The 43,043-nt window shown below is 60.9% G+C and carries 43 protein-coding genes, 1 pseudogene and 1 riboswitch; of the genes and pseudogenes, 17 read left to right on the top strand and 27 right to left on the bottom strand.

Going from position 1 to position 43,043, the window contains the following annotated elements; genetic code table 11:
• Window positions 1-312: 312 nt before the first annotated feature.
• The 4 genes from JAO74_RS17065 to JAO74_RS17050 all read right to left on the bottom strand — a co-directional run bounded on the left by JAO74_RS17065 (window position 313) and on the right by JAO74_RS17050 (window position 4,159).
• Window positions 313-795, bottom strand: coding sequence for a c-type cytochrome (locus JAO74_RS17065; protein WP_199041023.1), 483 nt, complete (start codon window positions 793-795; stop codon window positions 313-315).
• A gap of 12 nt (window positions 796-807) precedes the next feature.
• A complete protein-coding gene (locus JAO74_RS17060) occupies window positions 808-2,043 on the bottom strand; it encodes a molybdopterin-dependent oxidoreductase (RefSeq protein WP_199041021.1) in 1,236 nt (411 codons plus the stop codon).
• Between the two features lie 89 nt (window positions 2,044-2,132).
• Window positions 2,133-3,290 (bottom strand): TDT family transporter, encoded by a 1,158-nt coding sequence (locus JAO74_RS17055; protein ID WP_199041018.1) that lies wholly within the window; start codon window positions 3,288-3,290, stop codon window positions 2,133-2,135.
• On the bottom strand, window positions 3,287-4,159 hold the full coding sequence (locus JAO74_RS17050) for a LysR family transcriptional regulator (RefSeq protein WP_199041042.1): 873 nt from the start codon (window positions 4,157-4,159) through the stop codon (window positions 3,287-3,289). Before JAO74_RS17050 ends, JAO74_RS17055 begins: the two co-directional genes overlap by 4 nt.
• Before the next feature lie 145 nt (window positions 4,160-4,304).
• On the opposite strand from JAO74_RS17050, the gene JAO74_RS17045 reads away from it, so the two are divergent.
• Window positions 4,305-5,372, top strand: coding sequence for a molybdopterin-dependent oxidoreductase (locus tag JAO74_RS17045; protein ID WP_199041015.1), 1,068 nt, complete (start codon window positions 4,305-4,307; stop codon window positions 5,370-5,372).
• Entirely contained in the window at window positions 5,369-5,881 is a 513-nt protein-coding gene (locus JAO74_RS17040; RefSeq protein ID WP_199041012.1) for an MgtC/SapB family protein, read from the top strand. Before JAO74_RS17045 ends, JAO74_RS17040 begins: the two co-directional genes overlap by 4 nt.
• A gap of 51 nt (window positions 5,882-5,932) precedes the next feature.
• Here the strand turns inward: JAO74_RS17040 and JAO74_RS17035 are convergent, their stop codons facing one another.
• From JAO74_RS17035 to JAO74_RS17020, 4 genes are read right to left on the bottom strand one after another with little or no spacing between them, the layout of a single operon-like run.
• The gene (locus tag JAO74_RS17035) at window positions 5,933-6,703 is read right to left on the bottom strand and encodes an anti-sigma factor family protein (protein ID WP_199041009.1); all 771 of its coding nucleotides are present in this window, start codon (window positions 6,701-6,703) and stop codon (window positions 5,933-5,935) included.
• A complete protein-coding gene (locus JAO74_RS17030) occupies window positions 6,700-7,209 on the bottom strand; it encodes an RNA polymerase sigma factor (protein ID WP_199041007.1) in 510 nt (169 codons plus the stop codon). The genes JAO74_RS17035 and JAO74_RS17030 overlap by 4 nt, the downstream gene beginning before the upstream one ends.
• A 1-nt stretch (window position 7,210) precedes the next feature.
• Window positions 7,211-8,650 (bottom strand): YncE family protein, encoded by a 1,440-nt coding sequence (locus JAO74_RS17025; RefSeq protein ID WP_199041004.1) that lies wholly within the window; start codon window positions 8,648-8,650, stop codon window positions 7,211-7,213.
• A gap of 1 nt (window position 8,651) precedes the next feature.
• Entirely contained in the window at window positions 8,652-9,110 is a 459-nt protein-coding gene (locus tag JAO74_RS17020) for a DUF305 domain-containing protein (RefSeq protein WP_199041039.1), read from the bottom strand.
• Between the two features lie 73 nt (window positions 9,111-9,183).
• A riboswitch (Fluoride riboswitch) is annotated at window positions 9,184-9,260 on the top strand.
• A gap of 23 nt (window positions 9,261-9,283) precedes the next feature.
• On the opposite strand from JAO74_RS17020, the gene JAO74_RS17015 reads away from it, so the two are divergent.
• From JAO74_RS17015 to JAO74_RS17000, 5 genes are all read left to right on the top strand, one after another.
• Window positions 9,284-10,642 carry a voltage-gated chloride channel family protein gene (locus JAO74_RS17015; protein ID WP_332908841.1) on the top strand — a complete coding sequence of 453 codons (1,359 nt, stop codon included), beginning with the start codon at window positions 9,284-9,286 and terminating at the stop codon, window positions 10,640-10,642.
• Window positions 10,643-10,668: 26 nt separating this feature from the next.
• Entirely contained in the window at window positions 10,669-10,800 is a 132-nt protein-coding gene (locus JAO74_RS19110) for a hypothetical protein (RefSeq protein WP_269845962.1), read from the top strand.
• Window positions 10,801-11,040: 240 nt separating this feature from the next.
• A complete protein-coding gene (locus JAO74_RS17010) occupies window positions 11,041-11,205 on the top strand; it encodes a hypothetical protein (RefSeq protein ID WP_199041000.1) in 165 nt (54 codons plus the stop codon).
• A 106-nt stretch (window positions 11,206-11,311) separates the two neighbouring features.
• Complete coding sequence (locus JAO74_RS17005) at window positions 11,312-11,473, top strand: hypothetical protein (RefSeq protein ID WP_199040997.1); 162 nt, start codon at window positions 11,312-11,314, stop codon at window positions 11,471-11,473.
• A gap of 9 nt (window positions 11,474-11,482) precedes the next feature.
• On the top strand, window positions 11,483-11,725 hold the full coding sequence (locus tag JAO74_RS17000) for a hypothetical protein (RefSeq protein ID WP_199040994.1): 243 nt from the start codon (window positions 11,483-11,485) through the stop codon (window positions 11,723-11,725).
• Between the two features lie 115 nt (window positions 11,726-11,840).
• Here JAO74_RS17000 and JAO74_RS16995 read toward each other — a convergent pair whose 3' ends face one another.
• Genes JAO74_RS16995 through JAO74_RS16985 form a run of 3 tightly spaced genes read right to left on the bottom strand, consistent with a single transcriptional unit; the run spans window position 11,841 to window position 14,979 of the window.
• A complete protein-coding gene (locus JAO74_RS16995; protein WP_199040991.1) occupies window positions 11,841-12,500 on the bottom strand; it encodes a TadE/TadG family type IV pilus assembly protein in 660 nt (219 codons plus the stop codon).
• The gene (locus JAO74_RS16990) at window positions 12,497-13,096 is read right to left on the bottom strand and encodes a TadE/TadG family type IV pilus assembly protein (RefSeq protein WP_199040988.1); all 600 of its coding nucleotides are present in this window, start codon (window positions 13,094-13,096) and stop codon (window positions 12,497-12,499) included. The genes JAO74_RS16995 and JAO74_RS16990 overlap by 4 nt, the downstream gene beginning before the upstream one ends.
• Window positions 13,093-14,979, bottom strand: coding sequence for a TadE/TadG family type IV pilus assembly protein (locus tag JAO74_RS16985; protein WP_269845961.1), 1,887 nt, complete (start codon window positions 14,977-14,979; stop codon window positions 13,093-13,095). The genes JAO74_RS16990 and JAO74_RS16985 overlap by 4 nt, the downstream gene beginning before the upstream one ends.
• 502 nt (window positions 14,980-15,481) lie before the next feature.
• On the opposite strand from JAO74_RS16985, the gene JAO74_RS16980 reads away from it, so the two are divergent.
• Window positions 15,482-16,666, top strand: coding sequence for an ATP-binding protein (locus tag JAO74_RS16980; RefSeq protein WP_199040982.1), 1,185 nt, complete (start codon window positions 15,482-15,484; stop codon window positions 16,664-16,666).
• Between the two features lie 297 nt (window positions 16,667-16,963).
• Here JAO74_RS16980 and JAO74_RS16975 read toward each other — a convergent pair whose 3' ends face one another.
• From JAO74_RS16975 to JAO74_RS16955, 5 genes are all read right to left on the bottom strand, one after another.
• Window positions 16,964-20,329, bottom strand: coding sequence for a PAS domain S-box protein (locus JAO74_RS16975; RefSeq protein WP_199040979.1), 3,366 nt, complete (start codon window positions 20,327-20,329; stop codon window positions 16,964-16,966).
• A gap of 451 nt (window positions 20,330-20,780) precedes the next feature.
• Complete coding sequence (locus JAO74_RS18895) at window positions 20,781-21,416, bottom strand: PEPxxWA-CTERM sorting domain-containing protein (RefSeq protein WP_233151140.1); 636 nt, start codon at window positions 21,414-21,416, stop codon at window positions 20,781-20,783.
• Window positions 21,417-21,641: 225 nt separating this feature from the next.
• Entirely contained in the window at window positions 21,642-22,271 is a 630-nt protein-coding gene (locus JAO74_RS16965; RefSeq protein WP_199040977.1) for a hypothetical protein, read from the bottom strand.
• A gap of 23 nt (window positions 22,272-22,294) precedes the next feature.
• Window positions 22,295-22,597, bottom strand: a complete 303-nt coding sequence (locus tag JAO74_RS16960) for a hypothetical protein (RefSeq protein WP_199040974.1) — start codon at window positions 22,595-22,597, stop codon at window positions 22,295-22,297.
• A gap of 236 nt (window positions 22,598-22,833) precedes the next feature.
• Window positions 22,834-23,103, bottom strand: a complete 270-nt coding sequence (locus JAO74_RS16955) for a GlsB/YeaQ/YmgE family stress response membrane protein (RefSeq protein WP_199040971.1) — start codon at window positions 23,101-23,103, stop codon at window positions 22,834-22,836.
• Window positions 23,104-23,265: 162 nt separating this feature from the next.
• Here JAO74_RS16955 and JAO74_RS16950 point away from each other — a divergent pair, with 162 nt between their 5' ends.
• The gene (locus tag JAO74_RS16950; RefSeq protein WP_199040968.1) at window positions 23,266-24,723 is read left to right on the top strand and encodes a helix-turn-helix transcriptional regulator; all 1,458 of its coding nucleotides are present in this window, start codon (window positions 23,266-23,268) and stop codon (window positions 24,721-24,723) included.
• Between the two features lie 54 nt (window positions 24,724-24,777).
• Here the strand turns inward: JAO74_RS16950 and JAO74_RS16945 are convergent, their stop codons facing one another.
• On the bottom strand, window positions 24,778-27,063 hold the full coding sequence (locus tag JAO74_RS16945; protein ID WP_233151142.1) for a putative bifunctional diguanylate cyclase/phosphodiesterase: 2,286 nt from the start codon (window positions 27,061-27,063) through the stop codon (window positions 24,778-24,780).
• 98 nt (window positions 27,064-27,161) lie between these two features.
• Window positions 27,162-29,024 (bottom strand): FecR domain-containing protein, encoded by a 1,863-nt coding sequence (locus JAO74_RS16940; protein WP_199040962.1) that lies wholly within the window; start codon window positions 29,022-29,024, stop codon window positions 27,162-27,164.
• A 168-nt stretch (window positions 29,025-29,192) separates the two neighbouring features.
• Here JAO74_RS16940 and JAO74_RS16935 point away from each other — a divergent pair, with 168 nt between their 5' ends.
• From JAO74_RS16935 to JAO74_RS16920, 4 genes are all read left to right on the top strand, one after another.
• Window positions 29,193-30,839 carry a ShlB/FhaC/HecB family hemolysin secretion/activation protein gene (locus tag JAO74_RS16935; protein WP_199040960.1) on the top strand — a complete coding sequence of 549 codons (1,647 nt, stop codon included), beginning with the start codon at window positions 29,193-29,195 and terminating at the stop codon, window positions 30,837-30,839.
• A gap of 145 nt (window positions 30,840-30,984) precedes the next feature.
• Window positions 30,985-32,133, top strand: coding sequence for a GGDEF domain-containing protein (locus tag JAO74_RS19105; RefSeq protein WP_332908840.1), 1,149 nt, complete (start codon window positions 30,985-30,987; stop codon window positions 32,131-32,133).
• 209 nt (window positions 32,134-32,342) lie between these two features.
• Window positions 32,343-33,212, top strand: a complete 870-nt coding sequence (locus tag JAO74_RS16925) for a CE1 family esterase (RefSeq protein ID WP_199040957.1) — start codon at window positions 32,343-32,345, stop codon at window positions 33,210-33,212.
• 294 nt (window positions 33,213-33,506) lie between these two features.
• Window positions 33,507-35,153, top strand: a complete 1,647-nt coding sequence (locus tag JAO74_RS16920; RefSeq protein ID WP_199040954.1) for a DUF885 domain-containing protein — start codon at window positions 33,507-33,509, stop codon at window positions 35,151-35,153.
• Between the two features lie 253 nt (window positions 35,154-35,406).
• Here JAO74_RS16920 and JAO74_RS16915 read toward each other — a convergent pair whose 3' ends face one another.
• From JAO74_RS16915 to JAO74_RS16905, 3 genes are all read right to left on the bottom strand, one after another.
• Window positions 35,407-35,865, bottom strand: a complete 459-nt coding sequence (locus tag JAO74_RS16915; RefSeq protein WP_199040951.1) for a type II toxin-antitoxin system YhaV family toxin — start codon at window positions 35,863-35,865, stop codon at window positions 35,407-35,409.
• A gap of 3 nt (window positions 35,866-35,868) precedes the next feature.
• Complete coding sequence (locus JAO74_RS16910) at window positions 35,869-36,216, bottom strand: type II toxin-antitoxin system PrlF family antitoxin (RefSeq protein ID WP_233151139.1); 348 nt, start codon at window positions 36,214-36,216, stop codon at window positions 35,869-35,871.
• A 74-nt stretch (window positions 36,217-36,290) separates the two neighbouring features.
• Window positions 36,291-36,470, bottom strand: coding sequence for a hypothetical protein (locus JAO74_RS16905; RefSeq protein ID WP_199040949.1), 180 nt, complete (start codon window positions 36,468-36,470; stop codon window positions 36,291-36,293).
• A gap of 315 nt (window positions 36,471-36,785) precedes the next feature.
• Between JAO74_RS16905 and JAO74_RS16900 the strand changes: the two genes are divergently transcribed.
• Window positions 36,786-37,127, top strand: a complete 342-nt coding sequence (locus tag JAO74_RS16900) for a hypothetical protein (protein ID WP_199040946.1) — start codon at window positions 36,786-36,788, stop codon at window positions 37,125-37,127.
• 90 nt (window positions 37,128-37,217) lie between these two features.
• Here JAO74_RS16900 and JAO74_RS16895 read toward each other — a convergent pair whose 3' ends face one another.
• Together JAO74_RS16895 and JAO74_RS16890 are read right to left on the bottom strand one after the other, a co-directional pair.
• Window positions 37,218-37,595: a response regulator gene (locus JAO74_RS16895; RefSeq protein ID WP_233151138.1), complete on the bottom strand. Its 378-nt coding sequence runs from the start codon at window positions 37,593-37,595 to the stop codon at window positions 37,218-37,220.
• Window positions 37,588-38,589 (bottom strand): sensor histidine kinase, encoded by a 1,002-nt coding sequence (locus JAO74_RS16890; protein ID WP_199040940.1) that lies wholly within the window; start codon window positions 38,587-38,589, stop codon window positions 37,588-37,590. Before JAO74_RS16890 ends, JAO74_RS16895 begins: the two co-directional genes overlap by 8 nt.
• Window positions 38,590-38,820: 231 nt before the next feature.
• Between JAO74_RS16890 and JAO74_RS16885 the strand changes: the two genes are divergently transcribed.
• Window positions 38,821-39,198: a response regulator gene (locus JAO74_RS16885; protein WP_199040937.1), complete on the top strand. Its 378-nt coding sequence runs from the start codon at window positions 38,821-38,823 to the stop codon at window positions 39,196-39,198.
• Between the two features lie 29 nt (window positions 39,199-39,227).
• On the opposite strand, the gene JAO74_RS18885 is transcribed toward JAO74_RS16885, so the two are convergent.
• Together JAO74_RS18885 and JAO74_RS16875 are read right to left on the bottom strand one after the other, a co-directional pair.
• A complete protein-coding gene (locus tag JAO74_RS18885) occupies window positions 39,228-39,509 on the bottom strand; it encodes an ATP-binding protein (RefSeq protein WP_233151137.1) in 282 nt (93 codons plus the stop codon).
• Window positions 39,510-39,696: 187 nt separating this feature from the next.
• Complete coding sequence (locus JAO74_RS16875; RefSeq protein ID WP_199040931.1) at window positions 39,697-40,224, bottom strand: sensor histidine kinase family protein; 528 nt, start codon at window positions 40,222-40,224, stop codon at window positions 39,697-39,699.
• An 860-nt stretch (window positions 40,225-41,084) separates the two neighbouring features.
• On the opposite strand from JAO74_RS16875, the pseudogene JAO74_RS16870 reads away from it, so the two are divergent.
• Window positions 41,085-41,836: pseudogene (locus tag JAO74_RS16870) on the top strand (IS5 family transposase).
• Window positions 41,837-41,854: 18 nt separating this feature from the next.
• Here JAO74_RS16870 and JAO74_RS19100 read toward each other — a convergent pair.
• The gene (locus JAO74_RS19100; RefSeq protein WP_269845960.1) at window positions 41,855-41,983 is read right to left on the bottom strand and encodes a hypothetical protein; all 129 of its coding nucleotides are present in this window, start codon (window positions 41,981-41,983) and stop codon (window positions 41,855-41,857) included.
• Between the two features lie 69 nt (window positions 41,984-42,052).
• Here JAO74_RS19100 and JAO74_RS16865 point away from each other — a divergent pair, with 69 nt between their 5' ends.
• On the top strand, window positions 42,053-42,346 hold the full coding sequence (locus tag JAO74_RS16865; protein ID WP_199040928.1) for a helix-turn-helix domain-containing protein: 294 nt from the start codon (window positions 42,053-42,055) through the stop codon (window positions 42,344-42,346).
• A 45-nt stretch (window positions 42,347-42,391) separates the two neighbouring features.
• Here the strand turns inward: JAO74_RS16865 and JAO74_RS18880 are convergent, their stop codons facing one another.
• A complete protein-coding gene (locus JAO74_RS18880; protein WP_233151135.1) occupies window positions 42,392-42,613 on the bottom strand; it encodes a hypothetical protein in 222 nt (73 codons plus the stop codon).
• Between the last annotated feature and the right edge of the window lie 430 nt (window positions 42,614-43,043).

Raw genomic sequence — 43,043 nt, 5'->3', positions numbered from 1 at the left:
AGGTTTGCAGGAAGGATCGTAAAGATGGCCTGACAGTCAATCGGCGTTCGGAAAGCCCGGCACATGAATTGGCACTCGATGCCGTACTCATTATGGGGCTCTGAACACGCGGATGTCCATCTTGGCCGTGGGCTCACCCACGAAACCGCATACGTTGACGCAGACTGATCAGATCACCTCAACATCCAGCTTGCAAACGGGGCGGGGCATACGTTCATGTTGGCAGCGGTAGGTGCTGCGCTACGGCTCTTGCCCGCCGCACCCAGCTTTCCCAAAAGGAAAGGTTTTTTGAGATTGTTGGAAGAGGCTGACCTAGCCTGTTCCACCTGAGACATCGGGAGCCGCCTTGGGGTCGGGATCCTGCGCCTTGCCGGTTGCGGGTGCCGCCTTCTGGCTCGGCATAGCGATGAGATAAGCAACGATCGCGTCGACGTCCTTCTCGGCCACCGGCGCCTTGTACACCTCGCGCATCTTGGTGACGGTCGCCTTCCACTGGTCTGGCGATAGCGCTGGCTGGGTCAGCGCCATGCTAGCCGAATGGCACGAGGTGCAGTTGGCGTTAATGACGTCGGCGTGCGGGCCATCGGGGTAAGTCGCGTCATCGACCGGCAGGTCGACGCTGGTCGAGGCAAGCGAAAAGCCGCGCGCCGACACGCTGGTGGGCGGTGCCGGCTCGGATGTCTCGGAGATCGGGGCAGGCGCCTTGCGGCTGCTCGGCGCACCGATCGAGACGAGGATAATGCCGGTCAGGCCGATCAGGCCAGCGGCCATGATGCCGGGAGACGGAGTCTTCATGCTACTCGCTCCTCAGGCCGCGATGATGGTGGTGGTCTCGATATTGCCGCGCATGAACCCGCCCGGGTTCCAGATCGGCTTCATCGGCTGAGCGACACCGTTGGTGTTCCAGCAGCGCACCATGATCGTGTTGGGCCCGCGCCGGAGCGGCACCCGCCCGTCCCAGCGGCGAAAGCTGTACCTGCCCTCGTCTGCTCCAAGCGTCGTCTTATACCACGTCCGGCCACCGTCTGACGATACATCGACCTTGGCGACGCCGCAGTCGCCCCCCATTGCGATGCCGCCGACCGGGATCGACGCCTCGTAGGCGATCGCCTGGCCATCGGGCAGGCTGGTCATCCAGCTGCGCGGGATCATGCGATTGATCGGCACGGTCGGGAAGTCCTTGGCACCGGGCGCGACATTCGCGCCGGGTGTCGCCGGTATCTTGTAGGCCTTGGCCATCCAATACTGGTCGTCAGGGCCGGGCAGTACCTCGATCGCGTTCAGCATCTTGACCCAATAGGTCGAGTACCAGCCCGGGACGATCAGCCGGCAGGGAAAGCCGTTCAGGAGCGGCAGCTGCTCGCCGTTCATGCCGAAGGCGATCATCACCTCGCTGTCGCGGGCATGGTCGAGCCCAAGCGCCTTCTCGAAGTCAGGGGCGCCCGCCACAACCGGCTGGTCGAGCGCGCCGAAGCGCACCTGTACCGCGCCTGCCTTGACCCCGGCGAGATCAAGTACGTCGCGCAGGCGCACACCGAGCCATTTGGCATTGCCCATCGCGCCGTTGCCCCATTGCGCGCCGGCGACACGTGGCTGGAACAGCCCACGGCTGTTTCCCGAGCACTGGTTCACCGCCGCCATCTCGACCCGCGGCAGGCGAAGCAGCTGGGCGAGGCTGATCGACAGCGGTCGGTTGACGTGGCCGAAGACGTTGAGGCGGAAAGTCTCGACATCGATCGAGGTCGGGATGTCGGCCCAGTGCCAGCGGACGAAGAACTGGTCGTTGGGCGTGAACACCGACTTGTCGAACACGTCCATCGGCGTTTCCAGCAAGGGCGGATGGACACGCTGGAGGATCATGCTGCCCTTGCCGGGAAAGGCACTGGTCATCGGCCGTTCGGCATTGCCGCCAGGCAGCTTCAGGTCGACGAGCTGCTGTGCCAGCGCAGGTGCTGCGGCAAGGCCGGCGCTGCCGAGCGCGGCATGCCTGAGAAAGCGGCGACGGCTGGTCTCACTCGCCAGCCCGGCGTCGAAATTGTCCATGACAAGGCTCTCCTGTGGCCAGCCACGCTGGCGGATCGAAGGGGCGTTCTGCAAGTGATCGGACCGACTGATCCGATCACCACGGCGGATCAGTTCGGGGTGGCGATGCAGGGCGAGACGAACAGGTTGCCCCGCCAGGCCCCAGCGAGCGTCTTGGCGCCAACGAGCAGCCACATCGCCGCCAGCGCGACCGTCAGCACCGTGCCGAATATACCGAAGAAGCCGAGGTCCAGCGTCGTGCCGAGGCGGAAGGTGGCGACGGTGTAGACGCCGAGCGGGAAGGTATAGCCCCACCAGCCAAGGTTGAATGGGACGCCGGCGCGCCAGTAGCGGATGGTGATGAGCGTCGCGAGCGCCAGCCACCACAGGCCGAAACCCCACAGGCAGATCCCGGCAACGACGCCGATCCCTTGCGCAACAGTGCCGACACCGACCAGCCCGTGCGCCGCGAGGATCGCCGGCGCATCCGCCCCGAGCACCAGCATACCCAGCGCCCCGGTGCCGATCGGCCCCAGCGCCAGCCAGGAGGATGCCGCCATGCTCTCATGCGGCAGCTTGTGGAGCGCCATGCGCAGGATCAGGATGGCGAGGATGCCGAACGCGACCGGCACCGAATAGGCCCACAGCACATAGGATGTCGCAAGGGTCACCATCTGCGCGTGGGGATCGGTCAGGTGCGGCGCGAGCAGCCCGCCGCTAGCACCCGCCACTTCGGCTGCGACGACCGGCAGCAGCCATACCGCGGTCATGCCGTCCAGGCTGTGCTCGTGGCGGGTAAACATCAGGTAGGGTATCAACACGCCGCAGGCGAGCGACATGGCGACGTCGATCCACCACAGGACGTGTGCTACCGGCACGATGCCGTTACCGAACCGCGCGATGCCGAACGCGAGGCAACCGTTGATGATCGTTGCGAGGCCCATCGGGATGGTCCCGATGAACATCGATACGGTGTTGTGCCCGAAGATGCGCCGCGCCTCGTGCCCGAACATCACCCAGCGCGCGCCATAGAGGCCGGCGAACAGCGCGAAGAGCGCGATGTTGAAGAACCACAACACCTCCCCAACCGGCTTTAGCGAGGGGCCGATGCCGGGCACCTGCGGCAGCGCGAGGGCGAGGGCGAGGATGCCCGTGCCCATCGTCGCGGCGAACCAGTTGGGCGTGAACTGGCGGATCATCTCGCGGGGGTGATCGAGCCGGCTGAGCGGCTTGAGGCCGGACAGGACCGAGGGGGTGTCGGCAGTCATGCGACCTGCTCCTTGATGAGGTCCGTCAGCGCGTCGGCCGCGCGGGTGCGATAGCGCTCCTTGTGGCGCAGCGCGTGAAAGGCGCGGTCGGGCAGCCCGAGCGGCAGCTCGACCAGATCGCCGGCTTTGAGCGCGCGTGCGACGACCAATCGCGACAATACGGCGACGCCCGCACCTGCCTCGACCGCGGTGCGCACCGCCTCGTTGGACGGCAGCGTCATCGCTACCGTCAGCTGGGCCGGATCAAACCCGCGCGTTCGCAGTACGTCCTCGAAGGTCGAGCGCGTGCCCGAACCCTGCTCGCGGACGATCCAGCGTGCCGCGCGAAGCCAGTCCTCGTCGACGCGCCCGGCGTCCTCGCGGCCGACCAGCACCATCGGGTCATGCCCGACATTCCAGTGGGCGAGCGCCGGTTCGTCCACCTCGCCCTCGACGTAACCGAGCTCCGCCGCGCCGCTCAGGACCTGGGTTGCTGCACCTTCGGTGTTGTCGATCGCCAGTTCGACCGCGATCCGCGGGTGGCGTTCGTGGAAGGCGGCGAGCTTTGCCGGCAACCAGTAGCTCGCGATCGTCTGGCTGGCGACGATCCGCAACGAACCACGGGCAAGCCCGGCATAGTCCGCCAGCATCGTCTCCGCATGCGCTGCCCGCCCCAGCACCGCGCGCGCTTCCTCCAGAAAGCCTCGGCCTGCTTCGGTCAGCTGGATGCCACGCCCGACGCGGTGAAAAAGAGGAACTCCGTAGCGCGCTTCGAGGGCCGCGACCGCGCCGGAGGCAGCGGACTGCGTGACGTTCAGCACCTCCGCTGCCTTGGTGACGTGTTCGCGCTCGGCGACACCGACGAAGATTCTGAGCTGCTCCAGGGTCATGCAGCTTATATCGCGCAAACCGATCGATACGACCAACCGTTTGATCTGTTTATTTCAATCTGGATATCGGAACGATCGGTAATCCTTCGTCTGCGATTGTATCTAAGGCTGCAGCGGTTCGCACGCTCGCTGCGTTTGATAGTCCATGACTGAGATGATCGAGCGCAAAACCGATCCCTACAACGCCGAGCCGACGCCCGGCGCGCTGATCGAGCAGTTCCTGACGCCGCAGGCGCTGTTCTACGTGCGCAGCCATGGTTCGGTGCCTGATCTGCCTGCCGATCACCGGATCGAGGTCAGCGGGACGGGCATGGCGAGACGCTCCTTCTCAGTGGAGGAGCTGAAGAGCGCGTTTGCCACGCGCACGGTAACGGCGGTTCTCCAGTGCGCCGGCAACCGGCGCACGGATCTTCAGCAGGTCGCCAAAACGTCCGGCGACCCGTGGGATGTGGGCGCGATCGGCAATGCGCAGTGGACCGGCGTACGACTGTCCGACGTGCTGGATGCCGTCGGTGCGCCGGATGCGTCCGACCTGTTCGTGGCGTTCACCGGCGCGGACGAGGTGGACGTGGAAGGCGAAAAAGCATTGTTCGGGGTTTCGATCGCCATGGACAAGGCTCGGCAACCCGACGTCCTCATTGCCTGGGCGATTAACGGCGAGCCGCTGACGCCCGAACACGGCGCACCGCTCCGCATGGTGGTGCCGGGCTATGCCGGGGTGCGAAGCGCCAAATGGCTGACACGGATCGAGGTGCGCGACACGCCATCCGACGCACCGATCCAGGCGCACGACTACAAGCTCTTTCCCGCCGACGTGACGAGCGACACCGTCGACTGGAGCCAGGGTCTGACCATCAATGCCATGCCGCTCAACGCCGCGATCTGCGCGCCCGGCGCTGGCGAAAGCCTCCCGGCCGGGGAGGTGCGGATCGAGGGTTATGCCATCGCCTATGATCGCCGCGTCTCTCGGGTCGAAGTGTCGGTGAACGGTGGCCGCGACTGGCAACAGGCGACGTTCGCCGATGATCCGGAGACGCACTGGGGTTGGCGGCGCTGGACCCTCGACGCCACGCTTGCCAAAGGGCGCCAGCACCTTGTCGTGCGCGCCTTCGACGAGACCGGACAGGGACAGCCGGAACGGCCGGACACGATGTGGAACTTCGCCGGCTATCTGTGCACCGCCTGGCATCACGTCCACGTGCTGGTCGAATGATCGAAGCGTCAGCGGCATCGGACATCGGCTTCTGGATCGATGCGATCGGGCGACTGGTGGTGGCGACCGCGGCCGGGATGGTGCTCGGCTGGGAACGCTCGCGCGAGAACCGGCAGATCATGGGCTTGCGGACGCTGGGCCTCGTCGGACTGGCAAGCTGCATCGCCGTGCAGGCAATCGTGCATAGTGGCTTGCCGAACGTGAACGCCGACGCCGCAGGGCGGGCGATGCAGGGCATTCTGTCCGGCGTCGGCTTCATCGGTGCCGGCGCGGTGCTGCGGGTCGGCCAGGGTCAGGAAGTGCATGGGCTGGCGACCGCCGCGTGCATCTGGGTCACGGCCACGATCGGCGCGGCAGCAGGGTTGGCGGTGTGGCCGCTCATCATCGGCGGGTTGAGCCTTGCGATGCTCGTACTGTTCGTGGGCGCTCCGCTCGAACGTCGCATTCGCGAGCGGGCCCGCCTGACGCCGGCCGAGGTCGACAGGAAGGACGCCGAACGCAAGCCGTGATCGCGCTGGCCCGCCCGGTGCCTGTCGGCGCCGGGAAGCGGCAAGGCGCTATCAGGACACAAGCGCGGCATCTGCCTGGCGCCGGACTTCATCGGCGATCGGATGCAGCTCGGCCGCGGGGCGCTCGCCCACCACACTATAGCCGATCCCGTCGACCGCCCATGTGACCCGGCCCATGGTCCCGCTGGACGTGCTGGTCATGCTTGCGGTCTTGTCGATCTGCATAGGCCTCGTCAGCACCGCAAGCTTCGACGCTTGCGGTCCATCATAGAGGAGCAGTGCCGCAGGGCCGTGAGGCGTCGCGACCAATCGCCCCCCGCCATAGCGGTAACCGGCTGTGCTGAGGTCCGGGATGGTCACGCGCTCACCCAGTCGGGCGGAGGTCCACCGGATCAGCATGGCGCGCTGGTCGGGGCCGATTTCCGCCGGTCGTATCCGGTCGGCGGCATAGACACGGAAATTGTCACTCGCCTCGTTGGCCAGCGCCGCGATGCCCGCGCGGGGTTCGCCGCTCCACCGCGCGCTCGACCAGCCCCCGCCAAACCCGACCGCCAGCAGAAGCGACGCAGCGATGGCGAGTTGCCAACGCGGTTGGCGTTGCCGTCCCCTGATGGCTGCGACGCGCATCGTCGCCGGGATCGGTTCATCCGCGATGGGAGCGAACAGCGATGCAAGGGCTCGCGCCTGCTCCGCCTGCTCCCGCAAACGGGCATGCAAGTCCGGCAGGCCGTCAAGGTAGGCGTCGACCAGGCACCGCCGCTCGGGCGACAGCCTGCCATCGATCCACGCGGCCAGATCGTCCTCTCCGATCGGGCTGGTCATTGCACGCTCCTTAATCGCGGCCGTTCACCCTCCCGGAGGAGTATCGCCAGACGGTCGCGCCCCCGCGATACGCGCGACATCACCGTGCCCAGCGGCACGCCGACGACGGCCGCGACCTCCGCATAGGGCAGGCCCTCGACCGAGACGAGGAGCAGCACCGTTCGCTGCTCCTCGGGCAACGCATCAAGTGCGCGCAACAGGTCTCGGTGGTGCAGGCCTGCGTCCTGATCGGCCGGGCGGCCGAGCGCGAGCTCGTCCACGAGGTGGAGCGGAACCGCCGTACCTCGCCGGACATGCTGCCGCTTATGATCGACCAAGAGATTATGCAGGATCGCATAGACCCAGGGGCGGACCTCCGCCCCGCGTCGTTGCCGCCAGCGCCCGACCGCGCGTTCGAGGCAATCCTGCACCACGTCGTCCGCCATCGCCGGATCGCGCAACCACGACCGGGCATAGCGGCGCAGACCGGGGATCAGTGGCTCGATCGCGGCGACAAGCGGGTCCATCTCAGTCGCGCTGCACCTGCACGATGCGACCCGGCGCGCCGTTCACCACCTCCGCGACCGCCAGAAAGCGCCGGGGCGCCGCGGTGCTGCCCTGAACGATCTGCCGGATCGGCCCCGATGCGTTGACGATCGCCGCACCTGCCGGGTTGCTCATGAAGTTAGCAAGCGGCTCTACCGCACCGCTGCCGTCCGCGTTGGCGGTCAGCACGAGCATGTAAGGCTTCTTGGGCTGCAAACCGGTAACGGCACTCTGCACGACCTGAATGATGCCCTGGTCGAAGAGGGTAATGCTGCTTGCCGCAGCATTACCGCCAACCGGCCCCATGTTCAGATGCACCGCCTTGCCTGCAGTACCAAGCGGTTGGAGATTGTCGGTGCCGGGGCCTGTCGGGACAGCGTTCGGCACATAAGCGATCGCCTGCGGTGCCTGTCCGACCGGCACGGTGGCAACGACCTTGTTGCCGGCGGTGTCGATCGCGGCGAGTTCATCGGCATTCTCCAGCCCGACATAGATGCGCCGGCCGTCGCCCGATGGCCAAACGCCGTGCGGCATCTTGCCGACCGGGATGGTGGCGACGGGCGCGAAATCGGACGTGCGGAACACCTTAACCGCATTCTCCCCGCCGACCGTCACATAGGCGAACTGCCCGCTGGCTGTGCGGGCGAAGTTGACGTGATTGGTGATCGGCCCGGTATCCAGCACCTTGAGGATCGCAAAGGGCGGCTTGGCATCGAACGCGACCGTCTTGCCGATGTCCTTCAGCGTGAACCACCCCTGCTTGCCGTCCGGCGTCGCGGCGATGTTGGGGCAGAACGGGCTTGGCTGTGCCACCTGTCCGACCTGCGCGTGGGTTGCGACATCGAACACGGCCAGCACCGGATTGAACGAGGAACAGACATAGCCGTATCGGCCATCGGGCGAGAAGATCGTCATACCCGGACCACCGGGCGTCTTGATGCGCCCCGTTTCCTTGTACGTCGTAGGGTCGAGCACAGCGATATAGTCCTCGCCGCGGACGGTGACCCAGACCTCCTTGCCGTCCGGTGTAAAGAACGCCTCGTGTGGGCTACGCCCGACATAGGTCGTGTGCTTGACGGTGTTGGTGGCGGTGTCGATCCACGACACGGCGTTCGATCCGATCGACACGACCGCGAGGGTCTTCCCGTCCGGTGAGAAGCCAAGGCCGTGAACCAACACCTGCCCCTTGTAGAGTGGCGAGAAGTTCATCGGCTGCGGATCGCCGAGCTTGATGACGCCGAGCAGCCGGTTGTCGGCCGGGTCCGTCACCGACACCGTGTTGGAGAATTGTTCGGATGCATAGACGCGGTCGCGGTGGCTGACAGGCACGTCCCTGGCGTTCCACGGCGCCTGCTGGGCCATGGCAATGCCCGGTGCGGCGCTCATCAGCAAGGCGGCCGAGCGCAGGAAGGTCCGGATCATGTCAGTGCTCCATATGGCTATGGTGGTCGCCGCCCTGCGTTGGGGCTGGCGTCGAAGGGGGTAGCGGCTGACCGATCGCCAGCTTCATGGCGGCGATCTCCTGCTGCTGATCGATGATGATCTCCTGCGCGATGCGCTTGAGCTGCTCGTTATGGCCGTAGCGCAGCTCGGCCACCGCCATATCGATGGCGCCCTGATGGTGCGGAAGCATCATCGCGACGAAGTCGCGGTCGTCGTCGCCGGACGGCTTGACCATCATGCCCGCCATCATCCGGTCCATCGCGGCAGACACCATGCTGGCGTAGCCATTGGCGGGGGCGGCCGCGGCTGCGCCGGTGAGTAGGGCCGTAGCCATCAGACCGAACGTCCAATTTCGTCTACGCATAAGCCTCCTGCGGATCAGTCTCGAAAACGTAGACGACGCTCGTCGGGCTTTATTCCATGCGTGAAGCCATCTTATCGGTCTTCACCAAAACAATGGTCTTATCGTAACCCTGCCGTTGGTTGACCAAGTCGCCGTCGGACAGCATATGCTCGGGCACGGCGATGGATTTCCGCCGGGCCATTTGGCCGAACCGCCCTCGCAAGGGTCGATGATTCCTACCAGGCGCCGCAAGGCAGCAAGGAGGAATCGTGCGCGCGACGTTTCGCAATTTCTACAACCAGTTCAACATGGCAGCGTTCTTTCGCGATCGCCGCACCCATGCCATGTCGGTGCTGCGGTGGACGTTGATTTTGGTCCCGATGGCTGCAGCGGTGGGAACGCTCTGCGCGGCCTTCTTGTGGAGCCTCGATGCCGTAACCCGGCTTCGCTTTGCCTTTCCCTGGCTGCTCTACCTGCTGCCGATCGGCGGGTTCGTGGTCGGACTGCTCTACCATCTGACGGGGCGATCGGTCGAAGGCGGCAACAACCTCATCGTCGAGCAAATCCACGAGCCGGGGGGCGGTGTGCCGCTGCGCATGGCCCCGCTCATCTTCTTCGGCACGGTCGTGACGCACCTGTTCGGGGGATCGGCGGGGCGTGAAGGCACCGCCGTGCAATTGGGCGGCAGTCTCGCCAGCGGGTTCGGGCGCGCCCTCAAGCTGGATGCGGAAGCGACGCGCATCCTGCTGATGACCGGGATTGCGGCGGGGTTCGGCGCGGTGTTCGGGACGCCGATTGCGGGCGCGGTCTTCGCGCTGGAGGTGCTGGCGATCGGCCGGGTCGAGTATCGCGCGCTAGTACCGTGCCTGGTCGCGGCACTGGTGGGTGACTGGACCTGTCTTGCCTGGGGCATTCATCACGGCGCCTACCATGTCGATGCGATGGTGCCGATCGACGCGTTGCTCGTCGCCAAAGCCGGCGTCGCGGGCGTCGTATTCGGATTGGTCGGGCTGGCCTTTGCAGAGGCCAACCATGCGCTCGGCGGATGGCTGAAGCGCGTGATACCCTATGGCCCACTACGACCCGCTATCGGTGGTTTGGCCGTGATCGCGCTGGTCTGGCTATTTGGCACGCGAGACTATCTCGGTCTGGGCACGCTGGCGGCAACACCGGGCGACCTGACCATTGCCAGCTTTTTCGGCCCCGATACGCACCCGTGGAGCTGGGCGCTGAAGCTGCTCTTTACCGTCGTTACCCTGAGCGCTGGCTTCAAGGGCGGAGAGGTGACGCCGCTGTTCTTCATTGGCGCGGCGTTCGGCAATGCGCTCGCGCCCATGTTCGGAGTCCCGACGGGAGTATTCGCAGCGATCGGCTTCTTCGCGCTGTTCGCGGGCGCGGCCAACACGCCGCTTGCCTGCACCTTCAAGGGAATCGAGCTGTTTGGCGCGACCTATGCCGTGCCGATCGCAGTCGCGTGCTTCGTCGCCTATCTCTGCTCAGGCCACAACGGCATCTATCTGTCGCAGCGCGTCGCCGTGCCAAAGGCGCCTGCTGCATACCTCGAACCCGACGCGACCCTGCGCGATGCCCGCACGCACCGCGCTTCTGGCCGGCGCACGCGCGCCTGATTATTCTTCCTGTCGAAAGCCCTGCCATGCCCGATCGTTTCACTGTCCAGCACCGCGAAGTCGGGATGCTGCGCATCTATCGGAAGCCGTCTGACAAGATCGGCTCGCGTCGCTTCTGTGGGGCAAAGCCGCCCTATCGCGAGCTGATTTGCAGCTGAGAAGACCCACTTCCGGTCATTCGAAGCGCTCTATCCGCGTCTCAATTTTTGCCGTTCGTTCATGTCGATTCTGACGGACGCTAATCGCTTTGCCCGAAAAGCAACACGCGCCTGTCACGTTCCGGCTTGCAGAGAGGCCGAGACTGACGAAGGGAGTTTCGGGCCGCGGTCCGAATTGGTTTGTTCACAACGTGTTAACCCTGTCCTTCCAGCTTTGCAGCGCACCGAAAGGGGGAACACATGTTGATCAACGAACTGACAGATCTGCAAGCCTACCACGAGCGGCGATGCCAGCAGGAAATGCGCTGGCTGTTGGGATACTGCTCAGAACAGGCGGCGAACGCGCATCGTCAGCTGCTCGACTTCCATCGGATGATGCTGCTGGATTTGATCCACAGCGATTAGCCTTCGACGGTATCTAAAGCCGGTCAGTCCTTGCCCTAGCGCTAGTGCGGAAGGCCAACTGGAACGCCGTGCTGCCACAGGTATTGGCGCTAGAAGGAGAGCAACCATGGCCGATCCAATCAAGCCGACCACCGAGACCGACGAGTCGACTCTATCGACGGAGCATCAGAACGAAGGCGATGCCCGGCGTCCAAGCGATACACTCGACAAGGGCCAGCCCGAAGAGGACCGGGAAGACGATCTTGGACGGAAATCATCGCTGACGTAGACGCCCGATATGCGCAGCACAAACAATCCCAGTCGCTCGTTTGACCTGAAGCTAAGCCTGATCCTGATGCTGATCGTTTCTGTCTGCTTCATCGGGTATCGCATGAGCCATCGCGGTACCGCGCCCAACGAAGTGGCCTGCGCGCCCGGCCAGGAGAATGTCACCGACTGCAATCAGCAGATGGCCAATGAAGCGACGGGGAATGACGAAACGCAACGGGAGCGGCAAATGGAGGGTGCCGTACCGAAGTAGCTCGATCATGCGCGTTTAGGTCGTCTTCGGATTCGACGAATCGTTTCAAGAAACGAAGTAACGGTAACAGAGGAAAAGTGCAAATTATCGTGTACACGCCTACGTGGCTGCGGTGTTAACAGCTGGCCTTGCTCGCTCCGCTCACAGGATAAACTCCGTTATCACCGCCAGTCAGGTCACGGCGATCTCGGACCGACATCGACGCAATCTCCGTTATCGTTGTGCTGGGCACAAGCTTTGCTGAAACCAGAGGTGTATATACGTAATATAGCTCAACGAACATTGTGGCGTTGCCCTGTTGAGCGATGGTCTGATTACCAGCGGGGCCCAATCCGCTGAGATTTTGAGCTCCAGCTCCCGGATAAGGTGACGTATATGGCTGCGTACCATAGCAGCGTTGCCATTTAATCTTGTACGTAGAGTTTGAGTCGGACGTGGTCTGCGGTTCCAAATCTGATAGGATCACACGCCCCTTGGTTTGAAGCGATAGAATACCCGACTGAAGATTTGCCCCAGCGAATAAATCATTGATGTCTGCTTCATTCAACGTTTTTAGCTGAAGCATAGTCCCATTGCCCATACGCGCCGCGTTATCCGCGATTTGAAGAGCAAGTTGGCTTACCCGCATGCGAACGATGATGTAATTAGTTATCTCCGCTCCGCTCAAAACCATCGTAAGCAATATCGGTAGCGTGAAAGCAAATTCAATAAGGGCCAGCCCGCGCCGGTCGCTCGATAGCTTGAATAGGATCCGTAAGCTAGGATAGCTGATCATGCCGGACAATTCCTCGGCGTCGGGGCGCCATAAGTCGATTGGTCGCCGTAAGGCTGGTTCATTAGCACCGTAGAAGCGGAGATTTGTACCGTATCTGATGCACCGACGAATTTGTCTAAGGGCAGAATGCGAGGGTATTTGACCGTTGCGGTATACACGACACGATCCTTGGCGCCGCCTTGACCCTGATCACCACCGTCATTGTCCCATACCATGTTGTTGTTATTATCCTGATACTGCTCGCTTTTGTCACACACGCCATTGCCGTTGGTGTCATTCCAAGGCTCCGGTGTCTTGCTAACGGCATCCGTGAACGTTCGATAATAACGACGTGTGAAATCGATCTTTGCCTGCATATTTATGGCTAAGACCTGTGTCCGCACCTGATTATCGATTGCGGCGGTGCTGGCGCCCTCTAAGCCCGAGTCTCTCGCGGTTTTTTGTACGATCCCCTGGAGGACGGCGCGCATATATTGCGTATGGGCAATATCAAATCCGCCGACCAATAGGAGACACATCACCGGAGCGACGATCCCGAACTCGAGAATAGTAGCGCCGCGGGTTTCATGTGCGATATCTCGGACGTCGCGGGTCATCCGGTAATCCGTAGCTGGGAAATGTTGTTCGCAATCGCCGCAAAGGCGACGCTCAAATCACTCGGCTGTTTTGGAGCGAAATAATGAGTTGCTGTGGTCGCATCGGCTGGGCTGGAACAGGCGGCCAAGCGCTTCTCCGTATCACTGGAAAGGCCACCGCCATAGGAGACAACCCATAGGGTTATACCCTTGTTCTTCACCGCAGTGCACAATGCCTCAAGACGCAAGTTTATTTGATCAATCAGATCATCAGAATTTTTACCGCAATCAGCCGCATTACCAACGCTTGTAGTCTGACGCTTATCCCAAAAAGGAACGCCATACGCATTATAATCGCACGGGTTACTAGTAGAATCGCCATCAGTCATGAAGATCATGTGTCGCTGAATAGTACCACCAGCCGGGGTCTTTGCATTGCTAGCTTTAAAGATGCCATCCGGCGACATGAAACGAGCACCCCACAGGATGCCAATGTCATGATAGGTATTTCCGGAAGCCTCCAAGCCGTTCACATAGTCCTTGAATGTGTCGGAATTTGACCAGACTTGAAGTTTGCGTGCCTCCGTTGGGCAAGCGGCGCCACTGCCATTGTAATATCGATTAGCAGAAATCGTCCGCGTATTATCTGTAGCCTGATTGAGATTCGTAAGAACGTTTCGATAAAAAATGACCTGAGGCAATGCCGGATACCACAGTGATTTCGTTTCGCTGGAGGTCGGTACGAGATCGATATCTAAATCCCATGCCTTGTTAGACGGAGGACTGTTAGGAATAGGATCGTAGTCGGTCGTGCGTACTGTCGGCCGCTCCTCGATGCAGCCATCCCAGCTTATGGTCTTTTGGCTGCCATCGTCATTGATTGGCAGAGTGAAGCTGGCATTCCATCCCTCGCCATTTTTCAATGCCGAATAATTTATACTGGTGCTTTCGTATCGCCACTCTGGGCCATTGAACCGGTAGTCGTACTGACAGTAATATGTACTACCATCGCGAACTTTGCTACCATTTCGATATTCTTCGGTGCTGGTTATATAATTTGGGCAATTTGCGTCTCTCGAGCTGCGTGTATAGGCAGTCTGGTAGTCGCTCCATGCGGTATTGTTACCGTTTCGAGTACGTGATTGATAGTTCCAGCTGTTGGCAAAATAGCTGCTCGGCAGTAGCTTTCCAACATTCACGTTTGACGAATATGGCATGAAGCCAAAACGCACCTGAACCTGCCCGCCGGTGCCGCCGGTAGGTTCACCTGATGGGCATGTAGTATCTGTTATATCGAGCTGCGCAACGATCTGATAAAAGCACTTAACCGCAATCTTTAAACCGTCGATTTTTGACCCGGCTGCAGGTACGCCGTTATTGTTTGTGCAATTCGCATTTCCTGCAACACAATTCATTGAGCCCGTTGTGTCGAGAACAAACATAACATCGCTATTGGGGAGTTTCATTTCAGCGTTGCACGCGACACTGAGAGTTTGGGTATTTATACCCAATACCTTCATCAGGGTCATAGGGACGACGGCGGACGCTGTTCCGCTTACTTTGCCCGCATTCTCCGAATAGCGATAATCCAGACTCTGGGTTCCGTAAGCGCCTGTAACAAAGTTCGCTTTGAAGAAGTTTTTCGCCTGGGCGTCATCAGCGCTGTCCCACGCTCCGCCGCCCATGGCGCGTCGTCCCGCCAAGGCGCCAGCATCACAGGCGTGCTGTAAACGCGTTTTCGTGATGTACATTCTGCTCATGTCGAGACCGCTGCCCACCATGCCTGCCAACGGGATGATCGCGGCCGCCATGATCGCCAACGTGTTGCCGCGTACATCGCGGACAAGGCGTCCGAGGAACGTCGTTGCCCCCCCCTTCCGCGCAATTCGGCTAAATAGGCCCATTAGGTCATCCCGGCATGTTGCGGAGCGCTAGACGCGCTCGATCCATCACCTCCGTTTGAAGCTCGATGGTTAATAAAGGCCATAGAAGCTGACAAATGCCGGAATAATCTGCCCCGGAATTGCCTCCGAAAGGCAGCGATTTGATTACGATATCGTGAAGCGACCAGCCGCCTGACCCTCACCTTCGACCGTCCAGCTGTTGCGAAAGCGGCTATCACCAGACGTGCGAGGAATCAGGATATCGGCGAAGTGCGCCCGAGCGCGAGGTCGACCCATATCCGGTCGTTCACGCCCCCTTCCCCTCTCTTCAACTTCAGCCGCTCGTTCATCTCCGTGGCGTGACTGCCTTTGATATACGGTTTTTGATCGTGAATGTCGCAACGTGGCTGCGATCAAGGACGCCTGCACAGACCAGCCGAACGCACAACCGAGGTGACCGCATACTAAATGAAGTGATATTATCTTGGTTTACAAGATATCGATAATATAACATAAACTCGCTATGGACCCTCGTCGCAATCCATTCGCCCCCGGCGCCGGCACACCGCCGCCCGAGCTCGCAGGGCGTGAACCGCTCCTTGAGCGTACCCTCGTCGCCTTGGATCGCATCCGTGCCGGTCGTCCAGCGCGCTCGACCATCTTCTACGGCCTTCGTGGGGTGGGAAAGACGGTGCTGCTTGGGGCGGTGCGCGAAGCGGTCGAGGCCGAGCGGATGTTGGCCGTGACGATCGAAGCACCGGAGAACCGCTCCCTACCGGCGCTGATCGCCCCCTCGCTGCGCGCAGGCCTGCTGCGCCTCGATCGAACGGCACGCGCTGGCGCAGGCGTGAAGCACGCGTTGCGCGCGCTTGCCGGCTTCGCCAAGCTCAAGCTCAAATACGACGATTTCGAGATCGCCCTGGATCTCGAGCCGGAGCCCGGTCTTGCGGACTCAGGCGATCTTGATCTGGATCTGGCGGACCTGATCGTTGCCGTTGGCGAAGCGGCGCGCGAACGGGAAACCGCGGTCGTCCTGATGATTGACGAACTGCAATATGTCGCCGAAGAGCAGCTTGCGGCCCTCATTAGTGCGTTGCACCGGGCAAACCAGCTGCGGCTTCCAGTGACCCTGGTCGGTGCCGGCTTGCCGCAGCTTCTGGGACAGATGGGTCGCGCGAAATCCTATGCCGAACGCCTCTTCGAGTTCGTAAGCCTCGGCCCGCTCGATGAAATTGCTGCTGCAGCCGCGATCCGTGTTCCGGTCGAGCGGGAGGATGAGGCGATCACAACGGAAGCCGTGACAGCCATCGTGCAGGACACGCAGGGTTATCCCTATTTCCTGCAGGAATGGGGCAAGCACAGCTGGGAAGTGGCTAACGCATCGCCGATCACCGCGGCCGACGTGGATATGGCCCGTGCGGCAGCACTTGCCGAACTGGACGCCAGCTTCTTTCGCGTCCGCTTCGACCGGCTGACACCGGCTGAAAAGCGCTATCTACGTGCGATGGCAGCGCTCGGGCCTGGGCCACATCGCTCTGGTGATATTGCTGACCAGCTGAAGGTCAAGGTGTCCTCGGTGGCGCCGACCCGCAACAGCCTGATTGCCAAAGGCATGCTCTTCAGCCCCGCGCATGGCGACACCGCCTTCACCGTGCCGTTGTTCGATCAGTTCATGCAACGGGTAATGCCTGACACTCAGGAGACTTGACGGCGATATTCAACGCCAGACCAATCGCTCATTGTCGGCTAGACCGTAAGGACAGCCTTGAGCGTCGACCACCGGATCTCTGTTATTCCCATGATAAATTCGTGCTTTCGACGACACCACGATCTTGCTTCGCGTGCTGACCCGTCGCGGCCATTCGCGGCCCGTTTTTGGCTTCCCAACTCCGGCCATTCGTTCATCTCGATGGCCGCACTCAATTTGCATGGCGAAATACCTCAAACGCGGCGGACGGCTATCTCAATAGGGATGGTCTAATGAGAATGCGGGCCATCGGCGGTGCTAATCCTCGCCTCGCCGTCGTCCACCAAAGGCTGCTCCGACGCCTCGGCCTCGTTTAGCTCCCTCAATCAGGGTCCGGATGCGGGTTGCCAGCGCCTCCATGGCGAACGGCTTGGTCATGACGTGCATGCCCGGATCGAGATGGCCGTTCCCGACGACAGCTGCTTCCGCATAGCCGGTGATGAACAGTATCTTGAGGTCCGGCCGGCTGACCCGGGCTGCATCCGCCATCTGACGCCCGTTCATGCCGCCTGGTAGCCCGACATCGGATATGAGCAGGTCGATGTGCGCGTCGGATTGCAGCACCTTGAGCCCAGCGGCACCATCTGCGGCTTCGATCGCGGTATAGCCTAGCTCCTCCAACACGTCAGTCACGAGCATCCGCACCGACGGCTCGTCATCGACTACCAGCACCGTCTCGCCCACCTCCGCACGAGGTGCGCCCGCAAGATCGGGCGTGGCCTCCTCGATCTCCGTCGGGCCGAGATGCCGGGGCAGGTAGATGCACACGCTTGTGCCTTCGCCTTCGCCCGAATGAATGCGGACCTGACCGCCCGACTGGCGGGCGAAGCCATAGATCATCGACAGACCAAGGCCGGTGCCGACGCCGATCGGCTTGGTCGTGAAGAAGGGGTCGAACGCTTTGGTGATCACCTCCGGCGTCATGCCGGTGCCGTTGTCGGAGACGCATAGGGCGACGTAGCGACCGGGCTCCAGTTCGCGGATGCGACCTGCACGCTCGTCGATATCGACGTTGCTCGTCTCGATCGTCACCCGGCCGCCATCGGGCATAGCGTCGCGCGCGTTGATGCACAGGTTGAGCACCGCGTTTTCAAGTTGGTGCGGGTCGACCAGAGTCGCCCAAAGCGCGTCGGAAGCGACGAACCTCGTCTCGATCTCAGGGCCGACCGTCCGCTCGATCAGGTCCATCATCCCTTCAATCAACCGGTTGGGCTGGGTTGGCTTGGGATCAAGCGTTTGCCGGCGCGAGAAGGCGAGGAGGCGGTGCGTGAGCGCTGCGGCCCGCTTGGATGCGGCTTGCGCGGCGGTGTTGTACTTCTCGACGTCACCCATGCGGCCCTGGCCGATGCGGATCGCCATCATCTCCAGGCTTCCGGAGATACCGGTCAGCAGATTGTTGAAATCGTGGGCGAGCCCACCGGTGAGCTGCCCCACCGCCTCCATCTTCTGGCTCTGGCGAAGCTGCCCCTCCGCCTCCGCCAGCCGCTGCTCGGCCTCCTTGGCCTCTGTGATGTGGCGTCCGATCCCGAAGATCTCGTCGGGACCGGGAGCTGCCACCCACTGCACCCATCGGGAACTGCCATCCTTGTGCCGTAAGCGATTCTCGAAAACAGGCATGCTGCCTGCCTGCGCGGAACTGAGAGCATTTTCGGACGCAGCTAAATCATCCGGGAGCACGAGGTCCGTGGCGTAGGAGCCGACCAGTTCGGCCGGCTCATAGCCGAGTACGGTTTTCCAAGCCGGGTTGAGGCGTTGATAGACACCGTCCGGTGAAAGGATCAGCATCAGGTCAGGCGAGGTGTTCCACATCCGATCCCGCTCGGCCGTGCGTACCTCGACCTCATGCTCAAGCCTGGCGTTGAGGTCGCGTAAGGACACCTCCGCTCGTCGCCGTTCGATCGCAACGCGGGTGCGCTCGGCCACCTCCCGGACGAAGGCTATCTCATCGTCGCTCCAACGCCGCACCTGATCCGACAACACGCAAAAGAGCGCCGCCAACCTGCCCTGCTCGACGACGGGCGCGTTGATGAGGGCGGCGGCACCGATCGCATGATAGGCGCTGATGTTAGCTGCGGTGCGAGGGTCAAGACGCACGTCGTTGATGACGACCACGCGGTTGGCGAGCAGATCATCCATGTGGGAACCGTAGTCACGCATCGAATGCGTACCGGCGATGGCGTGGGCCGGGTCTGGCGCCCAGTCCCGCTCGATCACCACGAGATCGTCGTCGTCTTCCACGCGGGCGAACCCGGCCGCAGTAACCCCGAGCGTCCGCCCGACAATCTCGGCCGCCAATGCCGACATGGCCGCCAGGTCTTCCGAGTTTCGTAGCTGCTCGCCCACTTCCATGAGGGCGGCCCGACGCGCTTCCGCCTCCTGGCGCGCGCGCTCCTGCTCGCGTCGGTCCGTAATATCCTGGAACGTGCAGATCGCGCCCTGAAGGACACCATCCTCTACGATCGGAGTCGCCCAATATTCCACCCACACCGGATCGCGCCCGATGGGGAAGAACAGCTCCTCTGCGACATGCATCGGCGTGCCCTGGCTGGCCGCCAGATAGATCGGGCACTCGGCCGCCGGGTAAGCCGCGCCATTCGGGTGCGAGTGGTGGATCAGGTCGTGGATTTTGCGCCCGATCACGTCCTGTGCGCGCGAGAAGCCCAGCATGCGCAGGAAGGCGGCGTTACAAGTGGTGGTCACACCGTCGCGATTGACGGCGTAAAAGCCTTCGCTGATCGTATCGAGGAGGAGCCGGAGATTGGCCTCGTTGCTCCGCAGCGTCGCATTGGCCTCGCGCAGATGCTCCTCGCTCGCGCGCAGACGCGCGTCAGTCGAACGGCGGTCAGTGATGTCGCTGAACAGGATGGCGACCAGGCGTTCGGAGGGGTCGCCAACCCGATAGGCGAACACCTCGTACCATCGTCCGTTCAGCGCTTGTGCCGGTAGCGCGAACCGTGTGGAGTTGCCGGTCCTGGCAACCTCGGCGTAGCGATCGAACCAGTGCTGCTCGTGGTTGGGAGCCAGTTCACGCATCCATTTGCCTGGAGCGTCGGCAATCCCGGTCTGCCGCTCGAACGCGGCATTCACCTCTCGAAAGCAGTAGTCGATCGGCTTGGCCGCATCGTCGCAGCGGACCTCGATCAGGCAGAAGCCTTCATCCATCGCATCGTGCAGGGTCCGGTAACGGTCCTCACTGTCGGATAGGGCAGCCGCGACATTGTGCTGCTCGGTCCGGTCACGAAGGATCTTCACATAGCCTTCGAGGTCGCCGCGCTCATTGCGCAGTGGCATCATCTCGCCATTGGCCCAGAAGCGTGAACCGTCATGACGCAGGTGCCAGCGCTCGTCGATGCCGCGGCCATGGCGGACCGCAGCGCTCATCTCGGCTGCTGGAACGCGTGCCTCGACATCTTCGGCCGTAAAGAACAGGGCGACCGGATGTCCAATCGCCTGCTCGCTCGACCAGCCCATGATGTTGCTGGCACCCACGTTCCACGAGGTGATGACACCATTGAGGTCCAGGCCGACGATGGCATAGTCCACGGCATTATCAATGATGAGGCGGGCCTGCCGATCGGCAAGAGCGTCGCATTTTGAGGTATTTGGAAGAGCGTCGGTTCCCATCAATCGTGTATGTCGGGGAGCAGGCGATGCGGCAACGTCGATCTTGCGCCAGAACCGCCCGGCTTGCCCGACCGCCCTTAGAAACACAGCAGCGACGAGAACCTAGAAGGTCTCGACTGCGCCATATGCCCTGATGACCGCCACCTTCGTGCCGTCGCTCCGTTCGACCCAGACCCGGACGCTCAAGCCCCCTTCCCCGCTCCCCGACTTCAGCCGCTCGTTCATCTTTGCAATATGACCGACTTTGCCACCGACGTCCCACTCGTCGCCGCGGATCGCATCAAGCTTATCCAGTGCGGAATCATAGTAACGAGTTGATCGCCTTCAGCTGGTTGGACAGGTAGCGGGTTAACAACAAGCACAAGAATGCTGGGAATGATCGGTTACCCGCGCCACGAAGAGGGCACTGGTCCTCTGACCAGCGCCCCCTTTGTCACACCCAGCAAACCGATTAGACGAAGGCGGCCTTCGTGCTGCGGCGGCGATAGCGGGCTGCACCGCCGACCATGCCGAAACCAATCAGCATCATCGCCCACGTGGCCGGCTCAGGCACGGCAGCAACAACCGGGGGTATTGCCAGGGTCGAGGATGACGAAAAGCCTGACGCGCCTGTGCTGTTCAGGCTCATCGTGAGCGAGGTCGGCGTCGCGTCAAACCCACGCGCGATGTTCGACGTGTTGCCCAGAAGGAAAAGCGAGATGCTGGACGTCACGCCGGGCGTGACGTTGAAGGTGCGTGTGGTAACACTAGTGGCGCTAAAGCTGTAATTGCCGCCCACGCCGTCTGCAAACGTGAAATAGTTGGCGACATTCTGATCGATTACCGTGCCGACGATGTTCGAAAACTGCAGCGTACCGTTCTGTACGCCGCTTAGCCCGGTGACGGAGGCAAACGCACCGGTCCCCAAGATTTCGAACGTCGAGCCAAAGACTGCGGTGTAAGTCGCTGGCAACGAGGAGAGATCGACCGACGGGCTGTACAGATTGGCAACGCTTACCGTGCCGTTTCCAATCGGCGCCGCCACGGCTGATGAGGTCGAACCTGCAGCAATCACGCATGCTGCGGCAAGCGAAAGAACGTATTTCAATGGCAATTCCTAAGAGATGTAGCGGTGGTGTCGGTGGAATTTACACATCTTGAAGCAAGAATAATTGATATAGATTGAGCACAATCTTATCTTTGATCTTGCTGAGACATAAAAAGATTACTGGTGGCAGTGCGGTTACACTAACCTGACCCCCCACGCTTCGACCGAGGCTCAAACTCCCCGATGTGATCACCCGCTCCTGCCGAGGCAGAAGCGGGTCGACAATCAGATACGAGTCTGGTCGGCGTAGCGCGATCGCTCCGCGCCAACCTGGTCTGCCGTATAGGCCGGGGCAGCGGCGTCGAATGAGCGCCATCCATCGTTGCGATAGCTCTGGCCGCGCGTGCGGGCATCCACCGACCGATGACGGTGAAGCACAGCTTCGGCATCGCCGACCAATTCGTCAGGCACCTTGGCGCTGACGAGCGAGCCACCGCGGCGGACGCCCTCGGCATAGACATGCGCATCGTCGTCGTCATGGCCGGCATTCTTCAGCGCCCCGACAATGCCCCCCGTCGCGGCACCGCCCGCCGCACCGATACCGGCGCCAGCGGCTGTCGCAGCAAGCCATCCGGCCGCCACGATCGGACCCAGACCGGGAATGGCCAACAAGCCCAGTCCAGCGAGCAAGCCGCCCGCGCCGCCAAGGACAGCGCCGGTCGATACACCACGACTGACATCGCCTTCGTCATTCACATCGTCATGGTCCTGGTCGACATGGTCGCCATGACGTTTGTCGGCGTTGCTGGCGACGATGCTGAGGTCATCATGCGGGATGCCCAACTGCTCCAGCTCACGGATCGCCGTCGTGGCATCGGCGTAGTCGTCGAACAGACGTGTTATGGTCTTTGTCATCGTTTCTCTCCTGATTATTTGGATTATCGAGCGGTGACGTTGCCCTTGTAGTCGAGCATGACCGCCGCACGCTTTCCGCCCTTGGTTGCCGTGCCCTGCCACACGCCGTTCTGCTTGGTGAGCTTGCCAATCGCCTCATATCCGGCTTTGGCGAAACGCCCCCGAGCCTGATCTTCGGTGAATGAATTGGCACCCTTTGCGGGTGCTGCGGTCATGTGGGGCGCACCATCCTTGACCGCCGGATTGTGCGATCCCGACTGCGTCTGGGCGACAGCTCCTCCCGCGAAGGCGAGGACGGCGGAAGCGGCGAATAGATAGCGGAACATGTAAACTCTCCTTGGATGTCGTTGATTTGTGCAGACGCCGGCACATGCCGCAGGGTCCCGGAAAAACGCCTTCCGGACGCAGAGCCCGCTTCATTCAGTGTCGCCGGCGCCTGCCCTTTCTGGATCGAAGCCTGGTCTGCTCGCATCGCGATCCTGGGGATCGCGATACGCAGGGGTGACGATCCCAGCATCTCAGCGCTTGATCACGATCGCGACCGGCGCCTCGATGGTCTGGTTCAGCGAACCGTGCCGCGGCGAAACAGGTTGATGATCGCCAGCAGGACGATCGCGCCGACGAGCGACACGATGATCGACTGAAGGTTGATGACGCCGCTCGTAATTGGCGCACCGCCGATCAGCGGCGTGACGATGAAGCCCGCGAGCAATGCACCGACGATACCGACGACGATGTTGAGAGCGATGCCTTGCTGACCGTCCGTACGCATGATCATGCTGGCCACCCAGCCGATCACACCACCGACGATGAGCAATATAATGAGACCCATGTCCGTTCCTTCATCATGATGGCTTACGACGGGACAAACCGGCGAGCGTATTATGATGTTCAAATTGACGGCCCGGCCCGGAAACGACGTCTAGTGCCGGTGTACCACCCGGGATGGTACTACACAAAGGAACCACGCCAGTCCTCGCACGCTTGCGCTGATATGGCTTTTCATTCTTCTCCAGGCATTCGGCATCTCGAACAGCTCACGGCCCAGCTGCTCGATGGCGTGATCCTGATCGACCCCGCAGGCACCATCCTCAGCGCCAATGCCGCCGCGCTCAAGATGCATGGTGTGGACCAACTGGAGCAGCTGGGATCCACAATCGAGGAATATGCGGCCCGCTTCTCCCTGCGTACCGGCAATGGGCGCAAACTCAAGCACCGCGAATATCCGCTATTCCGTCTGCTTGCCGGAGAGAGGTTTCCCGACGAGATCATCCAGGTGGCTCCCGCTGGCGAAGACGAAGCGCGTTGGATTCATCAAGTGCGCGACGTCACGATGGATGCGGATGGTGGCGAACCGGATTATCTCGCGCTGGTCATCAGCGACGTGTCCGCCCGGTTCAATGCCGAGGTTCGTTTCCAGGCGATGTTCAACGCCAACCCCGCACCCGCCCTTGTTGTCCGGCTTGCGGACCTGCGGATCACCCAGGCCAATCCGGGCTTCCTTTCGCTGACCGGTTTTGCGCCAGAGCAGCTGACCGGCAAAGGCTTGTTCGAGCTCGAGCTTTTGAGCGGCCTCCCCGATTTGCCACAGGTCCGGCGCCAGATTGCCGACGGCCAGGCGGTCACCCAGACCGAGGCTGAATTGCTGGGCGCTGATGGGACCCGACGGTTGGTCATCTTTGCCGGTCAGCCGATCGACGTCACCGACGAAGATGCGCTGCTCCTCACCTTCGCCGATCTCGAACCGCGCCGGCAAGCCGAACGCGCACTGGTGGCCAGCGAGCGCCATTTGCTCACCGTGTTCGAGATGGCACCGGTCGCGATGGCGATAACCCACCACGCGGATGGCCGCCTGTCCCGTGCCAACGCCGCATTCCGTCAACTGACTAGTTACGATACCGCAGCGGCCATCGGACGGACGATCGATGACCTCGGCCTGTGGGCGTCGACGCAGGAGCGGGACCAGCTGATCGCCATGATCGGGACAGAAGGCCGCCTTCAGTCCCAGGACGTGCGGCTGCGTCGGCGCGACGGCGAGGCACTGGATTGCCTCGTCTCAGCCGAAGCCATTGATGTCGATGGGGTGGCGTGCATCCTTTGGGCCTATGCCGACATTACCGAGCGTCGCCGGACCGAGACCGAACTGGCAAGCGCGATTGACGAGGTGATGAAGGATGCAAGTTGGTTGAGCAGATCAATCCTCGACAAGCTGGCGACCCTCAGGCGGCCACAGACACAGGCGCCGGCATCCGACCTCACCCCGCGCGAACGAGAGATACTCGACCTGATCTGCGACGATCGGGATGACGCCGCGATTTCCGAACGTCTCGCCTTGTCACGCAACACGGTGCGCAATCACGTGGCCAGTATCTACGCGAAAACCGGCGTAAATCGCCGCAGCGGCGCGGTTGTTTGGGGACGCGAACGTGGCATGGGGTCACGCCGCGCTTAATCCGGTCTAGCCCCTTGGCGAGCGTGAGCCTATAAGAATGGCACTTTGAGGTAATTAAGCAACTGCACTGACGGGACGAAGAAAATCTTCCAGCGCAGCTCGGGGAAGAGGGCGACTGATCAGATACCCCTGTGCCATGTCACAGCCGGCGTTACGTAGAAAGGTTAGGCAACCTTCGTCTTCAATGCCCTCGGCGACCACCTTCAACCCTAGCCCGTGTGCGAGATCGATCGTCGAACGGACCATCAGTCCGTCAGCGTGATTCAGATGGGCATGTTGAACGAAACTACGATCAATTTTCAGCTCCGACAGCGGTAGCCATTGAAGATAGCTAAGTGTGGATTGGCCAGTACCATAATCGTCCATTGAGATCGAACAGCCCAAATCCCGATAGCTGCGTAGTGCATGCGCCGCGCGTTCTGGATCGTGAATCGTCGCCGACTCAGTTACTTCCAGGATGAGACTAGACGCCTTGATTCTCCCGGACGTCAGTACCGATCGAAGTGCTTCACCGAACAATTCATCGGATACAAGGCGGGCGGACACGTTGATTGCTGCACTGAGCATCAACCCTTGTGCATTCCAGGCGGCAATGTCCTGCGTAACTTGGTCTAGCATGAACAGCGTGAGCGGCGCGATCCGGTCCGCTTGCTCGGCTAGCGGAATAAATAGGTCCGGCCGGATCATTCCGCGCTCGGGGTGCCGCCAGCGGACTAATGCTTCGACGCTGGTGATGCGATCCTCCGCAAGCGACAGTTTAGGTTGATAGTGAACCTCAATCTGACCGGTCGCGATAGCAAGATCGAGGTCTCCCATCAGCGACACCTTCTGTTCGAGCAATGCGCGATCGAGCGAGCCGTGATGCCAGAAGGCGGACGCTTCCGCCGCCTGTTCAGCCGCATGCGCGGCGCCGGACAGCCGGTCAGCTAAATGACCCAACTCGTCCTCAACGCCGACGTGGATAGCCGGATCGACGCGGCGCCCCCCTACTTCGATCGGTTGAAGGAGCATGGCTCTCAAGCGGGTCGACATCTCGTCCCCACCACAGTCGGCTGGAAGCACAAAAGCGAAATGACGGTTGGATACTCGGAACACCTCAACGCCGCCTGCCGAAAGCCGTAATCGCTCGACGAGGCGCAATACCAAGTCACGCTCCGCTGCCCGACCCAGCACCGTCAACAGTTGTTCCAAATTCGCAAATAATGCGACGACCACTGCATATGGAGACGTTATTGCCGCCTGGACCATCGCGGTCCGATTGGGCAGGCCTGTCACCTCATCGGTGCAGCGCTGATGCTCGAAGCGGGCCGCTAGGTGCATACCGACACGCCCGAGCGTCGTGATTGAAATTATGATCAGGCTGGGCGCGAGCAATGTCCAGTATTGATAGCGAACCTGCATAATCACGGCGATACCAAAAAGGGTCGCCATGCCGGTCGCGGCGACCAGCCCACCAACCCGCAGACGCTTCGACCGTAGCACCACGGTACCGATCACCAGCGCGACGATGAGAAGGGGAATTGAGGAACCGGTTCGCGGCATACCTCTAATGAGAGTTTCGGCAGCCAACGCTTGAATCACAACGCCGGGAATGACGCCCCAGCTAGGCGTCGCATAGCGGTCTCCCATCTCGATAGCCGTTGCGCCGATCAGAATGTCCCGGCCCTTGATAAGCGCCGGATCAAAACGTCCGTCGCGCACATCGACGAAACTGAGACGAGGAATGGTGGATGGGTTGATTCCGAAAGCGATCCTGAAAGAACTGTCGGCTGTTCCAGATCGATTGCCGATGAACGCGGCCAGTGTTGGACGAGGAGTGCTGGCCGTCATCGTCCCAAAGGGCATCCGGCGGACAATGCCGTCGTCATCGGGCGCGACGTTGACGGATGCGAGTGCCGCGTGCCGGCGCAGGCTGGGCACGGGAAGGCTATCAATCAAGGTGGTGTCGTGTGCTCCCGCCCGTTGCGCGAAGGTTGGTAATACTACTCTTCCACCGGCGCGTGCCACGGCAGCGGCCATTGCAGCATCGTCGTCCAGGCTAGCGCTCGAAGAGAAGTCGATGTCAAATACAATCGAAGCAGCACCGGCTTGGGCCAGCCGGTCGATCACCGTGGCATAGGTCCGCCTCGGCCATGGCCATTGACTAATTGCGACAACGCTGTTGGCGTCCATCTCGACAATGACAACATGGCCACTCGCCGGTTTCCGCGCCGCTGCAAATCTAACCGGATCTAAGGCGCGCTCAGCCCAACGGCCGCCCGAAGACGAACTCACGGCCAAGGCCACTATGAGGGCGCTGGCTAGGATAAGAAGGCGAATAGGGCGAAGTAGCCGTTTCATCTTACTTACCTGCGCATCCATTGACTAACATTGCGTAACGGACGCAGAATCTTACTGGTCAGGAAAGAGCCTTGGTCACTTACACCAGCGCATGATAATCAGCCCTTTTTCGCTTTCAGCAACTCTTCGAGCTGCTTAGCGGTTTCTTCTGCTTGCTTGCCAGCGTTCTTGGTCGACTCCGCTGCCGCCTTCGCAGCTTCTTTCGCGGCATCTTCCGCCGCTTTTTGCGCGGCCTTTGCCGCCTTTTCTTGCGCCTGTGCCGCCTCCGCTGCCGCCTTTGCGGCTTCCTTCTCTACCTCCTTTGCTGCCTTTTCCGCGTCTTTCACTGCCTTGTCCGCAGCCGCCTTTTCAGCGTCCTTCGCTGCCTTCTCGGCTTCCTTCGCCGCCTTCTCAGCATCTTTGGCCGCCTGTTCGACCTGCTTTGCGCTCTCAGCCGCAGCTTTTGCGGCCAGTTCGCGCGCGGTTGCCGAGGCGATACGTAGAGCATCAGCCGCCTGATTTGCGGCCTCCTTTGCCGCTTCCCGCGCCGCCTTATCAACGGCGGCCTGTGCTGCTGCGGCACTTGCTTGACCGGCCGCTTCCTGAGCAGTTGCCGCATCGCGTGCGGCTTGGGCTGCGGCAGCCTGCACGGCGCCGTCGGAGCTCGTGGTTGCGCGCTCAGCGAGTTGGGCGGCTAGGGCGGCGGCGATTTCCGCGGCGCGTGCAGCAGCAGCTTTTTGCGCTTCCTGCGCTGCCCGTTCGATATCGGCTGCTGCCGCCGCCTCGTCAGCCCTACGTGCATCATCCGCAGCCCGGACGGCAGCCTCAGTCGCAGCAGCCGCTCGCATAGTCTCAACGGCATTTTGATCCGCCGCAGCCTTTTGGGCCGCAGCCGCCGCAGCGGCAGCGACGGCGGCATCCTGTTCCGCGCGCGCTTGGGCGGCTGCCTTGGCGATTCTTTCTGCCTCCGCTGCTGCTGCCGCGTCTGCAGAAGCCGTTGCTGCGACGGTCGCATTTTGCGCCGACTGATCCGCCGCAATCTTGGCAGCACCGGCCTGATCGGCCTGAACCTGCGTTTTATCTGCGGCAATGTAGCTTGCTGCTTCATCGGCCCGTGCGGCAACGATCGCACTTGCCATCTCAAGGGTCTTTACGGCGCCAGTAGAAGCCTCGGTCGCAATCTTGGTCGCGACAGCGACCTGTGTAAGTGCAACGGCAGCCTCCTGCCCAATGCTCCCCTGCACTAAGCCGCCCGTCGTCTCACTTAACGACACCGGAGCGGCATATACCACATCCGCGATTGCGGGTTCGGCATTTGACGTATCGGAAGTTTTTGTTTCTGCCACGACATCGGGGGTGCTGGAGCTCGCTGGGGTGATCGGCGCCGCGTCCGGCTCCTTGCCAGCCGGCGACTCAATGACGGTACGCACCCCGTTACGTTCAACCTCCATGCGGAACCGATTGGTGCTGGACACTAACGCAGTCGCTCCAGGCGTAATAATGTCCCTGGCACCGCCGTCGCGCGTTGCGACTTCAACGGCCCCCTCCAGAACTTCCAAGGAGGTGTTGCGCTCCGCCACGTTGACGCTGAAAGTGGTGCCCTTCACGACGGCGGCCAGATACGGCGTTTGAACCTCGAAATGAGGTGTCACTTTTTTCTTTATCATGAAAACGACGCTTCCGAGGTCTTCAAAAATTCGCGTGAAGCCGGATTTGGTGTCGTTCTCCGCTGGCAGGCGGAGGCGTGAGTTCGGTGCGATCATCATGAACTCTGTTCCGCGCACCAGTACTGCGCGACCCGACGCTCCCGTGCTGACAGCGTCACCTGGCGCTAACGCCAGCCCTCGCATCGCCACCTTGGTCAACCCATTACGGGCAATCTGCACAGGCCCATTGACCTCGCTCAGGCGCCAGCTCTCTGGTCCAGCGACAGCAGCGGAGGAACAGGATGCTGCCAGCAGTGCCAGAATGGACTTGCGCATTAAACTCTCCAACCGACGACCGGATACCTGTTCTCAACCGCTTGCCCTGACAGGGGTTAATTGCCGGTCGCTTAGAATGGCTGGTTAACTGCGGCTTTACCCGCCGCATGGCCTTTAACCAGATACCAACCACTCGCCGCCTAGTCGTTGGAGATCGAAGGGGTTGTAATGCGGTCTATTTACCAAGATGCACTGATCGTTGGGGTCGCTGCTAGCATCGTCGGATCGCCGGCAAGCGCCGCACAGATTCGGCTCGATCAATCTGACCCAACTATTGTCGAGAAGGCATTGCCAAGTCCGGTGACTGCAACTCTGCCGTCTATATCAATTACACCCGCCGTCACGCGAGAGGGCAATGCCGTGGCGGCGGGCGTTAGCGTCCACCATGCCGCCGCTGTCATCGTCGAGGGGGCCAACGACGTTCCGGAGACATCCTACGCAGCGCTTGTGACTGATATCGTTGGTCGGGATTTGTCGCGCCAAGATCTTGCGCACCTCGCATCGTCGATCGCACACGTAGTGAGGTCTCACGGCTACCCCTTTGCCACTGCGTTTATCGCTCCGCAGTCTATGGCCAACGGCACCATCCGCGTTACCGTGGATCGCGGTCGTATTGATGCGGTACGCGTTATCGGCGCGACAAGCGCAATAGCCGACGCGATCCTGATGAAAACTCTCGTCACTCATGAGGCTGTGCGACAAGCCGATCTAGAACGAGCCCTTCTGTTGGTTGGCGATATACCTGGGATCCGGGTAAAAGGCAGCCGGTTTGTGCAACAAGATGGTTTTGGAATCTTGCTTGTGACGATCGATCGGGATCGCGCTTCTGCTTATGTGCAAATCGATAACCGTGGTACTAAAGAGGTTGGTCCGATACGCGCAACACTGCTCGGCAACGTCCGCGGGCTTGCAACCGATGATGACGAACTAGGCCTCATCGTAGCACAGACGCCGATCGACATCAGCGAGTTCACATTTCTGCGCGTGCGCTACGCTGCACCTGTCGATGTGGCAGGGTCAGTATTAGCGGTGTCTGGATCTTATGGCTGGTCGCATCCGGGTGCATCGCTAACTTCGTTTGACGTGAAGGGGCGGAGCAGCGACCTATCGGTCGACTATGTGAGACCATTGCTACGTCGCAAGACGCAAAGCATTTGGGCGAGCATCAATCTCCGAGCGCTGACGACCCGGCAAATGCTGGCCAGCCAAACACTTCGTCGCGACAAACTGGCGACACTGACCGGATCAATCAATGGGGTAAGCTCGCTGGCGGGCGGCATAGCGCGGGCCGAGGTCGCGGCGCAGTTTGGCATGCCGCGCCCGTCCGCGCGGAGCTCGCGCAGTGATAGCGATGGGCAGTTCACGGCCTTCAACTACCAAATTGACTGGACCATGCCGGTGTCCGGTCCTGTAACCATAGCGGTCGCTTCCGCAGGTCAGCTGGCGTCCCGACCGCTACTCGCTGTGGCGGAGATCGGATTGGGCGGGCCTTCATTCGGACGGGCGTACGACTATGCGGAAAGGACGGGCGACTACGGCGTGATGGGATCAATTGAGCTGCGCATCGACGCAGGCCGGGTGCTCCCGGGGATAATCGATCGCCTGCAATTTTACGGCTTTGGCGATATCGGCTCTGTAGGGAATCGCCGCAGCGGCAACGGCGGTGGGACCTTGAGCTCCGCAGGGACTGGCATCCGGGGCGGTGTCGGGCGGGTGGAGGCGATGGTCGAAATTGCGTTTCCAATTGGTAATGAGAGGTTCGCCACAGGTACTCGGGAACCAAGAATATCAGCGCGCTTAGCGCGATCATTCTGACGATAATCAGAGGCTCTTGTCACGGCCTTGGATGGTATGAGCACAGCGACCTGAAACCGCTCCAAAGGGCCGCGAAAGCGGACCATTCAGCGCAAATATAAAACAGAAAACATCCTATTTACCCCTTCTGCGATATTTCGTTCCAGTGTTTCTGACCCGTTATCGTTGCCGCGGCCCGCTCCCTGACGGCACCTATGTCGAGCTTGTCGGCTCGCTGTGCAGCACACGTTTGCCCGCTGTCATCATGACAGCGTTGTTCACCCTCGTCGGCTCGCTTGCCTTGATGCGGTCCGGTGATGTCTTGCTTCAGACGCTGCTGGTGCTGGGGGTCACGACGAGCGCCTGCCGCCTCTGGATATTGTTCGGTGGGCGTCGACAGTTCGATGCCGGTTCGATGACAGCGGCTGTAGCGCGGCGTTTCGAGCGCCTGTTCGCAGGGTTCTACATTGGCTTCGCTGCCATTGTGGGTATGCTCGCCGCACGGGTAATCGCCTTGCCGCTGCCTTCCCTCGATATGCCGGTCGGCATTCTTGTCGTTGGATATGCCGCGGGCGTTGCGGCGACGACAGCGTTGCGTCCGCATATTGCCATACCCAGCCTGTTGCTCAGCGTGGGGCCGCTCGCCATTGCCGTGATGCGGGAGCCCGGCCTGGAGCACGGCGTGTCTGCCGTCTGCCTGATCGCATTGCTCGCCGGCGGCCTTCGCAGTCTAAGCCAGCGTTATCAATCGCAAGCCGCCAAGACGACCGCTCGTCAGGCATTCGGGCAACTTGCCCGACACGATCACCTGACCGGCCTGTACAACCGGCTCGCCCTGACCGAAGCGTTCGGCAGACTGAGACAGGCTGGAGCGGCGACAGGTTTTATCGCCGTGCACTATATCGATCTCGACGACTTCAAGCCGGTCAACGACCAGCTGGGCCATCTCGCTGGCGATGCCTTGCTGCGCGCGATCGCCGACCGGTTACGGTCCGAATTGCCGGCAGGCGACATCACCGCTCGTATCGGTGGCGACGAGTTTGTCGTCATTCAGACCGGGGTGTCCTCGCATGCTGATGTCGGTGAGAAGGCCATCAATCTGGAGCATATGCTTGCCAGGCCTTTCCGGGTGGATAGCCACCCCATCGCCATAGGAGCCAGTGTCGGATCAAGTGGCCCCGCCCGCGTCGATGCTGACCTGGAGTGGATGATGCGACGAGCAGACGAGGAACTTCGTTCTCGTAAGGCCCAGCGGAAGAGTTCAGACCGTTACGCTAGGCTGACAAGTCACGACACGCTCATCCGGGTGATTTAGAATGCGCGAAAGCGCTGAGAACCGCGGGCGATTTGTGCGTCGCCTATCCAAGCAGGCCTCGCAAGGATCCGACTGACCGCAACTAAGAGAGCATCGACGACCCAGATGCGGTCGGCAAGACGGCCACGCCTGCCGCCCAACTTTGGACACCGATTCATCGGTGTTGTAATCGCTTCTGAGAGCAAAGGGCTGACTTCGGGATTAGAAATATGCTGCTTCTTCGTCTTCTGATGCCCCTCAGCCTCTGCTTCGTTGCTGGCGTCGCTCGTGCCGAGTGCAGTCTCGGTCGCATTGACGCTCTACCCGAACGGGCATTGGTCTACCTTCCCGCCGCGCATGTAGGTGAGTCCATGCCGCTTGTGATTCTGCTCCACGGCAGCACGGGTAACGGGGCAGAGATGCTGCGCGACAGCCATCTTGCTGACACGGCAGATCGGCATGGCTTTGTGGTCGTAGCGCCTGACGGCGGTATTGCAGCGGCTCGTGGCTTCGTTTGGAATATCCCCGGCGTCCCTACTGTCACGGGCACCATGCCGCCGAAGGACGCACGCGACGATGTGGCCTATCTGACGGGCCTAGCTGAACGGCTTGTCGCAACCGGCTGCGTCGACGGCAAGCGCGTTTACGTTACCGGTTTATCAGGCGGTGGACGGATGGCCTCCTGGCTCGGCTGCGTCGCCGCTCGACGTTTCGCTGCGATTGCACCGGTGGTCGGGCTGCGCGCTGGACGCCCGCTCACATCCGATCGAACGCAAGCCGATCCCGCAACATGTCGCCCCAAAGTGCCGCTGCCCCTTCTAGCCTTCGCCGGCGATGCTGACACTACCAACCCGATCACCGGAGGTGGCGCGCCCTATTGGCAATATGCGCAGGCCACAGCCCTGCAGCGCTGGGCAGTGTTGAACGGCTGCTCCGAACCCTATGCTCGCAACCTAAGCGCGACGGTTTACGAGCAAGGCTATGCACCCTGCCCAGACGGCGCAACTGTTGCCGCGCGTGTGACACGCGGTGGTCAGCACCGTTGGTCAGTCGTCGACAATGAGGTCATGTGGGCGTTCCTGTCACGCCATCGGCGCTAAGCCGAACTTCGGCAGCTCGGATCCATAACCGGCCGTTCAAACCGCCTGCTTTCTTTCTCAACGCCGGTTAATCGTTCATGTCGATGTTCATCATCGGTGTAAGGCCCCCTTGGTTAAGACGACCGAATGTCTCGAAGAAGGTGATGTACCGCAACAGGAACACTCGCTTCGGCTCCCACTGTGGCAACGAAATGTCGCAAGATGTAGCCGAACAGCAACATAATTGACGGGGGTGAGGCCCGGTGTAGGATCGTGCGGGGGTGTCGCATGATCCGGACAAAGCATGGGTGGCAAATGTTGGCAGCGCTGGCGCTGATGGTGCCGGCGGCATCCCCTGCCCACCCGCCGGCCGCATCGATGGCCCGATCGCCCCTGGAACAATTATTTGCCGAATGGCGCAGTTTCGTTCACGCCTTGCCCGCCGCGACCGGCGCCGGGCCGGATTACGGCACCGATGCCACCGCGCGAAAGTTGGCGGACCTGCCGCAATGGCGCGCACGGCTGCAACGGATTGACCGCACCGGCTGGTCGCAGCAGACGATCGACGACGCGCGGCTGATCGAGGCCGAGATCAACGGCTATGATTTCTTCCTGCGCGTGCTGAAGCCGTGGGCGCGGGATCCCAGCTTCTACGCCACCGTATTCGCCGATCAGAGCGACGTGCCGGCGCATGAGGGGCCGTCGGCCGAGCCGAACATCGATCTGTGGTCGTTCGCTTGGCCGCTGGCCCCGGCAGACGATCGTCGGCTGACCGCGCTGCTGCGGACGGTGCCGGGCACGCTGAACGCTGCGCGCGTGAATCTCGCGGGCAGTCAGGCGGCCGATCTGTGGCGTTATGGCGGCCGCAACTTCCGCGAGCAGAGCGAGACGCTCGCCAGCCTGGCTGATGGCACGCTGACCCTGCGCTCTCTGGACGGGCGGCGCCCCGCGACGATGACCGGTGCCAGCACGGCGCTGCGCCAAGCCATTGCCGAGGCGAGGACGGCGACGGACGCCTTCACCGCCTGGGTCGCGGCGGAGGCGCCGAAGCGGCGCGGGCCATCGGGCATCGGCAAGGCGCAGTATGACTGGTATACGAAGAACGTCCTGCTCTCCCCCTATGACTGGGCGGCGCAGGAATTGCTGCTGCAACGCGAGCTGGATCGGTCGCTGGCCTCGTTGCGGCTGGAGGAGGCGCGCAACCGCTCGCTACCGCCGATCGTCCCGATCGATGATCCGGTGGCCTATGCGCGCATGGCGCGGGTTAGGACGGACAGGTTCAACGACTTCTTGGTCGCCACCGGCATCATCCCCGACCGGCCGTACTTCCGCGCTGCGCTGGAAGCACAGACCAGCAGCTATGTGCGGCCGGCGGAGCGCAACTTCTTCTCGCACGGTGCCGCGCTCGATCCGCTGCCGCTGCTCAGCCATTCGACGCACTGGATCGAACTGGCGCGACTGAAGCACGAGCCGCATCCCGACCCGATCCGCCGCCCTGCGCCGCTGTTCAACATCTTCGCCGATCGCTCCGAGGGGTTCGCGACCGCGATGGAGGAGATCGTCATGCAGGCGGGGCTGTACGACGATCTCCCGCATGGCCGCGAACTGGTGTGGATCATGCTCGCCAATCGCGCCGCGCGTGGGCTGGCCTCGCTGCGGGTTCAGGCCAACGAATGGGACCTCGACACGGCGGGGCGCTTCCACGCGGAATGGACGCCCAGGGGCTGGTCTAACCCGGCGAGCCGGCTGGTCGGCTTCGAACAGCTCCTGTACCTGCGCCAGCCAGGTTACGGCACCAGCTATATCCTGGGCAAACTCCAGCTGGATCACCTGCTGGCGGCGCGCAGCCATGCCGCGGACCAGCGGCGGCAACCCTTTTCGATCAGCGCGACGTTCGCCGACATCCTCGCCGCCGGCATCGTGCCGCCAGCGTTGATCGAAAACGAACTGAAGGAGCAATAATGATGTCGTGATATGCTATCCATGACTGTTCCTGTGATCGCATATCACGATGAGCAAGACATGCCGTTTGCAATACAGACCATCAGTGCCCATCCTCAGGTCTATGTTTACCCGCAAGCGGTTTACCCGATAGATAATTGTTCATGATCGGAGATTGCATAACGGCTCCGAAAGACAGAGTGTGGGTCAGCTACTGATGTCACAACCAGACGGTTTTGACGGGGATCGACGTCGTGCCTGATCCAAAAGGGTCCTATGGTTTTATATCATCAGATGCGGCTCGAAGCAGCGCTGCCCAATCATCGGGAGGATTGCCCTTGTCGAGCATCCCCTTGAACACGGCATAAGCATCGGTCTTGGAGCCATAGGTTCGTAGCGTGGTATCGTCGTTGACCCAGGCAAAGATGATGACCTTGGCGCGGCTGTCGTAGCGGAAGAACAAGCGGAAGCGTCCATTGCCAAACTTGGCATGAAACCAGTGCTTTCGGGCAAGACCCAACGTACCGCCCTGGCGATATTCCGACCGGGTAGGATCGCTGGATATCGTCTCGAACATCAGGGAGCGAACCGCGGCTAGCACCTTGGCATTGGCGGTCTTGGTCCAGCCCTGCGGGTTTTTTGCTTTGGACTTCTCGACAGCCGTAGTCAGCTTCTCAAGCTGATCGAGCAGCAGCGGGTGCGCATGGATGGTCCAGCCGTTGACGACGAGCATAGGTCAGAGTGCAACCGGTCCGTCGATTCCGCCATCCGGATCAACCCGAACATCCTTAGCCAACGCGGTCATGCGGCCAGCCAGACCGGATGGGAAGGCAACGACATTCTGCGGATTACGCAGCATGTCCTGCTCCAGGAATTCCAGAAATGCCCCGATCACCGGATCGGCTTCTTCTACTTCGACACGCCGGACGCTGACGCCATGCTCATCCACCACAAAGGCGATCTCACCGCCATAGCTGACGCCAAGCGCCTTTCGCACGGCCTTGGGAATGGTCGTCTGCCCCTTGGCGGTGATCCTGCTGTGCTCTTGAACGATAGTAGCCATCATGTTCTCCGTGCGGATCATTGTAAGGAATATTCCTTACCAATTCAATGGGACATGGAGGCCGTTGGGCCAACTACTTGTCGGGCTTGATAGCCTCAGCGATCAGCGGGGAAGGCGTAGAGCGACCAGCTGTCATCGAGCATACTGATGGGAGTGGGGCCGATCCAGTCGGCCCCCCGCTCGGAGTAAGGCTCATAAAACAGGTCCCCGAGCGCCCGGCGGCAATGCGCGTTCATCCAGCGCCGGCGCCGATGCTCGGGGCGATCGTAGATCATGTGGCAGCGCTGGCAGAGCGCGGCGAGCTGATGCAGCGCGCTGTCGCTGGGGTCAGGAGGCGCAAAAATGCGTCAATTCGATCGCTGTCGCAAAACTTAGGAGTGACGCGACACCCGATTTAAACGAGCGGCAGCCAAAGCGTCTGCCACGATTCAAACCAGCTACGCCGGTTTCGACTTAAGGAGACGACCTTTTGACCCCTGCCCTAGCCTGAACGAACGGCTGTTCACCGAAATAGCTACCCGAAAGCGGCTGGACCGTTATCCACCAGTTTTCGCAAAAGCAGACCGTCTGCATTGACGGGTCCCGCAGATGTGTCAGCCGCCCATGTTCGCGTGAAAAGCTTATCTCGTAGCAATTTTACAGGTCACCAAAACGAGACACAGGCGACAAAATTTGGAATACTATTTAACGCGCCACCGGGTTACCCGGTCTCAATGAAATTCCACGGCTCCATCCTGAACAACCTTAACAACTCGCTCGCAAGTGCCTGTCGTCTGCGCGCCCATCCCGTCTACAAAGACACCCTCGTCTATTGGAACGAGCTGATCCACGAGGCCAGAAGGATGCAACGTGATCCAGGCTTCAAGCAGGCTGACATGCTCAACGCCGCAATTTTAAATCTTGAAGTAGAACTAGCAAAACGTTCAAAATAATAGAGCTTTGATTTGTTCGTAAAATGAAGCGCCTCAAGCTCCGGCACTAAATACAGCAGATAGATTACACATCAATCAAACCGGCTTGAATTAAACGCAGCCGCGTTCACACAGGAGGCGTCGCATGCTGGCGCGGGTGAACGGCTTCTCGCAGCGAGGGAGATGCTGAAACCGCTGGTCCAGGTTGCTGGCATCATATCCTGAGGAAACGACGGTGTAGATCGCCTCTTCAATGAGCCGATCAAGCACCGGCGCGCTCACCTCTCCGTCGAGGTTGATGTCGACGATGGCAAAATCATACGCAGTCGGGCTATTTACCGCATCTAGGGCGCCGGCGACGTTATTTCGCCACGTCACCGTTGCCCCCAGCTGCTCCAGGCTGCTCTTAATTCCCATGCCAACCAACACGTCATCCTCAACCAGCAGGGCGACCTGCCCGTCCAACCTGGACGCTGACAGCTCAGGCATGCCGGGCCACAATGCCGTAATGACGAAAGGGCAAGTCGATCACGCAGCGCACGCCACCGCCATCGAACGTCATGGCGGTCGCAGCACCCAGCTGCTGCGGCAATGACTGCTCGATCAGGATGCGGCCATAGCCGATTTTGTCGGATCCCGGCCTGTGACTTGCTGGCAAGCCACTCTCTATCCACTCGACGCGCATCGTCTGCTCTTCGTCATGATAATGTTCGTGCCACGTGACACCAAGTCTGCCCAAGGGATGCGAAAGCGCGCCATACTTCAACGCATTGGTACACAGCTCGTGGATGGCAAGGGCAAGCGTCTGGACGGCCGCGCTCCTGATCGGAATATCCGGGCCGCTCAAGCTGACCCTGTCGTGACCCCGCGGGTCTGCCAGTGCACTGAGCTCGAGCTCGATCAGCTTGCCGATCGTGATTGGCTCATGTTCGGATCGCGACAAAAGTCCTTGGACGCGACTGAGGGCAGACAACCGGTTTTCAAAGCGTTCCTCGAATTCGTCGAGCGACAGTGACTGTTGGACGGTCTGCAATGCGATTGCATGGACGACCGCAATCAGATTGCGTGTTCGGTGCTGCAGTTCGGTGACCAGGATTTTTTGCTCTTCCTGGAGCTGGCGGAGCTCATCGACATCCGTCGATGTACCGATCCACTCAACGATCGCTCCGTCACGATCGCGGATTGGCAGGGCATTCGTTTGAAACCACCGATAAGCTCCATCAGGTGCGCGTATTCTCAGATCAACATGAAACACCTCGTCCTGATCAACCCGCGACCACGCGGCCCTTGCAGCGGCGTGGTCATCAGGATGAACGACCTCCAACCAGCCATTACCTGCACTCTGGTACTTATCTTGCCCGGTGTACTTTTGCCATTGCGGGCTCGACCAGGTCCATGAGCCATGCCCAACCGCCCGCCAGATCATCTGGGGCATGCCTTCTATGAGCGCCAGCTGCCATGCCTGCGTCTCTAAATCCGCCATCTACCGCCCTTGGTTTGAATTATGCCTTGAGCATAACTGTCTGCGTTCAATGCCAATCTTGTTCCAACGATCACAGAAAAAACGACAGTGGGTTTGTCTCGATTTGACGCAGATAAATCTTAATGCAAGCATGGTGCTTCGATGGGGCATCAGGAGAAGCTTCGATTACAATCCTTTTTTAATTTTCTTTAGACGAAATTGATTCATTTAATTAAAGCAGATCGGAAGCTGATGGCCGCACCCCGATGTGTAGTTTTAATTGTTGATGACGAAACTATCATAAGGACGTTGATAGAAGACGCATTGATTTTATTGGGCTATGAAGTACTCGTGGCAGAGTCCGGGGATGCAGGACTACCTATTGTGGCCAGCAGGGCGACCATAGATGTTATAGTCACTGATATCGTGATGCCGGGGGCTTTGAACGGGTTTGATCTAATCGAGCAGGCCAAGGCCCTGCGGCCCGGCATTCACACAGTTGCCATGTCGGGCTACGTTGCGAACCACGGCGATAAGATCGGGCTAGCCGATCGGTTTCTGCAAAAACCCTTCACCATTCCGGCGCTTGATCGAGCATTGCGATCATTGGTAGTGGGGAAATGTGCCTAGCGCCAAGTATCCTAAAGATGCAGTGCGGATTACGACTCAGCATCGATGGGGATCATCAGCGTACATCGGGTTCCAGCCTGATACGTTATCGTCACCTCCGCCCGCATGGCTTTGGCCAATGACATCATCAGGTTCCCGCCCTGACCACTAACAGGGCCTTTGTCCGCCCCACCGTCATCGACGACCGTCACGCGCAACCGATCTGAATGCATGGCAACATCGATCGAGATTTGGCCAGGACCGCCATCAAAGGCATGCTGGAGGGCGTTGGTTACCCATTCGTTGACAATTAGGCCGGTAACGACCGCCACGTCGCTTCCTACTTTGATATTGTCGGATCGGTACCGGATCGAAATGTACTCAGGGGCAGCACCAGACCGCAGAAGCGATACGACGCGGTCCAGATGCTGTGCGAGATCAATGGATCTGGCATGGTCTAGTTGGGCCGGGAGATTTTGATAAACTGATGCAATTGTCTCGAGCCTGGCTGCTGCCATATCAAGTTCGCGTGCTACTGCGGGATCTAGGGAAGACAAGGACTGGTGGGCAAGCAAGCCCGGCCGCAATCTGGTAATTGTTCTTGGTCCGGTGGTCCATCTCGGCATTGAGCAGCGATAAGGTGTGAACCTGCTGTTCGCATCGGCTGCGTAGGACGGCGGCGGTGCGGCGATAGGATGCGGTTGCCCAAATGGTACCGGCCAGCGCCAACGTAGATAGAATGACGTTGGCCAAGTCGATAGAAACGCCGCCACGGGGCGAGATCCAATTTGGAAAGACGTATCTGATGGTGAGCAACTGGAGGCTTACCGCCGCGATAGCCCCAGCCCGACCGCCACTGACCAGAGTGGCGATCATGACCGCCGGAAAGGTCAGCACGAAAGGCGCTACGCCACCAACGACGTGTTCGACGGCGAGACGGGCGATAACCGCCCCTAAGGTTGCCAACCCGGCGATCAGCCAGTCGCCGGCAAACTGTCGGGGAGCAGACCGTAATGTCAGATCATCGGCTAAGAACGTCTTATCCAACACATGCCGCCTCTCGTCCCAAAAGATATTCTGTTTATCCGCGCGCCCGCAGCTAGAACGCTCGCCGGTGTTACCGAGCAAGTCAAGTTTAGGGCACATCCGGCGATCGTATATGCCGCATTCGCCCTGATACCGCGTTACTTCCGGAATTTTGGCGTTACCCAGATGCCTTCAAGCATGACCGGAAAGATCAATGGGATGATCGCGTGCGTGTTGCGGCGTGGGCGGTAACTCGAGGCGGGCGTCGTGCGGATAGACGAGCGGGTGATCTTCCTATCGGCTGACGCGCGCGGATGACCACCATGCCACGTAGCACTCCATCATCGTCGTCAAAACCAGCAGTCGCGTGGTCCGCCTAGCCCCTGCCACAACTTGCCATCTATAGAGGTTGTGGAGAGCAAACAAACACGAGACCATCTACCACATCATGGGGTGGTCAAGATTGGAAGATCTGTGCCGACAACTCATTGCGTCTCAAGCATCGTGGGCGTCATCCTGGCGGCTGACCAGAGCTTTCTCGACCTAGTAAGACAATCTGGGCATGAGGTTATAGGCGCGTTCTATAGCAAATTTCGCGCATTTCATCGCATACCAATGAATCAACGTGGATCGCAAAGCATGGCGTAATCCTCTCCCCCGGGAGCAATCGCAAAAGCAGGGATCGGCTAGTCCCAAGATTTATCTTTTACGAAGCGGCTGGCTGGCTTGCAGCATCACACTCAAGAGCGGGGCACGCCAGATCATCAACGTGCATTTGCCAAGTTAAATCATCGGCCTTCCTAGGGCTCAAACCCAATCAGCGGGTTGAGGCGGAGCAGCTTTCCTGATTCATTGTCTGGGTGGATCACGGGAGTGCGGACATGGCGCTGTTCTGGTTGTCTGACGAGGCGTGGACGGCGATCGAGCCGCACTTGCCCAGGAACCAGCCGGGAGCGCGCCGGGTGGACGATCGGCGGGTGATCTCCGGCATTCTGCACGTGCTCAAGGTGGGCTGCCGCTGGTGCGATTGCCCGTCCGAGTACGGGCCGTCGACGACGGTCTACAACCGGTTCAACCGCTGGTCGCACCGAGGCTTCTGGCTCAAGCTCCTCGACGCGCTGGTGGATGCAGGCGCCGTGACGAGGAGCACCGCGATCGACAGCACCTACGTGAAGGCCCAACGTGCGGCGTTTGGCGCAAAAGGGGGCGCTCGCACCAGGCGATCGGCCGCTCGCGCGGTGGCTGGACGACCAAGGTCCACGCCCTCACCGACGTCGTCGGCCGTCCGTATGCGCTGATGCTGACGGCCGGCAACGTCAGCGACGTGAAGGCCGCACCAGCACTCCTCGAACGCGCCGGTCGCATGCGCTACCTGCTCGCCGATAAGGGCTATGATGCCGACCGGCTGCGCCGCTCACTACGCGACGCGGGTGCCGTTCCGGTCATACCCGGCCGGCGAAACCGCAAGCGCATCATCCGCTACGACAAGGACCGCTACCGCGGGCGGCACCTCATCGAGAACGCCTTCTGCCGGCTCAAGGACTTCCGCCGCGTCGCCACCCGATATGACAAGCTCGCCGCCAACTTCCTCTCAGGCGTGGCACTCGCCACAGCCTTGGCATTCTGGCTCTGAACGAGTCTGAGCCCTAATCTAAGCCAAGATACGGCTTTCGATGCCATTCATGTCGTAACTGGTGCACGACTGAGCATCATCGAGCCAGCCGCGCTCAGCAAGCTTTTTGTCGAAGACCCACGAGCTGCAGTCGAGCTGTATCTTCACGCGCAGGTCGAGCGCGCCAATTTGATGGCCCAGCTTGCGACCATGGGTCGTGCTGATGCCCTAAACCGCATGGCCGGACTGATCCTTCAGATGATGCACCGGGTTGGCACCACGACGTCCTCGAAGTCGGTGGAATTCGATGTGCCGCTGACCCAGGACGACATTGCTGATCTGATCGGGCTAACCAATGTCCTTGTGAACCGGGTTATCAGGCAGCTGCGCGACCGCGATCTGGCGACCTGGGCGCACCGGCGGATCGTGAACTACGATCTACCCGCATTGCACCGCATTGCTGATTTCACACCGGAGGTGGAGCTGGATCTAAGCTGGCTGCCCGACGCACCGAGAGATCCCCCCGGCTGATGGCAATCGGGCTGACCCCGTTGCCGAACACATATGCTTTGCCGCCTACGCCACTAGAATGGCCGGCTGTCCTTCGTAATACCGCCACTGCCCGCGGGTTTCCGCCTGTTCGAACACCGCTTGGCTGGCCAGACGCACATCGCCGGCACATTGGTTCAAGGCCGATTGCCATTGATCGACCCCGACGAGCACCGTGACACTCCCCTCCCCGGTAGAGGCGGGGATGCAGATATACGGGCGCTGAAACCACGGGCCTTTATGCGACACGGTCAGCTTTAGCGTGGATTTGGCAGGTGGTTCTGTCTCAGCTGGTGAGATCCTTTTGTTATCTCGCGTGGCTTTCCTGTCGCTAACCAAACAGCCCTCCCGGCAATGTATCGGTGAGACAGCTACGGCTAAACGATCACGATGGATGCGATGTGCGCTGCGGCGATCCTGCAGGGACCCCCCGGATGATCGAACGTGAAGGCGCCGTTGGCCCGACTGGATCATCGCGATCATAGCCATAAGGTCGCCTCCTCATATTTCAGGCGAGGCTAAACGGAGATGATGAACCATCTGCTAAGCGAACGATGCGTGATTTTCGCAGCGCTGCGCGACCAGAGAAGGCGGATCGGTATAAAAAAGGCCGCCAGCTGGAAAGCTGGCGGCCCATAAGATGCCTAAAAACAGGGAGTAATCAGGCAAACGCAACCGT

This window comes from Sphingomonas mollis (assembly GCF_016427505.1).
In the GTDB taxonomy this organism is placed as follows: Bacteria; Pseudomonadota; Alphaproteobacteria; order Sphingomonadales; family Sphingomonadaceae; genus Sphingomonas; species Sphingomonas mollis.
Note: the sequence above shows the minus strand (reverse complement) of the source record. Positions and strands in the feature narration are given on the sequence as shown.

Bases quoted from the DNA above. Each gene is read 5' to 3' on its own strand.
- JAO74_RS17065 (WP_199041023.1), bottom strand. From the start codon at position 795: ATGAAGACTCCGTCTCCCGGCATCATGGCCGCTGGCCTGATCGGCCTG.
- JAO74_RS17060 (WP_199041021.1), bottom strand. From the start codon at position 2,043: ATGGACAATTTCGACGCCGGGCTGGCGAGTGAGACCAGCCGTCGCCGC.
- JAO74_RS17055 (WP_199041018.1), bottom strand. From the start codon at position 3,290: ATGACTGCCGACACCCCCTCGGTCCTGTCCGGCCTCAAGCCGCTCAGC.
- JAO74_RS17050 (WP_199041042.1), bottom strand. From the start codon at position 4,159: ATGACCCTGGAGCAGCTCAGAATCTTCGTCGGTGTCGCCGAGCGCGAA.
- JAO74_RS17045 (WP_199041015.1), top strand. From the start codon at position 4,305: ATGACTGAGATGATCGAGCGCAAAACCGATCCCTACAACGCCGAGCCG.
- JAO74_RS17040 (WP_199041012.1), top strand. From the start codon at position 5,369: ATGATCGAAGCGTCAGCGGCATCGGACATCGGCTTCTGGATCGATGCG.
- JAO74_RS17035 (WP_199041009.1), bottom strand. From the start codon at position 6,703: ATGACCAGCCCGATCGGAGAGGACGATCTGGCCGCGTGGATCGATGGC.
- JAO74_RS17030 (WP_199041007.1), bottom strand. From the start codon at position 7,209: ATGGACCCGCTTGTCGCCGCGATCGAGCCACTGATCCCCGGTCTGCGC.
- JAO74_RS17025 (WP_199041004.1), bottom strand. From the start codon at position 8,650: ATGATCCGGACCTTCCTGCGCTCGGCCGCCTTGCTGATGAGCGCCGCA.
- JAO74_RS19110 (WP_269845962.1), top strand. From the start codon at position 10,669: ATGCCCGATCGTTTCACTGTCCAGCACCGCGAAGTCGGGATGCTGCGC.
- JAO74_RS17010 (WP_199041000.1), top strand. From the start codon at position 11,041: ATGTTGATCAACGAACTGACAGATCTGCAAGCCTACCACGAGCGGCGA.
- JAO74_RS17005 (WP_199040997.1), top strand. From the start codon at position 11,312: ATGGCCGATCCAATCAAGCCGACCACCGAGACCGACGAGTCGACTCTA.
- JAO74_RS17000 (WP_199040994.1), top strand. From the start codon at position 11,483: ATGCGCAGCACAAACAATCCCAGTCGCTCGTTTGACCTGAAGCTAAGC.
- JAO74_RS16995 (WP_199040991.1), bottom strand. From the start codon at position 12,500: ATGATCAGCTATCCTAGCTTACGGATCCTATTCAAGCTATCGAGCGAC.
- JAO74_RS16990 (WP_199040988.1), bottom strand. From the start codon at position 13,096: ATGACCCGCGACGTCCGAGATATCGCACATGAAACCCGCGGCGCTACT.
- JAO74_RS16985 (WP_269845961.1), bottom strand. From the start codon at position 14,979: ATGGGCCTATTTAGCCGAATTGCGCGGAAGGGGGGGGCAACGACGTTC.
- JAO74_RS16980 (WP_199040982.1), top strand. From the start codon at position 15,482: ATGGACCCTCGTCGCAATCCATTCGCCCCCGGCGCCGGCACACCGCCG.
- JAO74_RS16975 (WP_199040979.1), bottom strand. From the start codon at position 20,329: ATGGGAACCGACGCTCTTCCAAATACCTCAAAATGCGACGCTCTTGCC.
- JAO74_RS16965 (WP_199040977.1), bottom strand. From the start codon at position 22,271: ATGACAAAGACCATAACACGTCTGTTCGACGACTACGCCGATGCCACG.
- JAO74_RS16960 (WP_199040974.1), bottom strand. From the start codon at position 22,597: ATGTTCCGCTATCTATTCGCCGCTTCCGCCGTCCTCGCCTTCGCGGGA.
- JAO74_RS16955 (WP_199040971.1), bottom strand. From the start codon at position 23,103: ATGGGTCTCATTATATTGCTCATCGTCGGTGGTGTGATCGGCTGGGTG.
- JAO74_RS16950 (WP_199040968.1), top strand. From the start codon at position 23,266: ATGGCTTTTCATTCTTCTCCAGGCATTCGGCATCTCGAACAGCTCACG.
- JAO74_RS16945 (WP_233151142.1), bottom strand. From the start codon at position 27,063: ATGAAACGGCTACTTCGCCCTATTCGCCTTCTTATCCTAGCCAGCGCC.
- JAO74_RS16940 (WP_199040962.1), bottom strand. From the start codon at position 29,024: ATGCGCAAGTCCATTCTGGCACTGCTGGCAGCATCCTGTTCCTCCGCT.
- JAO74_RS16935 (WP_199040960.1), top strand. From the start codon at position 29,193: ATGCGGTCTATTTACCAAGATGCACTGATCGTTGGGGTCGCTGCTAGC.
- JAO74_RS16925 (WP_199040957.1), top strand. From the start codon at position 32,343: ATGCTGCTTCTTCGTCTTCTGATGCCCCTCAGCCTCTGCTTCGTTGCT.
- JAO74_RS16920 (WP_199040954.1), top strand. From the start codon at position 33,507: ATGTTGGCAGCGCTGGCGCTGATGGTGCCGGCGGCATCCCCTGCCCAC.
- JAO74_RS16915 (WP_199040951.1), bottom strand. From the start codon at position 35,865: ATGCTCGTCGTCAACGGCTGGACCATCCATGCGCACCCGCTGCTGCTC.
- JAO74_RS16910 (WP_233151139.1), bottom strand. From the start codon at position 36,216: ATGATCCGCACGGAGAACATGATGGCTACTATCGTTCAAGAGCACAGC.
- JAO74_RS16905 (WP_199040949.1), bottom strand. From the start codon at position 36,470: ATGATCTACGATCGCCCCGAGCATCGGCGCCGGCGCTGGATGAACGCG.
- JAO74_RS16895 (WP_233151138.1), bottom strand. From the start codon at position 37,595: ATGCCTGAGCTGTCAGCGTCCAGGTTGGACGGGCAGGTCGCCCTGCTG.
- JAO74_RS16890 (WP_199040940.1), bottom strand. From the start codon at position 38,589: ATGGCGGATTTAGAGACGCAGGCATGGCAGCTGGCGCTCATAGAAGGC.
- JAO74_RS16885 (WP_199040937.1), top strand. From the start codon at position 38,821: ATGGCCGCACCCCGATGTGTAGTTTTAATTGTTGATGACGAAACTATC.
- JAO74_RS16865 (WP_199040928.1), top strand. From the start codon at position 42,053: ATGGCCGGACTGATCCTTCAGATGATGCACCGGGTTGGCACCACGACG.